Consider the following 54267-nt stretch of genomic DNA (forward strand, 5'->3'; position numbering starts at 1 on the left):
GGACCTTGGTCTGGGAATACGGCTTTCTTGCGTTTTGGGCCCGGCAGCCAGCACCCCTCTGCACCGACGCCCGAGAACTGAGGGTAAGGTCAAGGGGCATCATTGGTTCGTTCCTCACAGGAGGCCCCCGGGTGGAGGTCCAGGAGACGCGTGTCCAGACGGACCGTGTCCTCACCATCCCGAACATCCTCAGCATGGCGCGTCTCCTTGGCGTGCCTCTCTTCCTGTGGCTGATCCTCAGGCCCGAGTTCGGCGGGCCGAAGAGCGACGGTTGGGCGCTGCTGGTGCTCGCTCTGAGCGGTATCAGCGACTATCTCGACGGCAAGCTGGCCCGGCGCTGGAACCAGATCAGCAACTTGGGACGACTGCTGGATCCGGCGGCAGACCGTCTCTATATCTTGTCGACATTGGTCGGTCTCACCTGGCGGGAGATTCTTCCGCTCTGGCTGACCGCGGTGCTTCTCCTGCGCGAGTTGGTACTCCTGGTGATGGTCGGCATCCTCAGGCGTCACGGCTATCCGCCGCCGCAGGTGAACTTCCTCGGCAAGGCAGCGACCTTCAACCTGATGTACGCCTTTCCACTACTGCTGCTCAGTGATGGCAGTGGCTGGATCGCGTCACTCGCTGCTATTTTCGGATGGGCGTTCGCCGGATGGGGTACAACGCTGTATTGGTGGGCAGGGATCCTCTACGTGGTTCAGGTCCGCCGGCTTGTCAAAGCGGACGTCACGGCCGATTGAGCTCGCCGATTCGGCGGCGGTAGAGGCTTAAAGGCGCGTATCTGGCAGATATGGGCCATATTGGGCGGGCTGAGTCGGTGAGATCGTCGTCTAATTGAGGAGGGCGTTTCCGACATGAAGGCCGTCGTGATGGCCGGGGGTGAAGGCACCCGCCTTCGCCCCATGACCTCGAGCATGCCCAAGCCGCTCCTGCCCGTGGCCAATCGGCCCATCATGGAGCACGTGCTGCGGCTGCTCAAGAAGCATGGGCTCTCCGAGACCGTAGTCACGGTGCAGTTCTTGGCCTCGCTCGTCAAGAACTACTTCGGTGATGGTGAAGAGCTGGGGATGGAGCTCACCTATGCCAATGAGGAGAAGCCACTCGGCACAGCCGGCAGTGTGAAGAACGCCGAGGAAGCGCTGAAAGACGATGCCTTTCTCGTAATCTCCGGTGACGCTCTGACCGACTTCGACCTGACCGAGCTGATCAATTTCCACAAGGAAAAGGGTGCGCTCGTCACGGTCTGCCTGACGCGAGTTCCCAATCCGTTGGAATTCGGCATCACCATCGTCGACGAAGAAGGAAAAGTCGAGCGATTCCTGGAGAAGCCGACCTGGGGGCAGGTCTTCTCCGACACGGTGAACACCGGCATCTACGTCATGGAACCGGAGGTCTTCGACTACGTCGAAGCCGATGTTCCGGTTGACTGGTCCGGTGATGTCTTCCCGCAGCTCATGAAGGAGGGCAAGCCCGTCTACGGCTATGTCGCCGAGGGCTACTGGGAAGACGTCGGTACGCACGAGAGCTACGTGAAGGCGCAGGCCGACGTGCTGGAGGGCAAGGTCGACGTCGATATCGACGGCTTCGAGATCTCTCCCGGCGTATGGGTCGCCGAAGGCGCTGAGGTGCACCCCGATGCGGTCCTGCGCGGACCTCTGTACGTGGGGGACTACGCGAAGATCGAGGCCGATGTCGAGCTTCGCGAGCACACGATCATCGGCTCGAACGTCGTCGTGAAGAGCGGGGCCTTCCTGCACCGGGCAGTGGTGCACGACAACGTCTACATCGGGCAGCACTGCAATCTGCGGGGCTGTGTCGTCGGGAAGAACACCGACATCATGCGGGCCGCGCGCATCGAGGACGGCGCCGTCATCGGGGACGAATGCCTGGTCGGTGAGGAATCGATTGTCCAGGGGAATGTACGGGTCTACCCCTTCAAGACCATCGAGGCCGGTGCGTTCGTCAACACGTCGGTCATCTGGGAATCCCGCGGGCAGGCGCATCTGTTCGGCGCCCGTGGTGTGTCCGGAATCCTCAACGTCGAGATCACGCCGGAATTGGCTGTGCGTCTGGCCGGCGCGTACGCGACGACCTTGAAGAAGGGGTCGACGGTCACGACGGCCCGCGATCACTCGCGTGGTGCCCGGGCGCTGAAGCGGGCGGTCATCTCGGCGCTGCAGGCCAGCGCCATCGACGTACGCGACCTGGAGAACGTGCCGCTGCCGGTCGCGCGGCAGCAGACGGCGCGGGGCAGCGCCGGCGGAATCATGATCCGGACGACGACGGGTGTGCCCGACTCCGTCGACATCATGTTCTTCGACGGGCGCGGTGCGGACCTGTCGCAGGCGAGCCAGCGGAAGCTGGACCGGGTGTACGCGCGGCAGGAGTACCGGCGTGCCTTCCCCGGAGAGATCGGGGACCTGCACTTCCCGTCCAGTGTCTTCGACTCCTACACCGGCTCGCTGCTCCGTAACGTCGACACGTCGGGCATCGCGGAGTCCGAGCTGAAGGTCGTCGTCGATGCCTCGAACGGCAGCGCCGGGCTGGTGCTGCCGAGCCTGCTGGGGCGGCTCGGGGTCGACGCGCTGACCATCAACCCCGGTCTCGACGAGGCCCGGCCGACCGAATCCGCCGACGCGCGCCGCTCGGGACTCGTACGGCTCGGGGAGATCGTGGCCTCCGCGCGCGCCGCATTCGGAGTGCGCTTCGACCCCGTGGGCGAGCGGCTCTCACTCGTGGACGAGAAGGGGCGGATCGTCGAGGACGACCGGGCTCTGCTCGTCATGCTCGACCTGGTGGCGGCCGAGCGGCGCAGCGGGCGTGTGGCGCTGCCGGTCACGACGACGCGCATCGCGGAGCAGGTAGCGGCCTATCACGGGACGCAGGTCGACTGGACGACCATGTCGCCCGACGACCTCACGCGCGTGGGGCGTGACGACTCGACCATCTTCGGCGGTGACGGCCGCGGCGGATTCATCATCCCGGAGTTCAGCAGCGTCTTCGACGGGACGGCTGCCTTCGTACGCCTCATCGGGCTCGTGGCGCGAACTCAGCTGACGCTGAGCCAGATCGATGCGCGGATCCCGCGTGCTCATGTGCTGCGGCGCGATCTCGCGACTCCGTGGGCCGTGAAGGGCCTGGTCATGCGCCGTGTCGTGGAGGCGGCAGGGGAGCGGTCCGTGGACACGACCGACGGTGTGCGGGTCGTGGAAGCCGACGGGCGTTGGGTGTTGGTGCTGCCGGACCCGGCCGAGGCCGTCACTCATCTGTGGGCCGAGGGGCCCGACGACTCCTCCGCCCAGGCGCTGCTCGACGAGTGGTCCGCGGTCGTGGACGGCGCCGGACACTGACCGTTCATCTGTGCCGGACGGCACCCGTGAGGGGTGCTGTCCGGCCCGTCGGTGGGGCCGTTCGGAGGTAGCGCCCGCGACGTGCGACGATGTGCGGCATGCCGCAGCAGCCCCCCGTTCGGAGCACTCCCTCGCGCCCCCGGCGCCCGGATGCCTCCATGTCGCTGCTCACGACCGTCATGGACCACAGCCTCGACGAGGGGTACGCGGAGGCGGCAGCCCGTAAGAAGGAGCGTGGCGCCAGCGGTGTGCCGCGCGCGTTGCGGTCGAAGCTGGGGCTCGCGGCCGGACTCGTCCTGGCCGCGCTCGTGGTGACCGTCGGGGCCGCGCAGGCGCGGATAGCGGCCCCTGTTGTCGCGAAGGAGCGGGAAGAGCTCATCGACCGGGTCGAATCGGCCACGTCGGACGCCGACAAGCTCGAGGACGACGTCGACGAGCTCCGCGACGACGTGGAGGCGCGGCAGCGCGACGCACTCGAGGAACACGGCGGCAGTCAGGGCGAGTTGGTGGCTCTGTTGTCGGGAGCCACGAAGGTGCAGGGGCCCGGTGTGAAGCTCGTGGTGGACGACGCGAAGGAAGCGGACGAGGGCGGTGGCGGGCCGCGGGAGAGCACCGGGTTCTCCGACACCGGACGGGTCCGGGACCGCGACATGCAGCGGGTCGTCAACGGACTGTGGCAGGCCGGTGCGGAAGCCATCTCCATCAACGACCAGCGGCTGACGGCTCTGTCGGCGATCAGGGCCGCCGGTGACGCCATACTGGTCGACAACAAGCCACTGGTGCCGCCCTATACGGTGCTCGCGGTGGGCGACGGCCAGCGGTTGAGCACCCGGTTCCAGAACAGCCACGACGGACAGTCGCTGCACGCGCTGCAGGAGAACTTCGGCATCAGGACCGCCATCTCCGTCCAGGACGACCTGCGGCTGCCGGCTGCGCCAAGTGTGACCGTACGTACAGCAGAGCCAAAGGCAGGAAAGGGCACATCGTGATCGCCGTACTGGGCCTCGTCGTGGGAGTCGTGGCCGGATTGTTGGTTCGGCCCGAGGTTCCGGCGGTGGTCGAGCCGTATCTTCCGATCGCCGTGGTGGCGGCCCTGGACGCGGTGTTCGGTGGCCTGCGGGCGATGCTCGACGGGATCTTCGACGACAAGGTCTTCGTCGTCTCGTTCCTGTCGAACGTCGTGGTGGCCGCGCTGATCGTGTTCCTGGGCGACAAACTCGGCGTCGGCGCGCAGCTGTCCACCGGCGTCGTCGTCGTGCTCGGCATCCGGATCTTCTCCAACGCTGCCGCGATCCGCCGGCACGTCTTCAGGGCGTGACGCGGATGAGTACGGACGAGACGCCACAGCACCCTCGGCACAAGGAACTGCCGGCAGAGGTCCCAGCCCGCCCCGCCGCGCCGTCGGCGCCCCCTGAGGCGCCTGAGACGGATGGGGCAGGCAAGAGCGACGAGGCGCGCCTCACGGGCCGTCAGCGGCTCGTGCAGGGGCTGTGGCCGCCGAGATTCACCCGTGCTCAACTCACTGTCGCGGTTCTGTTGTTCGTGCTCGGCCTCGGTCTCGCCATTCAGGTGCGGTCCAACAGCGACAGCAGCGCGTTGCGCGGAGCGCGTCAGGAAGATCTTGTTCGCATTCTCGATGAACTGGATGACCGAACTCAGCGTCTGGAAGATGAGAAGCAGCGACTCGAGGACCAGCGCACTGGGCTCGAGAACAGCTCGGACGCGGCCGAGGAGGCCCGCAAGCAGACGGTCGAGAAGGAACGGCAACTCGGCATCCTTGCGGGCACCGTGGCGGCCCAGGGTCCGGGCATCACGCTGACCATCGCGGACAAGAAGGGATCGGTTGAGGCCGACATGTTGCTCGACGCGATCCAAGAGTTGCGCGCCGCGGGTGCCGAGGCCATCCAGATCAATGACGTCAGGGTGGTCGCCGACACCTATCTGTCGGACTCGGGAGGGGGTGTGAGCGTGGGCGGGCGGAAGATCGGCAGGCCCTACCACTTCAAGGTGATCGGCAAGCCCCAGGACCTCGAACCGGCGCTCAACATCCCTGGAGGCGTCGTGCAGACTCTGGAGAAGGAGCAGGCCACCGTAACGGTGACCCGTCAGGAGAAGATCGAGGTGGACGCCTTGCGACCGGTGAAGCGGCCTGACTACGCTCGGTCGTCATCCCAGTGAGGCGGGGGTGCATGGGGGCCGTGAGGCGAGGGCATGAGGTTGCGGGGGGTCGGCGCACCGTAAGCACGGTGCGTGGTGGAAACTGTTTGGCGGATACGGACGTTGTGAGGATGTCCGGTTCACCGATGTATGCCGGTGTGTGCAATCAGGGTTCGTCCTGCCCCACGGGCGGGTCTGTTTCGGTCAAGGGGAATCGCCCGTGAAGTTGTTTGAGAAGTTGTTCGGCAAGCGCTCGCGTGAGGACAGCGGCAATCCCGCCACTGCCCGGCACCGTGCGCCGCGCCATGGAGACGCCGACGGACAGGGCGGGGAGCGCCCGATGTTCCGGGACCAGGTGGCTGGTCCGGGCGGTGACATTTCGGGTGGTCAGGGCGCGTCTTCTGTTGACCCTGCCGCTTCCGGCCGCATAGGTTTCGGAGAACCGTCAACCTCAAGTACGGGTGGAGGGTTTGCCCCCGGCCCGTATGCGTCCAATGCCCCCGCGGGGCAGCCGCGGCAGGAGGATCCGTCCATGTCGGCCTTGCCGGTTTGTACCAGGTGCGGTCATCAGAATGCCGAGGCCAGCCGGTTCTGCTCCAACTGTGGTGCGCCGCTGAAGCCCGGTGTCACCGCCGAGCGCGCGTCCGAGACCACGTCGACCATCTCGATCTCGGGCCTGGAGGCTTACGAGGCGGAGGCGACGGGGCAGACCCAGTCTCCCGCTCTGTCTCCCGAGGCCCAGGCGGCCGTTGACGCCCTGCCGCTCGGCTCGGCGCTCCTGGTGGTGCGCCGCGGGCCCAACTCGGGCAGCCGCTTCCTCCTGGACGGCGAGCTGACCACGGCCGGGCGTCACCCGCAGAGCGACATCTTCCTCGACGACGTGACGGTGTCGCGGCGTCATGTGGAGTTCCGCCGAGCCCAGGACGGTTCGTTCACCGTGGCCGACGTGGGCAGCCTCAACGGCACGTATGTGAACCGGGAGCGGATCGACTCCGTCGCGCTGTCGAACGGCGACGAGGTGCAGATCGGCAAGTACCGCCTGGTCTTCTACGCGAGCCAGCGGGGCATCTGACCTGTCAGGAAGGTCCATGCTTCAAACACCGAGGGGCGGTGCCGGAAACGGCACCGCCGCCGCGGACCGTCGGCTGCTGAGCATCGGCGCCGTGCTGAATGTGCTGCGGGACGAGTTTCCCGAGGTCACGATCTCCAAGATCCGCTTCTTGGAGGCGGAGGGGCTGGTCGAGCCCGAGCGCACCCCCTCCGGGTACCGGAAGTTCAGTCCTGAGGACGTGGAGCGGCTCGGTCACGTTCTGCGGATGCAGCGGGACCACTATCTGCCGCTCAAGGTCATCCGCGAGCATCTGGACGCCCTGGAGCGCGGGGAGCGCGTGCCGCTGCCTTCCCTGGGGCGCCAGCGGGACCCCGAGGACGGCGAGGCGGAGCCCGACGAGGCGCCCACGGCCGCCCGGGTGGGCCGCGACGAGCTGCTGGCCGCCGCGGAGGTCGGCGAGCAGCAGCTCGACGAGTGGGAGACGTACGGGCTCATCACGCCGCTGCCCGAGGGCGGTTACGACGCGGAGGCCGTTTCGGTGGCCGCGCTGGTGGTGGAGCTCGGCCGGTTCGGGATCGAGCCACGGCATCTGCGGGCCATGAAGGCGGCGGCCGAGCGCGAGGCCGGTCTCGTCGACCAGGTGGTGGCGCCGCTGCGGCGGCACCGTAATCCCCAGACCAGGGCCCATGCGGAGGCCAGGACCAAGGAGCTCGCCGGGCTCACCGGAAAGCTGCACACCGCGCTCGTGCAGAGCGCGCTCGGGGTACGGCTGCCGTGACTTGGTGGGTGCCCGACTACCCAAACCTGCCGGGCACGTCCTAGGGTTGCTGTGTGAACGAGCTCGACGTCGTAGGTGTCCGGGTCGAAATGCCCTCCAACCAGCCGATCGTGCTCCTGCGTGAAGTGGGAGGCGATCGGTACCTCCCCATCTGGATCGGACCGGGGGAGGCGACCGCCATCGCCTTCGCCCAGCAGGGGATGGCGCCCGCACGGCCGCTGACCCACGACCTGTTCAAGGACGTGCTGGAGGCGGTGGGTCAGGAGCTCACCGAGGTGCGCATCACCGATCTGCGCGAAGGTGTCTTTTATGCGGAGCTGGTGTTCGCCAGCGGTGTGGAGGTGAGCGCACGTCCGTCCGACGCCATAGCGCTGGCGCTGCGTACCGGGACGCCGATCTACGGCAGCGACGGCGTGCTCGACGACGCGGGGATCGCGATTCCGGACGAGCAGGAGGACGAGGTCGAGAAGTTCCGCGAGTTCCTCGACCAGATCTCGCCAGAGGACTTCGGGACCAACAGCCAGTGAGCCTCCGCTTCCGCGGGTCGGCGTCAGACCATTCGGCTAGCCTTTCCCCGCGGTGAGGTACGGGAAACCACTCTCAGGGTGATTATCACTCGGCGTGCCGAGTGTGGCGATCGTTGACGAGCCCCTGGTGACTGCCTACCGTCGTTAAGCAGGTCAAGGACGGAGGTCGGCGTGAGAAGCAGCGGCGACGGTACGGCGACGGGCGGTCCGTACCCGCTTCACGGCAGCACGGCCGATCACTCTCCGAGACGGCCGATGGCGGTGCAGGGAAGCGGGGACGAAGCGCCTCGGGCGGAGCAGGTCGGCTATCGGGGTCCCACCGCGTGTGCGGCGGCGGGCATCACCTATCGGCAGCTGGACTACTGGGCGCGCACCGGTCTGGTCGAGCCCAGTGTGCGCGCGGCCGGCGGGTCCGGGACGCAGCGCCTGTACAGCTTCCGGGATGTCGTCGTCCTGAAGATCGTGAAGCGGTTCCTCGACACCGGGGTGTCCCTCCAGAACATCCGCACCACCGTCCAGCACCTGCGTGACCGCGGCTTCAGTGATCTGGAGCGGATGACGCTGATGAGCGACGGCGCGACGGTCTACGAGTGCACGTCGCCGGACGAGGTCCACGATCTGCTCCAGGGCGGGCAGGGGGTCTTCGGGATCGCCGTGGGCGTCGTCTGGCGGGATGTCGAGGCCGCGCTGTCGCAGCTGCACGGGGAGCGGGTCGACACCGGGGAGACCCTGGTGGGGAACAATCCCGCGGACGAGCTGGCGCGGCGGCGCAACAGGGCCGTCTGACGGGGCGTTGTCAGTGGCGTAGGGCAGCATCAGTGATGTGAGAACCGCGCCCACGATCCTGCATCTCGACATGGATGCCTTCTTCGCGGCTGCCGAGCAGGCCGCGAAGCCCAGTCTGCGCGGGAAAGCCGTGGTGGTGGGCGGTCTGGGGCCCCGTGGCGTGGTCGCGACCGCCTCGTACGAGGCCCGGGCCTTCGGGGTGCACTCGGCGATGCCCATGGGGCAGGCGCGGCGGCTCGCGCCGAACGCCGCGTATCTGGTGCCCCGCTTCGGGCTCTACCGGGAGATCAGTGAGCAGGTCATGGGGCTGCTGCGCGAGCTGTCGCCGCTGGTGGAGCCGCTGAGTCTGGATGAGGCGTTCGTCGACCTGGAGGCGGGGGGTGCCGCGTCGGACGAGGTGTCGGCGCGGGCGACCGGGGAGCGGCTGCGGGAGGACATCAAGAGGGTGACGGGGCTGACCGGGTCGGTGGGGCTCGCCGCGTCCAAGATGCTCGCGAAGATCGCCTCCGAGGCGGCCAAGCCCGACGGTCTCATGCTGATAGAGCCCGGCACCGAGCGGGCGAAGCTCGGGCCGATGTCGGTGCGGACGCTGCCGGGGGTGGGGCCGGCGACGGGGGACCATCTGCGGCGGGCCGGGATCACGACGGTCGAGGAGATCGCGGAGGCCGGTGAGGACGAGCTGGTGCGGCTGTTGGGGAAGGCCCATGGCGCGGGGCTGTACGCGATGGCGCTGGCGCGGGACGAGCGGCCCGTGGTGGCCGAGCGCGACACCAAGTCGGTCAGCGTCGAGGACACGTACGACGTGGACATCCATGACCGGGTGCGGGTCCGGGGGGAGGTGGCGCGGCTTGCCGACCGGTGTGTGCAGCGGCTGCGGGCGGCGGGGCACTCGGGGCGGACGATCGTTCTCAAGGTGCGGCGGTACGACTTCTCGACGCTGACGCGGTCCGAGACGCTGCGGGGGCCCACGGACGACCCGGCGGTGGTGCGGGAGGCCGCGGCGCGGTTGCTGGAGTCCGTGGACACCACGGGCGGGGTGCGGCTGCTCGGGGTGGGGGTGAGCGGTCTCGCGGACTACACACAGGAGGATCTGTTCGCGCAGGCCATGGCCGCGCGGGACGAACTGGAGGGGGCGGCGGAGGCCGGGGAGGCGGGCGGGGAGCCCGTGCAGGAGGCCGTCGAGGAGGTGGTGGCGCCCGTCGAGCGGCGGTGGGCGGCCGGGCATGACGTGGTGCACGCGGAACACGGGCACGGGTGGGTGCAGGGGAGCGGGCTCGGGCGGGTCACGGTGCGGTTCGAGACGCCGGACTCGGCGCCGGGGCGGGTGCGGACGTTCCGTACCGATGATCCTGATCTGGAGCCCGCGCAGCCGCTGCCGCTCGTGGCGGTGGAGGGGGCGGAGGAGGGCGTGGAGGAGGGCGTGGAGGAGGGCGTGGAGGAGGAGGTCCAGGAGAGGGGCCAGGAGGGGGTGTGAGTCAGGGGTCCTCGGTGCCCGCGAGCTTGCCGAAGTCGCGGTCGGCGGGGGTGTCGGCGGGCTCCGTGGGGGGCGTGATGTCCAGGCCGTAGTGGTGGTAGAGCTGGAGCTCCTGCTCGGGGGAGAGATGGCGGCCGACGCCGAAGTCGGGGGCGTCCTTGATCAGGGAGCGCTCGAAGGGGATGTGCAGGGTGCCGTCGTCGATCAGTTCGCTGGGCTCAAGGGGGACGAAGGCGTCCCTGCTGAACAGGCCGGTCCGTATGGCCGCCCACTCCGGGGCGCCGGTGGCGTCGTCCAGGTAGACCTCGTCGACGGTGCCGATCTTGGCGCCGTTGCGGTCGAATGCCTTGCGGCCGATCAGGTGGCGCGGATCGATATCGGTCTGCACAGGCCCTCCAGCGATGGTCGCAACTCATTCGTAACCACTACGAAAGGGCACATCCGGGCGATCGTCCAGTTGAACGGGGGCCCAAAGGCTCGCTGATAGGCTGGGAAATGGCTGCTGACCCCGTGCGGGAGAGTCCTCCGGTGGCATCACCGGAGGCGCCGAAGGAGCAAATCCTCCCCGGAATCTCTCAGGCCCCTGTACCGCACGGACGAGGTCGCTCTGGAAAGCAGGGTGGGTATCGGGCGGGGACGTCCGGGGCCTCCCTCACCGACGGTGCAAGCAGGGGCGGCCGTGTCCCTGTGAAGCTCTCAGGTACCGATGACAGAGGGGGAGGCCGTCCGGGTATGCGCGGCTTGCCGTGATACCCCCGCAGGTCGCAACGACCAGGAGGCCTCCGCAAGATGACCGCCCACCGCATTCCGCTCTCCGAGCTCGAGCAGGGAACTCCCTTCGAGCAGCGTCACATCGGCCCCGGCAGCGAGGCCGTCGCCAAGATGCTCGCCCAGGTCGGCTACGGCTCCCTCGACGAGCTGACGGCGACCGCGGTGCCCGACGTGATCAAGAACGCCGATGCCCTCGAACTGCCGGGCGCGCGCACCGAACCGGAGGTTCTCGCCGAGCTGCGCTCGCTCGCGGACCGCAACCAGGTCCTCGACTCCATGATCGGCCTCGGCTACTACGGCACCTTCACGCCGCCGGTCATTCTGCGGAATGTCATGGAGAACCCCTCCTGGTACACCGCCTACACGCCGTACCAGCCGGAGATCTCGCAGGGGCGGCTCGAGGCGCTGCTCAACTTCCAGACGATGGTCGCCGACCTGACCGGTCTGCCGACGTCCGGTGCCTCGCTGCTCGACGAGGGGACCGCGGCCGCGGAGGCCATGGCGCTGTCGCGGCGCGTGGGCAAGGTCAAGAACGGGGTCTTCCTCGTCGACGCCGACGCGCTGCCCCAGACCGTCGCCGTGATCGAGACGCGGGCCGAGCCGACCGGTGTCGAGGTCGTCGTCGCGGATCTGAGCGACGGCATCCCGGCGGAGGTCGCCGAGCGTGGCGTCGTCGGCGTGCTCATCCAGTACCCGGGCGCCTCCGGTGCCGTACGGGACATCAAGCCGCTCGTCGACCAGGCCCATGAGCTGGGCGCGATCGTGACCGTCGCCGCCGACCTGCTCGCCCTGGCGCTGCTGGCCTCGCCCGGGGAGCTCGGCGCGGACATCGCCGTGGGCACCACGCAGCGCTTCGGTGTGCCGATGGGCTTCGGCGGGCCGCACGCCGGATACATGGCGGTGCGCGAGAAGTTCGCGCGCAGCCTGCCGGGGCGGCTCGTGGGTGTGTCCGTGGACGCCGACGGCAACAAGGCGTACCGGCTCGCGCTGCAGACGCGGGAGCAGCACATCCGCCGGGAGAAGGCCACCAGCAACATCTGCACCGCGCAGGTCCTGCTCGCCGTGATGGCCGGCATGTACGCCGTGTACCACGGGCCCGAGGGGCTCAAGTCCATTGCGCGGCGCACCCATCGGTACGCCACGCTGCTCGCCGCCGGTCTGACGGCGGGCGGGGTCGAGGTCGTGCACGGCGCGTACTTCGACACGCTGACCGTGCGCGTGCCGGGCAAGGCCGCCGATGTGGTGGCCGCGGCCCGCGAGGAGGGCGTCAACCTCCGCCTCGTCGACGCCGATCACGTCTCGCTGGCGTGCGACGAGACCACCGGGCGTGCCCAACTGGCCGCAGTCTGGGCCGCGTTCGGTGTCGAGGCCGACATCGAGGCGCTCGACGAGAGTGTCGTGGACGCGCTGCCGGAGGGGCTGCTGCGCAGCGACGACTACCTCACGCACCCCGTCTTCCACGAGTACCGCTCCGAGACCGCGATGCTGCGCTACCTGCGCCGCCTCGCCGACCGGGACTACGCGCTCGACCGGGGCATGATCCCGCTGGGCTCCTGCACCATGAAGCTGAACGCGACGACGGAGATGGAGTCGGTCACCTGGCCGGAGTTCGGGCAGCTGCACCCCTTCGTGCCCGCCCAGCAGGCGCAGGGCTATCTGACGCTGATCCGGGAGCTGGAGGAGCGGCTCGCCGAGGTCACCGGCTACGACAAGGTGTCGCTGCAGCCCAACGCCGGTTCGCAGGGCGAGCTGGCCGGGCTGCTCGCGGTGCGCGGCTACCACCGGGCCAACGGTGACGAGCAGCGCACGGTCTGTCTGATTCCGTCGTCGGCGCACGGCACCAATGCCGCCAGTGCCGTCATGGCCGGGATGAAGGTCGTCGTCGTGAAGACCGCGGACGACGGCGAGGTCGACGCCGCGGACCTGCACGCCAAGATCGAGCAGTACCGCGACGAGCTGGCCGTGCTCATGATCACGTACCCGTCCACGCACGGTGTCTTCGAGGAGCACGTCACCGAGATCTGCGCCGCCGTGCACGAGGCCGGTGGCCAGGTGTACGTGGACGGGGCCAACCTCAACGCCCTGATGGGGCTTGCCAAGCCGGGGCACTTCGGCGGCGACGTCTCGCACCTGAACCTGCACAAGACCTTCTGCATCCCGCACGGCGGCGGCGGTCCGGGCGTCGGCCCCGTGGGCGTCCGCGCGCACCTCGCGCCGTATCTGCCGAACCACCCGCTGCAGCCCGCGGCCGGGCCGGAGACGGGTGTCGGGCCGATCTCGGCGGCGCCGTGGGGCTCGGCGGGGATCCTGCCGATCTCGTGGGCGTACGTCCGGCTCATGGGCGGCGAGGGCCTCAAGCGCGCCACGCAGGTCGCGGTGCTCTCGGCCAACTACATCGCCAAGCGGCTCGAGCCGCACTACCCCGTGCTCTACACCGGCCCCGGCGGGCTCGTGGCGCACGAGTGCATCATCGACCTGCGGCCGATCAGCAAGGCGACCGGCGTGAGCGTCGACGACATCGCCAAGCGGCTCATCGACTACGGCTTCCACGCGCCGACCATGTCGTTCCCGGTGGCCGGGACGCTGATGATCGAGCCGACCGAGAGCGAGGACCTCGGTGAGCTCGACCGGTTCTGCGAGGCGATGATCGCGATCCGCCGCGAGATCGAGAAGGTCGCGAACGGCGAGTGGGCCGCCGAGGACAACCCGCTGCGCAACGCCCCGCACACGGCGGCCGCCGTCGGCGGGGAGTGGGAGCACGCGTACTCCCGTGCGGAGGCGGTCTTCCCGGCCGGTGTCTCCGCCGCGGACAAGTACTGGCCGCCGGTCCGCCGTATCGACCAGGCGTACGGCGACCGGAACCTGGTCTGCTCGTGCCCCCCGCTGGACGCGTACGAGGACTGAGCGGGGGCGCGGGAGCGCGGGAGCGCCACAGCGTGAGGGCCGGGCCCGGAGGACGTCTCCTCCGGGCCCGGCCCTTGGTGCGTGTGCGCCGGCTCAGGCCGCCGTCATCACCTGGTCGGTGCCGAGCGGCCGGTGCGGGGCGATGATCTGCCCGTCCGGCAGCAGCTCACCCGTGTCCTCGAAGAGCAGGACGCCATTGCACAGCAGGCTCCATCCCTGCTCCGGGTGGTGCGCCAAGAGCAGCGCGGCCTCCCGGTCGGCGGAGTCGGCTGACGGGCAAGGTGGTTGGTGCTGGCACATGGAAGGGTTCTTTCGCTGCGATGTGATGGCTGTGACGTCTGTCCTGCGGCTCGATGCGTTGTTCATGGCCGCCCCCCGTTTGTCGTGTGGTCCGGTCCCAGTGTCGCCCTGCGGGCGTCAATCCGCAGGGATTTCGCTGCAGCGCTTCCTACTGCTTAATGACGTATCACCCGCCCGGACGGTTCAGCCCAACTGCACTGTCTCTTCGGGTGGTTCGGGGTGGCCTGATCGGGCTAGTGCGGATGGGTGGGGGCAGCGCTCTGCCCCGCCGCGGGGGGTGCGGCGGGGCACGGGGTGGCGCGGGTGGCGTCGGCTCAGGCGGGGGAGCCGAGCAGCGGGGCCGGGGTCAGCCGGTGGGTGAGCACGGGGAGCAGGTCGGCCGCGCGGTGCCGGCGGTGCGCCGTGATGCCGGGCGGGGCGGGCGCGAGCGGCACCAGGAGGTCGGTGGGGGCGAGACGGCCCGTGGCGCCGTCGTCGGTGCAGTCGGCGTGCAGCCACAGCGTGAGCATGTAGAGCTCGGGCACGGAGAGCAGCCGGGGCTGGTACGCGGCGAGGGTGGTCTCCGCGTGCCGCAGGGCGCGCTCCGTGGAGGCGACGTAGGGGCCCTCGAAGAAGTGGGAGAACGCCCAGCCGTCGGGCGTGAGCATCGTGTCGGCCGCGGCCACCGCGCGGTCCCCGCAGTGGATCAGGAAGCGCCAGCCCGCGAGGCGGGTGGGTGAGGTGCCCGCGGCGGTGATGCGGTCCAGGACGTGGACGGGCAGCGGGAGTTCAGGGCTCACGGGTCCCTGGGCGGTGCGCAGGGACGGGGTGCGGGCCTCGCGGACGGCGGTGGGGGAACCGAGGGCCGCGAGAACGCTGCGCAGAGCTGGCGCGGGAGCCGGGGGGACATGCAGCGGCATGGTGGGTCGCCTCTCTCATTCGACAGGCACGGCGATGCGGGGGCACAAGCGGACGGCGCTGTCAGCTCTGGGCTAGAGGCGCGGGGGGCAAAGTACCGCGAGCGCCAACTCTCCGCCTTCTTCGCGAAGTTTATACGACAGGTGTTCAGACGAGGTTTCCTCTAGTCGCGCCCTATATTGCGAGCAAGGCGGCAACCGGCCGCGCTCGGGAGGTGAATCATCCTGATTTCGCGGGGAGTTGAGGCGGCGACCTCGGGGAATGTCCCGGCAGTGGACGGCTGATTCTTTTCGGTGTTTTTCACCAGGGGCCACTGAAGCGGAACTTCCGCTCTGTGTCATGCCTGGCGAATGTGCCCCGTGGTTGCTGCACCGAGCGTACTTGGCCGTGGGCATGTGCGGGGCGTTATCGATCACATTGCCTGGGCATCATCCCCCGTGACACGGCGGCCGGATCATTGGCTGCCCACCCGCTGAAGGGATCCCCGATGGGCGAGAAGGTCGTGGCGGGAGCGGTCGACCTGTCCGATCGGCAGCGCTACCGCAGGAAGCTCCGGCAGTGTCTCGACGGCTTCGTCCGGCTCCTCGAGGAGGAGCGTTTCGACCGGCCCAAGAACCTGATGGGGCTGGAGATAGAGCTGAATCTCGCGGGGGCCGACGGGCTGCCGAGGATGATGAACAAGGAAGTACTCGAGAGGATAGCGAGCCACGATTTCCAGACGGAACTCGGACTGTTCAACCTGGAAGTGAATATTGCCCCGCACCGGCTCGGCGGCCGCGTTCTCGACCGGCTTGCGGAGGAACTCCGTACCGGTCTCAACTATGCGGAGCGCAAAGCCAACGAGGTGGCCGCAGGGATCATGATGATCGGCATTCTGCCGACTTTGGGGCGCGAGCACCTGGTCTCCCGGAATCTCTCCGACGTGGACCGCTACGCACTGCTCAACGACCAGATCGTGGCGGCGCGCGGCGAGGACTTCGTTCTGGACATCGAGGGCGTCGAACGGCTGAACTGCACCGCCGCGTCGATCGCGCCCGAAGCGGCCTGCACCTCCGTGCAGTTGCACCTCCAGGTCACGCCCGGCCGGTTCGCGGCGGTGTGGAACGCGGCGCAGGCCATCGCCGCGGCGCAGGTCGCGGTGGGCGCCAACGCGCCGTTCCTGTTCGGCCGCGAGCTGTGGCGCGAGTCGCGGCCGCCGCTCTTCCTGCAGTCCACGGACACCCGGCCGCCCGAGCTCCAGGCACAGGGGGTGCGGCCGCGGACCTGGTTCGGGGAGCGCTGGATCAGCTCGCCGCGCGACCTCTTCGAGGAGAACCTGCGCTACTTCCCCGCCCTCCTGCCCATCTGCGACGACGAGGACCCGCAGCGCGTCCTGGACGCGGGCGGCGTGCCGCACCTGTCCGAACTCGTCCTGCACAACGGCACCGTGTACCGCTGGAACCGCCCGGTGTACGGCATCGCCAACGGCGTCCCGCACCTGCGCGTGGAGAACCGCGTCCTGCCGGCCGGCCCCACCGTCACCGACGTCGTCGCCAACGCGGCCTTCTACTACGGCCTGGTGCGCGCCCTGGCCGAGGAGGCGCGGCCCGTGTGGGCGCGCCTGCCCTTCGAGGCGGCCGCCCGCAACTTCGACGCCGCGTGCCGCCATGGCATCGAGGCCCGGCTGCGGTGGCCGCGCCGCGGCCGGCACGGCACGACGGAGGTCCCGGCCGTCTCCCTCGTACGCGATGAGCTGCTGCCGCTCGCGGCCGCCGGGCTCGACGCGTGGGGTGTCGAGCCCGCCGACCGCGACCTGTACCTGGGGGTGATCGAGGAGCGGTGCAAGCGGCGCATGAACGGGGCATCGTGGCAGGCCACCACGTACCACCGGGCCCTGGAGCGGGGCCTCGACCGGGACGCGGCACTCGCCGCCACGACGCGGCGCTACCGCGAGCTGATGCACAGCGGCGAGCCCGTGCACACCTGGCCGGTGGGGCTGCGGGAGCCGGCGCTGCCGCTGGGGTGAGCGGCCGCGGCGGCCGGGGCGCGAGCGTGCGACTGCGCCGCCGCGCGGGGGTCAGGCGCGGCTGCCCGCCTCCATGATGGCCTTGAGGATGACCGTGCGGATCTGGGCCGGGTCGTCGACCTGGTGGCCCGAGCCGCCGGTCGCCTCGGCGATCTGCTTGACCTCGTCCTTGTCGGCGTCGGGGCCGACCGCGATGGCGATGATCGGGAGCGGGTGCTTGGGGTCGGCGAGGTTCTCCAGCTGGGAGATGAGGCTGCTGCGCGAGATGCTGCCCTGGTCCTGGTTGACCCCGTCCGTCAGCACCACGAGGGCGTTGAACTTGTCGTTCCCGTACGAGGACCGGGCCTCCTTGTACGCGGCGAGCGTCGTGTCGTAGAGGCCGGTCGCGCCGCCGGGCACGGGCTGGAGCGAGCTGAACGCCTCGGTGAGCCTGTCCCGCTGGGTGCTGTCGCCCTTGCGGTCGCCGAGGCGCTCGGTGGGGACGAGCTTGCGGTAGTCGCGGGTTCCGTCCAGGTGGGTGGCGAACTTCCAGAGGCCGATCTCGTCCTCGTCGGTGAACTGTGAAAGGGCCTGGATCAGCGCCGCCTTCGTCACCTCCATACGGGACTGGCCGCGGCCCGGCACGATCTGGCCCATCGACTCGGAGGCGTCCACCACGGTGGAGAGCCGGGCGCTCTGGACCGTGATCGTCCACATGCCGAGGGCCTCCTGGACGGCCTTGTCCGAGGGCGGGTCGGACGCCTCCGTCGCGTACGGCTGGGGGGTGCGGCCGCCCGCCGCCGAGACCAGCTGGTCCGAGGGGTCCTCGCCGCTCTCGGTCCGGAAGCCGTGCTTGGCCAGGATCCTGCGGCCCTCGTCGCCGCTGAAGAGCGTCATGAAGCGCAGGGCGGCCCGGCTCTGGTCGGTGCTGAGGCTGTCCTCCTCGACCAGCGCGTACGGGTAGTCGAGGCGCGGCGAGCCGTCCTTGGGGTAGAAGAGGTCGAGGTCGGCGTCGTCACCGGCCGAGGCATTGTGCGCGAACGCGGCCTGCTCGGACAGGATCAGGGCCTGGTTGCGGCGCGGATTGCCCTGCTCGGTGCCCGAGGAGTCGCGGGCCAGCGTGTCCATGAGCTGGGCGTCGCTGTCGGAGGTGCGCTTGGCGAGCGCCTTGGCCATGGCGGCGGCCTGGACGCCGTCCTTGGAGCCGGACTTCTTCTCGCCGGCGCCGAGCTGGGTGAGGGCGAGCAGGCCGGTCGCGCTGCGCGCCGGGTCGGCGGCGCCGAGGCGCAGCTTGTCGCCCTTGAGCGCGGCGCCGGTCAACTCCGGCCAGGTGTACGTCTTCTCGGGCCAGCCGAGGGACTCGGCGGCCTTCGGGACCATGCCGATGCCGATGGGTGAGGAGGCTATGTTCCCGGTCGGGGTGAGCTTGTTCTGCTTGCCGCCCATCGCGACGCGCTGCACCCACAGGTCCGAGTCCGGCACCCACACCTCGTAGCCGGGCTTGTCCTTGCCCGACCGCAGCTCGTCCGCGACCTTGTAGGAGTCGCGGGCGGAGACCCGTACGTCCATGCAGTGGCCGTCGGACGTGATCTCGTTCTCCCGGGCGTGGTCGGCCGCCTCGCGCAGGGCCGGGGCCATGTCGGGGGCGGCGACGACATCGAGGCGCACCGCGTCGTCGCTGCAGCTGCCGCCGAAGGAGATGAGCCCGCTGCGCACCGCGACGGCCGTGCCTCCAGCGACCGCCAGCACGAGGGCGGTGGCGATGGCCACCGAGCGGCCGCGGGCGCGCGGACGCGGGTCGGCCGCACTCCTCTCGTACTCATCGGGCAAGCTGTGACGTCCCATGGCGGTGGTGCCCCTCCTTGAGTCAAAGGCAAGGAAAGAGGGGGCGGCGCCACCGGTGCGGCGCCCGTCCCCCCTCGGCCTGTCGCGCACGATCTTCGTAACTTCATTCGAGACCCTAGCGGGACGAGGATGGGGATGAGGCGGGATTACTCAACTGGAGGCTGGTGTGCAAGCGGAGCCGGGGCCAATGGCCGGTTCTTTTCCTACGGAGCGGCTGTCGCGGAAGATTTTCCGGAATGAGACCTTGCTCGTCCTGGCGCTCTCGCTCGGGGCGAGCGGAGTGTCCGCGCTGATCAGCTTTGTCGGGTCGGTCACCAAACCGGGGGGTCTCAAGGACCAGGCGGCGACGATGAACGCCTCGGCCGCGCCCGGGCGGCCCTGGCTTGATCTCGCGTGGCAATTGTTCGGAATCGCGACCGCGTTGGTGCCGGTGGCGCTGGTCGCGCACCTCCTCACGCGGGAGGGGGCGGGGCTGCGGACGCTCGGCTTCGACCGGAGCCGGCCCTGGCCGGACCTGGGGCGCGGGGCGGGGGTCGCCGCCGTGATCGGCAGCATCGGGATCGCGTTCTACCTGGGGGCGCGGGGGCTCGGGTTCAACCTCACGGTGGTGCCTGAGGCGTTGCCCGGTGTGTGGTGGAAGTATCCGGTGCTCGTCCTGTCCGCGGTGCAGAACGCGGTGCTCGAGGAAGTGATCGTCCTCGGGTATCTGCTGCGCAGGCTGGGGCAGTTGGGGTGGACGCCCATGGCCGCGCTGATCGGGAGCTCGGTGCTGCGCGGGTCGTACCACCTGTACCAGGGGGTTGGCGGGTTCCTGGGGAACCTGGCCATGGGTGTGGTGTTCGTGCTGCTGTATCGGCGGTGGGGGCGGGTGGGGCCGTTGGTGGTGGCGCACTCGCTGCTCGATATCGGGGCGTTCGTGGGGTATGCGCTGTTGGCTGGGAGGGTGGGGTGGTTGCCCACGGGGTGATCTGGTGCTGGTGCTGGTGCTGGTGGTTGGTGGTTGGTGGTTGGTGGTTGGTGGTTGGTGCCGGTGGCCGGTGGTGGGCTTTGTGGGGGCGTGCGGGAGTTCCGTACGCCCCCTTTGTCTTGGCGGGAGTCTTCTCAGGCGAAGAGGTCGCCCTCGATCACCGTGACCGCCTTGCCCCTCAACAGGGTGCGGTCACCGCGGAGTTCGGTGCGGACCAGGCCGCCGCGCGGGGAAGCCTGGAGGCCCGTGAGGTGCGTGCGGCCCAGGCGTTCGGACCAGAACGGGGCCAGGGCCGTGTGGGCGCTGCCCGTGACCGGGTCCTCGTCGATGCCCACGCGCGGGAAGTAGCAGCGGGAGATGAAGTCGTAGTCGCCCGTGGGGTCTTCGGCGCGGGCCGTGGTGATGATGCCGCGCCGTGAGTGCTGGATGAGGGCCTTGTGGTCGGGGGTGAGGGCGCGGACCGTCTTCTCGTCGGCGAGTTCCACCAGGAGGTCGCCGACGTTCGGGCCCGTGTCGTGGACGGAGAGGGGGGTCGCGCCCAGGGCCTCGGCCACGCCGTCGGGGATGGACGTCGGGGTGAGCGGGGCCGTGGGGAAGTCGAGGGTGATCGTGCCGTCCTCGGTGGTGTCCGCCGTCAGAATGCCGCTGCGGGTGGTGAAGCGGACTCGGCCTGCTGTCCGGCCTGCGGTGTGCAGGACGTGGGCCGTCGCCAGTGTCGCGTGGCCGCACATGTCGACCTCGGTGGTGGGGGTGAACCAGCGGAGGGCCCAGTCGGCCTCGTTGCCGTCGGCGTCCTTGCTGCCCTGGGGGAGGGGGTGGGCGAAGGCCGTCTCGGCGTGGTTGACCTCCATGGCCACGTGCTGGAGCCAGGCGTCGTCGGGGAACGCGTCCAGGAGCAGGACTCCGGCCGGGTTGCCGGAGAAGGGGCGGTCGGTGAAGGCGTCGACCACTCGGATGCGGTGAGGGCTGGGCGGGGTCTGGTTCGGCATGCCGTCGACGCTAGAGGCGTCCGGGGGCGGGACGCCAAGGCCAATTCCGGGTAATTGGACCCCTTTCTGCGGGCCGCTTCGGGGTGTGCGTGTCTTTCGCTGTCCGTCGGTGGGGGCGGGCGGGGACGCGGCGGTATGTCCGTCCTCGAAGAGCCGGGGGCGCCCTTTCTGTACATGAGTACTGGCCTGGGGTGGTTGCTGTACTGCGGGCGGACATACCGCCGCGTCCCCGCCCTCCCGTCGGTCGTGCGGCTGCAGGCCGGTGGGGGCGGCTGGATCGGTGGCGCTGCTGCTGGTGGTCGCGGGCGTCTTTCGGTGGGGGTTGCCATGCCACATGTTCCGATATATCGTTGACGCATCGCGACTGATCAAAGATGTTGCGAATCAACTACGTGAAAGGTGTGATCGCCATGCGTTCCCACGGTTTTGAACACGAGCACGGTCGTGGTGGCCCCTGTGGTCCCGGCCAGCAAGGTCGCGGTGGCTTCGGTTTCGAAGGTCGCGGTGGTGAGGGGCGGCGGGCCTTCGGGCCCTTCGGTCCCGGATTCGGTGGTCCCGGCCCCTGGGGCGGTGGCCGCGGTGGTCGCGGTGGCCCGCGAGGCAGGGCGCGGCGCGGTGACGTACGCGCGTCGATCCTGGCCCTCCTCAAGGACCGGCCGATGCACGGCTACGAGATGATCCAGGAGATCGCCGAGCGCAGCGGCGGGGCGTGGAAGCCCAGCCCGGGTTCGGTGTACCCGACCCTTCAGCTGCTGGAGGACGAGGGTCTGATCAGCAGCGCGAGCGAGGGCGGCAAGAAGCTCTTCTCGCTGACCGACGAGGGTCGTTCGGCGGCCGACGAGGGTGCCGACGCGCCCTGGGAAGAGGCCGGGCGCGGGGTCGACTGGGACACGCTGAACGAGATCCGGCAGGCCGGGTTCGGTCTGATGGAGGCGTTCGGCCAGGTCTGGAAGACCGGCAGCAAGGAACAGCGCGAGAAGGCGGTGTCCGTCATCAACGACGCCCGCAAGAAGCTGTACCTGATCCTCGCCGATGAGAGCTGAGCAAGGCCGCCGGGGAGCGTGCTGTTCCCCGGTGCAGATGAGGCGCCCCGCGTGTGTGATGCGGGGCGCCTCGTTTTGTGGCGGTGATCGGTTGGCGTGCCGGCGGTGGGTGGTCGGGTGTGTGGGGATGAGTGGTCGGGTGTGTGGGGGTGGTGGCGTCAGGCCACCAGGGCCGACAGTTTGCGGAGGGACTCCGTCAGGGCCGCCGTCGCCGAGTCCTTGAGTTTGCCCGCCATCAGCGATACGGCGGCGCCGGCGAACTCGCCGTTGATGCGCACCGTCGTGGCGTCGCCGTCGGGGATCAGGGTGTAGCGGGTGCCGACGTTGACTCCCATCGGGCCCTTGCCGCGGATGGCCAGGGTGCGGGCTGTCTCCAGGTCCTCGATGGTCCAGTTGACCTCCGCGGGGAAGCCCATGAGCTTCATGTTCTCGGCGAAGGTGCCGCCGACCTCGAGGGTCTCGGGGCCGCCCTTGGGGAAGCTCGTGTGCGTCTGGTTCCACTCGCCGTACGACGAGAAGTCGGTGAGCTTCGCCCAGACCTTCTCGGCGGGTGCCTCGATCCGTGCTTCCGCGCTGACTTCGGCCATGCGACCACCCCTTCTCGTCGGGCGCTGCGGACCGCAGCGGCTACGGTGTCGCGGAACGTAGCCGTGGGGTCTGGAACATTCAATACTGATGAACCGTCAGGTTTTGTGGAGCCGGTCGTCGTGACCGGTCGGGTAGGGTGGCCGACGCCCATGACGGCACCGGCGAACAAGGAGGTGAGACCCATTACCGCAGTGCAGGTCGGGTCCTCTCCTCTGGTGGCCGTGCCGGCCGGTTCGCGTGCCCGGCACAGGTGACCGAGGGAGCCCCGTAGGCGTCCCGAAAGGCTCTCTCCATCATGTCGGCTTCCCCTGTTGTTCCTCGGCGTCCCTCTGGTTCCGCTGACGGTCCTTCTGATCGTTCTCTTGCGCTTGTCGATGTCGTCGCGCGGCTGCGTGCCGCCGGGTGCGTCTTCGCCGAGGACGAAGCGGAGTTGATCACCTCCACCGCTCGTACCTCCGCCGAGCTCGCCGCCATGGTGGCGCGGCGCGTGGACGGGCTGCCCCTTGAACATGTCCTCGGCTGGGCCGAGTTCCGCGGTCTGAGGGTTGAGGTGGACCCCGGGGTCTTCGTGCCCCGGCGGCGCACCGAGTTCCTCGTCGGGCAGGCCGCCGCGCTCGTGGGGGCCGGTGCCGTCGTCGTCGACCTGTGCTGTGGCTCGGGGGCGCTGGGTGCCGCACTCGCCGCCGAGGTCGGGAGGGTCGAGCTGTACGCCGCCGACATCGATCCGGCGGCGGTGCGGTGCGCCCGGCGCAATGTCGCCGACGCCGGGGGGGCTGTGTATGAGGGGGATCTGTACGAGCCGTTGCCCGGTGAGTTGCGCGGCCGTGTCGGGCTGCTGCTCGCCAACGTGCCCTATGTGCCGAGCGAGGAGATCGGGTTGCTGCCTCCGGAGGCCCGGGTGCACGAGGCCCACGTCGCCCTCGACGGGGGTGCGGACGGGCTCGACGTGGTGCGCCGGGTGGCCGCGGGGGCGTCGCGATGGCTGGCTCCGGGCGGGCATCTGCTCTTCGAGACCAGTGAGCGGCAGGCGCCCGCGGCTCTTGAGGCGGTCGCCCGTTGCGGGCTCGCCGCGCGCCTTGTCGGTGATGAGGAGTGGGGGGCGACCGTGGTGATCGGAAGCCTGGCGGTGGCGGGGTAGCCGGGGTAGCCGGGGTGGTCGGGCCGGTGGTCCTGCCCGGGTCAGCCGATGCGGCGTATGACTGCCGCGTCGAAGAGGTCGCAGGCCCGCGGGAAGGGGCCCTCGTCGTGACAGTGCCAGGCTTCCCAGAAGAGGTCGGCGGGCAGCGCGTCGTCGGGGGCGTACACCCGGTACACGTACTGCCTGCCGTCGATCGCGGGCAGGGCGACCATCCAGCACCTGCTCTCCATGTTGGTGAGGGACGAGCGCCGGGGGCACCGCGGTTGCGCACCAGAGTGGAGCAAGGCGGCGCGCGCCCCTCCGGGTAAAACGGCGAGATCTCATCCGTAAGGAGGACAACCCAGGCAGGAGAGCCCAACCTGTGTGGGACGCGAAAATGGGCCGCACCGCCGATGCCTCGTCCGCCGGAGACTGATGGGGTGGGGGATGTGCAAAGCCGTACCCCGCAGGATGCCGAAACCGGCCCGACCCGAACAGAACTGGACACCAGGCTGAGCGCCGAGCTCGCCTCGGTGCTCGCCGGTGCGCGCAGGCGGGCGGTGCGCGACGGTGACCGGCAGGTGGACACCGCGCATCTGCTGCACTCGCTGATGGAGTCCGACCCCGAGGTGCGGTCCACCCTCGACAGCGGTGACCAGGTGGCGCGCCTGCTCGGCTATCTCGTGCAGCGCAGCATCGGGTACGGGCTGCAGTGGCAGGGCACCGTCGAGGACTCCGGAGCCGTGCCGCTGGTGCGCTCCGCCAAGGAGACCGCGCTCTCGCCCGCCGCGGCCACCGCACTTGACGTCGCTCTGGAGCGCGCAGGGGCGCGCGGCGAGCCGCAGGCGCGCGGGGTCGACCTGCTGGCCGGGCTCGTCGGGGACCCGGAGTGCCGGGCCGTCGAGGTGCTCGGGCGGGCCGGGGCCGATGCCCGGGCGGTGCTGGCGCGGATCGATGCCGGGTTCGAGGAGTTCGACCTCCGCGGGTGAGAGCGGGCGCCGCCGGGCCGTGGGGGTGAGCCTGGCGCGACCGTGCAACGGGGGTCCTGCGTCCGCCGATTGAGACAGTGGTCATCGGGGGTGACGCTCCTGACGCGGGCTGCCATGATGTGCCGGTGCACGCGTCTGAAGAGAATCTGGCAGGTGAGCGGGGGTCCGCGCGCGGCGTCGGGCTCGGGCTCGCGCTCGCGTCGGCCTTCGCCTTCGGAGGGTCCGGGGTCGCGGCCAAGCCGCTGATCGAGGCCGGGCTCGACCCGCTGCACGTCGTGTGGCTGCGGGTGGCCGGGGCCGCCCTCGTGATGCTGCCGCTCGCCTGGCGCCACCGGGACCTGCCCCGGCGCAGGCCCGCGCTGCTCGCCGGGTTCGGACTGCTCGCCGTCGCCGGTGTGCAGGCCTGCTACTTCGCCTCGATCTCCCGTATCCCCGTCGGAGTGGCGCTGCTCATCGAGTACTTCGCGCCCGCTCTCGTCCTGGCCTGGGTGCGCTTCGTGCAGCGGCGGCCCGTGTCGCGCGCCGCCGCCCTCGGCGTGGTGCTCGCCGTCGCCGGGCTCGCCTGTGTCGTGGAGGTGTGGTCGGGGCTGAGCTTCGACGCCGTCGGGCTGCTGCTCGCGCTCGGTGCCGCCTGCTGCCAGGTCGGCTACTTCGTCCTGTCCGACCAGGGCAGCGACGCCGGGGCCGAGGCCCCCGACCCGCTCGGCGTCATCGCGTACGGGCTGCTCGTCGGCGCCGCCGTGCTCACGGTGGTCGCGCGGCCCTGGGGCATGGACTGGGCGGTGCTCGGCGGGAGCGCGGACCTGGACGGCTCGACGGTGCCGGCCTGGCTGCTGCTCGGCTGGATCGTGCTGATCGCCACCGTCGTCGCGTACGTGACCGGCGTGCTGTCCGTGCGCAGGCTCTCGCCGCAGGTCGCGGGGGTGGTGGCCTGCCTCGAAGCGGTCATCGCGACCGTCCTGGCCTGGGTGATCCTCGGTGAGCACCTCTCGGCGCCGCAGCTCGTCGGCGGCGCGGTGGTCCTCGCGGGAGCGCTCATCGCGCAGTCCTCGACGCCCGCGAAGCCGTCGTCGGGGGCCTCGTCGGGGACGCCGCCCGAGAACTCGTCCGGGGGCCCGTCCGGGGACCCGTCGGCGGTGGCCGGAGGCGCTGGAGTCCCGGATTCCGAAACGCACTTGTCGCCCAGCGCCAGCGCCACTTAGGGTCGCGCCCATGCACGCACGCGCTCTCGTCCTTCCGCCGCCCGCCGCCTAGCGCGGGCCCTCCTCGACGCACGCCCGGCCGGTGGCCGGGCCGGACGGTGCTGCCCGCAGACGAGGCCAAGGGCCGGGTCCCGAGAGACCCCAGGCCCGCACTTCTTTGAGCTTTCGCTCAGACCTTCTGCGGAGAATTCACGTGACGAACGTGTCCGGTGTTTCTGATGTGTCCGACGTGGCTGTGGCCACGTCAACCAGGCTCTCCCCGGCGGCGGTTCGGCCCGCCGGGCCTGCCCTGCCCGTGGGGCGCGGGCTCGTCTATCTGATCGTCGCCGGTGTCGCCTGGGGGACGGCGGGCGCGGGTGCCTCGCTGGTCTTCCGGGACAGCGACATGGGGCCCGTCGCCCTGTCCTTCTGGCGCTGTGCGGGCGGGTTCGCGCTGCTGCTCGCCGCCCGGCTCGCGGGGCGGCGCCGGAGTGGGGCGGCGCGTGGGCCGCGGCGGCGCCGGGTCTTCCGTATCGCCGTCACGGGAGTGGCGCTCGCGGTCTTCCAGACCGCCTACTTCGCTGCCGTGGAGTCGACGGGGCTCGCCGTCGGCACCGTCGTCACGCTCGGCGCGGGCCCGGTCCTGATCGCGCTCGGCGCGCGGTACGCGCTGGGGGAGCGCCTCGGGTACGGCGGCGTCCTCGCGGTGACGGGGGCGCTCGCCGGACTGGTGGTCCTCGTGGTCGGCGGCGGGGGTGCGACGGTGCGGCCCGCCGGGGTCGCCTGGGCGCTCGCGTCGGCGGCCGGGTACGCGCTCATGACCCTGCTCACGCGGTGGTGGGGCCGGGACGGCGAGGGCGCCTCCTCGGACACGACGGTGTGGTCCTTCGCCGTCGTGTCGCTGTGCCTGCTGCCGCTCGCCCTGGCGGAGGGCCTCGTGCCGCACACCGCCGAACCCGCGCGCGTGGGTGCGCTTTTGCTCTACATCGCCGCCGTGCCGACGGCGGTCGCGTACGCGCTGTACTTCGCCGGTGCGGTCGTGGTCCGGTCCGCGACGGTGTCCGTGATCATGCTTCTGGAGCCGGTGAGCGCGGCCGCCATCGCGGTCACGCTGCTCGGTGAGGAGCTGACCGCGGCGACGGTCGCGGGCACCCTGCTGATGCTGGCGGCGGTGGCGGGCCTGGCCGTCGCGGAGGCGCGGAGCGCCGTCGGGGCGCGGCGGGCGGGGGTGACGACGGTGGCCTCGTAGGCCGAGTGGTCCGTGGGCGAGATGGGTGCGGTGGGCTCGTGGGAGGGCTCACCGCGCTCGGGGTGGCGTCCGGGTTCGTGCCGATGGAGCTGGTGAGCCCCTGGGACGTGGAAGCCTCTAGGGCTCCAGCAAGGGGGCGATCTTCCAGCAGTAGGGGTCTTTTGAAGGCTGTGCGCGGTGCGCATCGGGCAGGCCGTGGACGGCGACCGTGTGCAGCGCTTCCGGGCCGGTGGAGGTCTCGGCGTCGGAGGCGATGATTCCGGGCCAGTCGCCGGACGACCAGTACAGCCGGTGCCGTCCGGGTGCCAGGGGGAGGACCCCCACCAGATTCGGCCTGTCGGTCGTGTGCTTCGCCTCGGAGGGCAGGGCCGCCGACTCCTGCTGGTCCCGGTCTCCTCGGATGTCGAGGAGGTCAAGGGTCAGGGACGGCATCTGCGACAGGTCGCCCTCGTCGTCGCGGTAGAAGGTCCGGTAGAAGGGGTCCGCCGCGGTCTGAGCGGCCCGCACGATCTGGAGGACTTCGCCGGCGGTGATGACGATGTCGTCCTGGATCAGGGGGATTTCGTAGACGTTCAGGTCCGGTGCGCACGCATCCTTCGTGCCGACGGCGACGCAGACGGCTTCCTCCCCGCCCTGTGGTGGGAGCACTCCCCGCACGTAGATGTTCCCGTGCAACGGGAGGGACAGGTGGCCCAGCACCAGGTGGACCACCTGTGCCTGCACGCGGGTGCTGTAGAGAGAGGAGGAAGGCGTCAACGTCGGCTCCGGTCAGCAGATCAGACGGATTCGGTCACACCCCGCACTTGACGCGGCGGACCTTGGTCACGGCCTTCTCCGGGGTGTCCGCGACGCCGATGATGTCAGTGTCGATCACGCTGCGCCATTCGCGGACGTGGCGGTTGGCACACTTCTTGCGGGCGTTGGCCCGCCAGGTGCTGGGAGCCTTGTTGAGCTTCTTGCTCGGCTTGACGGTCTTCGACCCCTTGGCGACCGTGTGCCACTTCTTGGCGCCCTTCTTCCTGGTCTGGAGCCAGATGGTCACCTTGGCCTTGGAACCGGGTCCCTTGACCTTGAACCACCATCCGTGCCCGGAGGCCGTCGCGGGCTTGGTCGAGGACACGTGGACGAAGTCACCGTTGCTGGCGTAGACACCGGGCCCGGGGCGGGGGGCCTGCTCGCTTGCGCTCGCGGGTGCCGCGACGCCCATGAGCAGGGCCGCGCACAGCGTTGCGGTAGCCATCTTCTTCAAGCGGAATCTCCCGTTGACGTGTGGTTCCGATGATCGACAACAACCCTAGATTCCGGCGAAGACGGCCGGTATTGCCCCTTCGGGCACTGCCTCGAAGGGCAGCGTCCAGCAGGCCGTTGCCGCCACTCGGTGTCCGTGCGGGCGGTGTCCGGGGGTGGAACGGCGTCACAGGTCCCTGAGGTAGCCGGGGATCTCGATGCCGGGGGCCAGGGTGTCGGCCGGGACCGGGGCGCCGTATCCCTTGGTGAGCGGGATCAGGCCCGTCCAGTGCGGCAGGTGCAGGTCCTCGGGGTCGTCGTCCGGGCCGCCCTCGCGCACCCGGGCCGAGACCTCCTCCAGGTCGAGGGCGAGGACCGAGGTGGCCGCGAGCTCCTTGGCGTTGGCGCGGCGGGAGTCGGCGGCCCGGCCCGGCACCACGTGGTCGACGAAGGAGTCGAGGGCGGCCTGCTTCTCGGCCGGGTCGTCGAGCTGGACAGCGGTGCCGTGGATCACCACGGAGCGGTAGTTGACCGAGTGGTGGAACGACGAGCGGGCCAGGACCAGGCCGTCGATGTGGGTGACGGTCACGCAGACCGGCAGGCCCGGGTCCTTCTCGCCCGCCATGCGCTGGGCCCGCGCTCCCGTGGAGCCGTGCAGGTACAGCCGCTCGCCGACGCGGGCGTAGAGCGTGGGCAGCACGACGGGGCGGTCGTCGCGGACGAAGCCGAGGTGGCAGACGTATGCCTCGTCGAGTATCGAGTGCACCAACGCGCGGTCGTAGAAGGTGCGGTCGCGGTAGCGGGTGGGGGTCGTGTGCTCGGTCGGCGCGTATCCGGCGTCCGGGGACGCGGTGGCGGGGGGCTCCGGGCTGGCGGTCATTTGCGCTCTCCATTGCTCTAGTGCATAGTTGATTTTGTGCTAGGAGAGTATCCGATCGCAGGTCGGCGCGCAGCGGAGATTGCGGCCAGTGTGGAGCGCGCGGTGGGCGCCGGTGAGCTGGAGCCCGGCCAACCACTGCCTCCCATGCGGGAGTTGGCGCAGCGCCTGGGCGTCAATCCGAACACGGTCGCGGCGGCCTACCGCACGCTGCGCGACCGTGGCGTGATCGAGACGGCCGGGCGGCGCGGCACCCGGGTGCGGCCGCGGCCCGCCACGACGGCGCGGGTCGCGATCCGCACGGACGTGCCCGAGGGCGTGCGGGACGTCTCGCACGGCAACCCCGACACGGCGCTGCTGCCCTCCCTCGCGGACGCGTTCGCGGCGGCCGGGCGGCAGGCCGACGAACGGCCCGTGCTGTACGGGGACGACGCCGTGGAGCCCGAGTTGGGGCGGTACGCGCGGCTGGCCCTGGACGCCGACCGCGTGCCGGAAGGGCCGATCGCCGTCACCTCGGGGTCCCTCGACGCCATCGAGCGGGTGCTCGCCGCGCATCTGCGGCCGGGGGACGCGGTGGCCATGGAGGACCCCGGGTGGGGCAGCCTGCTGGACCTCGTGCCCGCGCTCGGGCTGCGCCCCGTCCCCGTGGGGGTCGACGACGACGGGCCGCTCCCCGACGACGTCGGGCGGGCGCTGGCGGGCGGGGCCCGCGCCCTCATCGTCACCGACCGGGCGCAGAACCCCACCGGGGCCGCGATCACCGCCACGCGCGCGCGTGCGTTGCGTCGTGTGCTCGACGGGTATCCGGAGGTGCTGCTGGTCGAGGACGACCACGGCCACGGCATCGTGGACCTGCCTCTGCATCCGTTGGCGGGGGCCACGAACAGCTGGGCCTACGTCCGGTCCACCGCCAAGGCGTACGGGCCCGACCTGCGGCTCGCCGTGCTCACCGGGGATCCCGTGACCGTCGACCGGGTCCAGGGGCGGCAGCGGCTCGGGCCGGGCTGGGTGAGCCGGCTGCTGCAGCGGGCGGTGCTTTCGCTGTGGACGGGGGCGGCGGTGGACTCCCGTGCGGTGGCGGCCTCTTACGCCCGGCGCCGGGATGCGTTGATCGGGGAGCTCGCCGGGCGCGGGATCGCGGCGTGCGGGCGCAGTGGCCTGAATGTGTGGGTGCCGGTGCCGGACGAGACCGGGGCGGTGGCGCGGCTGTTGCACTCGGGGTGGGCGGTGGCGCCGGGGGCGCGGTATCGGATGGGGGTGGGGCCGGGGGTGCGGATCACTGTGTCGTCGTTGGGGGAGGAGGAGATCGGGGTGTTGGCGGGGGCGGTTGCTGAGGCTGTGGGGGTGGGGCCGGTGCGGCGTTACGACTGAGGGTTGTTGGTGGCTGTGGCTGTGGCTGTGCTCTGGGTGTTGTTGTGGCTGGTCCCACTCGGTGGTGTGGCCGGCCCTCTGGCGCGGGGCTCTGTGCCTTCGTGGCCCTTGCGGTGAGGCTTGCTGCGTCGTGGTGGGCGTGGGGGATTCGCCTGCCCGGCGACGGGGTGCCCTGTCTTGGGGGCGGGCGCCGCCCTGCGGCACGATTGCTCGCAGGAGCGGCTGGCTGCGGTGCGATTGCCCGCCGGGTGGGGCCGTTGTGGCGTAATGGTGCGCGGTTGGGGCTAGTTGCGGCGTGGCTGCTCGAAGAGCGGGGAGGGCGTGGCGCCACTGCCCGCAGGGTGGGGGCCAAGCGGCGGCGTGGCTGAGCGCCGGGTGGGGATTGGCTGTGGCACGCCCTCCCGTGGGGAGGCGCGCCGTCAGCGAAGCGTTCCGCGGCGCTTCGGCTGGGTCAGTGCTGCGCCTGCCAGGACTATCAGGGCGCCGATCGGTGTCGACCAGCTCAGGGACTCGCCGAGCAGCGCGACGCCCGCTGCCGTGGCGATGACCGGGATGAAGTACGTGACCATCTGGGCCGTCGTCGGGCCGACCTCGGCGACCAGGCTGAACTGGATCATGAAGGCCAGGCCGGTGCCGAGGGCGCCGAGTGCGATGACCGCGAGCAGCGGGACGAGGGGGAAGTGCGTCGGCATGGACGTGAACAGCGGTGTCACCAGGGCCAGTTCGAGGGTGGCGACGAAGAGCTGGGCGCCCGCGAGTGAGAGGTTCGAGGAGCCGGAACCGGCCAGCGTGCGTCGGACGTAGATCCAGCCGACGGGGTAGCTGAGCGAGGCCAGCAGGGCGAGGGCGGTGCCCAGCGGGTCGAGTCCGCTGAAGCCCTGCCAGGCGCCGAGCACCGTGAGCACCCCGAAGAAGCCGATGCCGAGCCCCGCGACCCGGCGCCGTGTCGGCCGGTCCTCCGAGAGCGCGACCAGGGAGAGCGCCATGCCCCACAGCGGCGACGTCGCGTTGCAGATCCCCGCGAGCGTGGACGGGATCGTCAGCTCGGAGTAGGCGAAGAGCGAGAACGGCAGCGCATTGAGGAAGAAGGCCGCGACGGCCAGGTGGCCCCATGTGCGGGCCCCGCGCGGCAGCCGCTCCCGCTTCAGCGCGAGCACCGCGCCGACCACCACGGTCCCGAACGCCAGCCGCCCGAGGGTGACTTGGAAGGGGGCGTAGCCGTCCGTGCCCACCTTGATCAGAAGGAAACTGAAGCCCCAGACGAGGGAGAGGACGCCGAAGCGGATGCGCCAGTCGAGGCGCGGCCGGGCGGGGGCCGTCTCCGTGAGGCGGCCGTCCAGGGGCTCGCATGGGGAGGGGCGAGCGGGGGCCGAAGGGGCGGGGGAAGCCGTGGCGTGTGCGGCAGTGGTGCTCATGAGCTGAACGATGGCTCAGCCAATGTCTTAGCACAAGCGATATTTCGTGCGGGGTATCGCGTAGCATCGCTTACATGTTGAACTTGGAGCGCCTGCGCACCCTCGACGCCCTCGCCCGGCACGGCTCGGTCAGCGGCGCGGCGGCGGGGCTGCACGTCACGACCTCGGCCGTGTCGCAGCAGATGACCAAGCTGGAGCGGGAGGTCGGCCAGCAGCTGCTCGCGAAGAACGGGCGCGGGGTGCGGCTCACCGACGCGGGACGGCTGCTCGCCGACCACGCGGCGCGGATCCTCTCCCAGGTGGAGCTCGCCCAGTCCGACCTGGAGGAGCAGCGCGGCAAGGCCGTCGGCGAGCTGCGCATGGCGGCGTTCCCGACCGCCATGCGGGGGCTGTTCCCGGCCGCGCTCTCCGCGCTGCGCGCCGAGCACCCCGGACTGCGCGTCTCCTCGCAGGAGTTGGAGCCCGCGCAGGGCGTGAACGCGGTCGTGCGCGGCGACATCGACCTGGCGGTGGTCCTGGACTGGTACAACAAGCCGCTGCCGCTCCCCGACGGCCTCATGAAGGCCGCGCTCCTCGACGACCCGGCCGACGTCGCGATGCCCGCAGCGCACCCCCTCGCCGACCGCGCCGAGGTGGAGCTCGACGAGTTCGCCGAGGACGAGTGGGTGACCTGGGGCGAGGGGGAGTTCTGTCATGAGTGGCTGATGTTCACGCTGCGCTCCAAGGGCATCGAGCCGCGCATCGCGCACCGCGCGGAGGAGCACCACACCCAGCTGGCGCTAGTCGCGGCGGGTCTCGGCGTGTGCGTGGCGCCCCGCCTCGGCCGCGACCCGATGCCCACGGGCCTTCGCACGGTCCCGGTCCGCCACCGCGTGCGCCGCCATGTGTACGTGGTCTGGCGCGCCGACGCGGACCGCCGCCCCTCGATCAGGGCGGCGGTCGAGGCCCTGCGGGCGGCGGGTGCGGGCTTGAGGTGACCGCCACCGGGCGAGGGGCGAGGGGGAACGGGAGGGGGCGGGTGACAGGCCACAGCGCAGGTGACAGGTGACAGGTGACAGGTGACGGGCGAGATGGCTGAGGAGCCGTCAGCGGGGCGCCAGATCCGCCAGTTTCCGGAAGTCCCAGGACGCGATCGAGTCCGGCGTAAGACGTGCCCAGGCGTGCCGGCCGTCGTGCACCATCGCGTCCATGTTGAAGTTCTTCTTCGCGAACAGCCGCTCCGGGGCGTCGAGTTCGGGGCAGGGCTCGCCCGTGCGCGGGGTCTCGCCGACGAACTCGACGGTGCCGCTGAGCTCCACGCCGCGCAGCTCCCCGTACTCCTCGCCCGCGTCGACCACCACCGCGACCCGGCCGTCGCGGCGCAGGTCGGCCCAGCGCTTGCTGCGGGTGATGGAGTACAGCCAGAGCGAGGTGCCGTCCCAGGCGAACCAGAGGGTGCTGACGTGCGGGGCGCCGTCCCTGGACACCGTCGCCACCCGGCAGGTGCGCTCCGTGGCGAGGAACGCGTCGAGTTCGGCGGGCGACATCATGATCTTCCGGCCCCTGCGCTGTGTGACGGCCATGCGTCCTCCGTTGCCTCGGCTGCCGCGCCGGGCCCGTCCGCCCCGGAAACACCGGTGCCGCGCCCGACCTCTGACTCCTCGTCAGAAAGTTGCCGTGCCGATGATGCTGGCTCTTCCTTCGGTGCGCAATGGCCGTTAGCCTCGCGCGCCATGCCGACGAACGAACAGCTGAGGGAACTTCTCGAACCCGCCACCACGGCCCTGTTGACCATCGAGTGCCAGCAAGGCGTCGTGGGCGCCGAGAGCGCGCTGCCCGAACTCGCCCAGGAGGCGCGGGAGTCGGGGGCGCTCGACCGGGTCGCCCAACTGGTGTCCGCCGCCCACCGCGGCGGGGTGCAGGTGCTGCACGCCGTCGCCGAGCGGCGCCCCGACGGGCGCGGCGCCAACCACAACGCCCGTCTCTTCCGCGCCGCCGCCCGCCTGCCCGTACAGCAGCTCTCCGGCTCGGCGGCCGTGCAGATCGCGCCGCCCATCGAGGTCGCGGAGGAGGACATCGTCGTACGGCGGCTGCACGGGCTCTCGCCGATCGCGGGCACCGACGTCGACCCGCTGCTGCGGAACCTGGGCTGCCGCACGCTGCTGGTCACCGGCGTCTCCGCGAACGTGGCGATACCCAACGCCGTGTTCGACGCCGTCAACCTGGGCTACCGCGTGGTCGTGCCCGCCGACGCCATCGCGGGGGTCCCCGCCGACTACACGCCGGTGATGGTCCGCAACACCCTGGCGCTGGTCGCGACGGTCACGACCACCGAGGACATCCTCGGCGCGTGGAAGTGACCTCGGTGCAAGTCCGCTGCGGGCGGCGCTAGTTGTCCGTCGTCTCAAGCCGAGCCAGTCGTCTCGCACGGGCCCGGTTGTCCAGCAGGCCCTAGCCGTCACCCAGCTTGAGCGCGTCGCCGTCCACCTTCACGGACCGTGCGGGCAGCGGCTTCGGGGCCGGGCCGTGCCGCACGCTGCCGTCGGCGACGGCGAACTTGCTGCCGTGGCACGGGCAGTTGATGGTGCCCGAGGAGACACTCGTGACCGCGCAGCCCTTGTGCGTGCAGCGGCTCGAGAACGCCTTGAACTCGCCCTCGGTGGGCTGGGTGACCACCACGCCCGCGTCCTTGAAGATCTTGCCGCCGCCCACGGGGATCTCCGACGTCCTGCCGAGCGCAGCACCGGCCGCCCCGGCGGGCTGTGACGTGTCCGCGGAGCCGTCGTCGCTGCCGCACGCCGTGAGAGCCGCGGCGACGCCCGCCGCGCCCACGGCCACGACGACGGTGCGGCGGGACGGAGCGGGCACCCGGGCGGGGTGGTGTTCTGGGGGAGTAGTCATGCCAGGGAGTACGAGGCCGAGACGTTCCGTGTTCAAACGGTCAGTAACCTGGGGCGATGCTCACCGAAGTCACGGCGGTCCGCTACGTCACGCCCCTGCGTGAGGGCGGCTCGCTCCCCGGCGTGGTCGAGGCCGTGGACGCCTCCGGCTCGTACGCCTCGTACGTCATGAAGTTCACCGGCGCAGGACAGGGCCGCAAGACGCTCGTCGCGGAGGTGATCTGCGGGGAGCTCGCGCGCGGGCTCGGCCTGAGGATGCCCCGGCTCGCGCAGATCGAGCTCGACCCCGTGCTCGGCCTCGGTGAGCCCGACCCGCAGGTCCAGGAGCTGCTCAAGGCGAGCGGCGGACCCAACCTCGGCATGGACTTCCTGTCCGGGGCGCTCGGCTACGACCCGCTCGCGTTCCCGGTGGACCCGGGCGCGGCCGGGCGCGTGGTGTGGTTCGACGCGCTCATCAACAACGTGGACCGCTCCTGGCGCAACCCCAACCTCCTGGTGTGGCAGGGCGAGCTGTGGCTCATCGACCACGGCGCCAGCATGATCTGGCACCACAACTGGCGCACCGCGCAGACCGCGGCGGCCAAGCCGTACGACGCGTCCGACCATGTCCTCGCCCCCTTCGGGCCCGCCGTGGCGGCCGCCGCCGAGGAGCTCGCGCCGCGGGTCACCGAGGAGCTGCTGACCCGCGTCACCGCCGAGGTGCCGGACGCGTGGCTGGTGGACGAGCCGGGCTTCGACAGCCCCGACGCCGTGCGCCGCGCCTATGTGGCGACGCTCCTGGAGCGCGCCGCGACCATCCATGAGCGGATCACCCTTCCCGGAGCGACCGGGGCCGAGCCGAAGGGCACGAGCAAGTGAGCGAGCGGGAAGTCAACGCGCGGGACGTCTTCGAGTACGCGCTGGTGCGCGTCGTGCCGCGGGTGGAGCGCGGCGAGCAGTTCAACGCGGGCGTCGTCGTCTACTGCCGCGCCAAGTCCTTCGTGGCCGCCCGCACCCACCTCGACGAGGCCAAGCTGCGGGCCCTCGACCCGGCGGCCGACGTGCGCGGGATCAAGGCCGCGCTCGGCGCCGTCGAGCGGGTCTGCGCGGGCGGCGAGCAGGCGGGGCAGGCCGAGCGCGACGACGCGGGGAGGCGCTTTCGGTGGCTGATCGCGCCGCGCTCCACCGTCGTCCAGCCGGGTCCGGTGCACACCGGCCTCACCGCGGATCCCGGGGCCGAGGTGGACCGTCTCCTGGAACTGCTCGTCAAGTAATGGATCACAGCTCCGGTGGGCTGATGGATCACAGGCCCCCGGCGGGCTGATGGATCACAGCCACCCGGTGGGCCGTTGACACCGGGTGCCAAGGCTTCTAGCGTCACGTCTGCTGAGGTACTAAGCGGTCGCTCACCCATGGGCCGGACCGCAGAGCCGTATCCCTAGGGCGAGGAGAACCAGCATGTCCACCACTGAGCAGCGCGTCGCGATCGTGACCGGTGCGGCCCGCGGCATCGGCGCCGCGACCGCTGTCCGGCTCGCCGCCGAGGGCCGCGCCGTCGCCGTGCTCGACCTCGACGAGGCCGCCTGCAAGGACACCGTCGCGCAGATCACCGCGGCCGGCGGCAAGGCGATCGCCGTCGGCTGCGACGTGTCCGACGAGGCGCAGGTCGAGGCGGCCGTGGCCCGTGTCGCCGAGGAGCTCGGCGCGCCGACCATCCTGGTCAACAACGCCGGCGTGCTCCGCGACAACCTGCTCTTCAAGATGAGCGCGAACGACTGGGACACGGTCATGAACGTGCACCTGCGCGGCGCGTTCCTGATGTCGAAGGCCGTCCAGAAGCACATGGTGGACGCCAAGTTCGGCCGCATCGTGAACCTCTCCTCCTCCTCGGCGCTCGGCAACCGCGGCCAGGTCAACTACGCCGCCGCCAAGGCCGGTCTGCAGGGCTTCACCAAGACGCTCGCCAAGGAGCTCGGCAAGTTCGGCGTCACCGCCAACTCCGTCGCCCCCGGCTTCATCGTCACCGAGATGACCAAGGCCACCGCCGAGCGCGTCGGCATGGGCTTCGAGGACTTCCAGGCCGCGGCCGCCACCCAGATCCCCGTACAGCGCGTCGGCCGCCCCGAGGACATCGCCAACGCCATCGCCTTCTTCACCGGCGACGCCGCGGGCTTCGTCTCCGGGCAGGTCATGTACGTGGCCGGCGGGCCGCTCAACTAGGGCCGGGAGAAAGCCACATGAGCACGGAACACGCTGAACTCCCCCCGCTCTCCGGCAAGGCCGCGATCGTCACGGGCGCGAGCCGCGGCATCGGCTACGGCATCGCGGAGGCGTTCGTCGCGCGCGGCGACCGCGTCTGCATCACCGGGCGCAACGAGGACGCGCTGAAGGAGGCCGTCGAGAAGCTCGGCGCCGACCGGGTCATCGGCGTCGCGGGCAAGGCCCACGACGAGGCTCACCAGGCGGTCGCCGTGGAGCGCGCCATGGAGGCGTTCGGGCGCGTCGACTTCCTGGTCAACAACGCCGGTACGAACCCGGTGTTCGGGCCGATCGCGGAGCTCGACCTGAACGTGGCGCGCAAGGTCTACGAGACCAACGTCATCTCGGCGCTCGGCTTCGCCCAGCAGACCTGGAAGGCGTGGCAGAGCGAGCACGGCGGGGCGATCGTCAACATCGCCTCCGTCGCGGGCGTCTCGGCCTCGCCGTTCATCGGCGCGTACGGCATGAGCAAGGCCGCCATGGTGAACCTCTCGCTGCAGCTGGCGCACGAGTTCGCGCCGCTGGTGCGGGTCAACACGATCGCGCCCGCGGTCGTCAAGACCAAGTTCGCGCAGGCGCTCTACGAGGGCCGCGAGGCGGAGGCGGCCGCCGCCTACCCGCTCGGCCGGCTCGGCGTGCCCGAGGACATCGGCGGCGCCGCCGCCTTCCTCACCTCGGCGCAGTCCGACTGGGTCACCGGCCAGACACTCGTGGTCGATGGCGGCATCTTCCTCAATGCGGGCGTCGGCTGACGAAGTCCGCACGGCGTCACCTACAGCGCACAGGTGACGTAAACGCGCATCAAGTACCCCGTCGGTACGCCGAGTTGGCACGGCGGGGTACTGCGATATGGTCTCCCGATCCCCATGGCATGGCCGATCGAGGAGCGAGCGCGTGTTCAGTGGAGTTCCCCTTGCGAAGGCGGTCGGGCCGCGCGCTCTTGCGGCGCTCGCGGCCCTGACCCTGGTCGCGGGTTGCGGGGTCATCTCGTCGGACGGATCCGACGAGGAAGAGGACATAACCGTCGGTACGACGAGTGCGCCGAGCACCCTCGACCCGGCCGCATCCTGGGACGGCTCGTGGGAGCTGTACCGCAACGTCTACCAGACGCTCCTGAGCTTTCCCGGCGGAGCCGTCGAACCGGAGCCGGACGCCGCCAAGTCCTGCAAGTTCGCCGACGCCTCCAACATGGTGTTCAGCTGCACGCTGCGCAACGGCATGAAGTTCTCCGACGGCGACCCGCTGGACGCGGCGGCCGTGAAGTACTCGATCGACCGCATCCGCAAGATCGCGGACGCCGGGCGTGTGAACGGCGGACCGGCGGGCCTCCTCGGCTCCCTCGACAAGGTCGAGACGAAGGGGGACGACACGGTCGTCTTCCGGCTGCGCAAGCCCGACGCCACCTTCCCGTTCGTCCTCTCCACCCCGGCCATGTCCATCGTCGACCCGGACGACTACCCCGCGGACCGGGTGCGCGACGACGGCCAGATCACCGGCTCCGGCCCGTACGCCCTGAAGTCGTACGAGAAGAAGAGCCGCGCCGTCCTGGTCAAGAACTCCCACTACCAGGGCGCGGCCGACATCAAGAACGACGCCGTCACGATCCGCTACTTCAAGGACTCGGCGTCGATGGTCGGCGCGCTGCGCAAGAAGGACATCGACGTGACCTTCCGCGGCCTCGCCTCCCAGGACGTCGTCGACCTCCAGGCGCAGCACAAGAAGAACGAGGGCCTGCAGCTCGTCGAGGGCTCCGGGGGCGGCACCAGCTTCCTGGTCTTCAACCCGAAGGACCCCTGGGCCGCCAAGTTGCCCGTGCGGCGGGCCTTCGCGCAGGTCATCGACCGCGGGGCGATCGCGCACAAGGTCTACAAGGACACCGTCGAGCCGCTGTACTCGATGGTCCCCAAGGGCGTCACCGGACACGCCACCGACTTCTTCGACGACTACGGGGCGCCCAGCGCGGCCAAGGCCAAGAAGATCCTCTCCGACGCCGGGATCAACCGCCCCGTGCCGCTCACGCTCTGGTACGTGACCGACCGCTACGGCTCCGAGACCGCGCCCGAGTTCAAGGAGATCAAGCGGCAGTTGGAGGAGTCGGGCCTCTTCAAGATCACGCTGCGGAGCCGGCCCTGGGACACCTTCGAGCAGGGCTACAAGAAGGGCGAGTACCCGGTCTTCGGCCGCGGCTGGTTCCCCGACTTCCCCGACGCGGACAACTACATCGCGCCCTTCGTGGGCGAGCGGAACGCGCTCGGCACGCCCTACGCCTCGAAGAAGATCACCGAGGAACTGCTGCCGCGCGAGCGCCGCGAGGTCGACCGGGGCAAGACCAGGGAGGCGTTCGAGGACGCCCAGAAGGCGCTCGTCGACGACGTGCGGCTGCTGCCGATGTGGCAGGGCAAGCAGTACATCATGGCGAGCGAGGAGATCGCGGGCGGCGAACGCGCCCTCGACCCCTCCGCGATCATGATGATGTGGGAGCTCCAGCGGAAGACCAGCTGGTAGCGGCCGCCGCAGTCGCGGGGTGCGGGCGGCGGGCGAGGGACCCGGTTGTCAGTGGCCGCCGGTAGGTTCTGTGGTCGGAAGTGACCGCACACCGGAGGTTGTTGACGTGACCGACATCGCCATGCTGCCCGCGTCCTGGCGCGGCGTCCTCGGCGAGGAGCTGCAGAAGCCCTACTTCAAGGCACTGACTGAGTTCGTCGAGGAGGAGCGGGCGAAGGGACCGGTGTTCCCGCCGCGCGAGCAGGTCTTCGCCGCCCTGGACGCCACCCCCTTCGACCAGGTCAAGGTCCTCGTCCTCGGCCAGGACCCGTACCACGGCGAGGGCCAGGGCCACGGCCTGTGCTTCTCCGTGCGGCCCGGCGTGAAGACCCCGCCCTCCTTGCGGAACATCTACAAGGAGATGAAGGAGGAGCTCGGCCACCCCGTGCCGGACAACGGCTATCTGATGCCCTGGGCCCAGCAGGGCGTCCTGCTCCTGAACGCGGTCCTGACGGTCCGCTCCGGAGAGGCCAACTCCCACAAGGGCAAGGGCTGGGAGAAGTTCACGGACGCGGTGATCCGCGCCGTCGCCGACCGTCCGGACCCGGCCGTCTTCGTGCTGTGGGGCAACTACGCACAGAAGAAGCTCCCGCTCATCGACGCGGAGCGGCACGCGGTGGTGAAGGGCGCGCACCCCTCGCCGCTGTCCGCGAAGAAGTTCTTCGGCTCGCACCCCTTCACACAGATCAACGAGGCGGTGGCGGCGCAGGGGCACGAGCCGATCGACTGGCGCATCCCGGACCTGGGCTGAGCCCGGGAGCGGCCCGGGGCCCGGCGGGTTCAGCCGAGTTCGTAGTCGAAGGTGTACGGGACGGTCGGCACCCCCTCGCGCGCGGTGAAGCTCCCGGAGCCGCTCAGCCCTGCCAGCGCACCGGAGCCGGACCCGGGCAGCACGGTGAACGCGCAGCTGATGGTCCCGTCCTCGGCGAAGGTGCCGCGCTGCTCGATGACGAAGGAGCCCGCCCGGCCGTCGACACTGCCGTCGAGGAACTCGTAGCCGGTGAAGGCGCCGGTCTTCTGCGTCGTGTAGGCGATCGTGTACTCGCAGGCGGTGGCGGCGGATTCGATGCCTCCGGTGAAGCCGTTGACGACGGCGGCGTGCGCGATGCGCGCGCCGCCCTCGGCGCCCGCGACGGGCTGCTCGTCCCAGGAGGCGAAGGTGAAGGTGCCGGTGGCGGTCTGGTGGCGGGGCATGCGAAGCCTTTCCGGTGCGGGAGTCGGGGAGTGGGCCCCGTGAGTCCGTCGGGCCCTGAAGAGCACTCTCTCGCCCGTACCTGACACCTTCTGTCAGGTACACAGGCAGACTTGGACCCATGCGCGCCGACCGGCTTCTCGCCCTCCTCCTGCTGCTCCAGAACCGCGGCCGGCTGACCGCGCCCGAGCTCGCCGAGGAGCTGGAGGTGTCGGTGCGCACCGTCTACCGCGACGTGGAGGCGCTCTCCGCCGCGGGCGTCCCCGTCTGCGCCGAGCGCGGGCCCGCGGGCGGCTTCCGCCTCATGGACGGCTACCGCACCCGCCTCACCGGCCTCACCGACGACGAGGCGGACTCGCTCTCGCTGGCCGGGATGCCCGCGGCCGCCGCCGAACTGGGGCTCGGCGCCGAACTGGCCACCGCCCAGCTCAAGCTGGGCGCCGCGCTGCCCACCGGGCTCGGCGAGCGGTCCCGGCGCATCCAGGAGCGCTTCCACCTGGACGCGGCGGGCTGGTTCGTGGCCGCCGACCCGGCCCCGCTGCTGCCCGGCATAGCCGACGCGGTGTGGCGCCGGCGCCTGCTGAGCGCCCACTACGCACGCTGGGGCGGCGAAGTCCGGCGCACGCTGCACCCCTTGGGGCTCGTCCTGAAGGCGGGCAACTGGTACCTGGTGGCCGCCGCCGACGGCACCCCGCGCACCTACCGCGTCACGCGGTTCCTCGACGTCACGGTCCTGGACGAACCGGCCACATCCCCCGAGGGTTTCGACCTCGCCGCCTACTGGCAGGAGGCGTCCCGCGACCTGGCCGCCCGTGTCCTGCGGGGCCGGGCGCGGCTGCGGGTCTCCGCGGCGGGGCTCCGGCTGCTGCCCGCGCTGTTCGGAGCGGCGGGGGCGCGGGCCCACGGGTCGGCGGGGGCGCCGGACCCGGACGGCTGGGTGGAGGTGGAGCTGGAGGTCGAGACGCTGCCCGTGGCCGTCGCCGACATCCTGCGCCTCGGCCTGCAGGCCGAGGTCCTCGGCCCGGCGGAACTCCGCGCGGCCGTCGCCGAGACCGTCACCGGCCTGGCCCAGCGCTACGCGTGAGCGCCCCGCCGCCGCCCGCGCCTGACCGTGATTGTCAGTGGTGGCGGCTAGCGTCGTCATCCGTCGTGGCCGGTCGGAACGACAGGCATACGGGCACACGGACCTACGGGCGTACGGGTACACGGGCGTGGAGGGCGCGATGACGGAGCAGCGGGAACAGTCGGCGGACGACGCCATGATGACGCGCATCGGACAGGCGGTCATGTTGCATCACGGCGGCGACCGCGAGGAGGCACAGGGCCGCTTCCTCACGCTCTGGTCGGAGATCGGCGAGGGCGGCGACCCGCTCCACCGCTGCACGCTCGCGCACTACATGGCGGACACCCAGGAGGACCCCACGGACGAACTGGCGTGGGACCTGCGGGCGTTGTCCGCGGCGGACGGCCTCACGGACGAGCGCCTGGCCCGGCACGAGCAGTCCCTCGCGGTGCGGGCCTTCTACCCGTCCCTGCACCTCAACCTCGCGGCGGACTACGTGAAGCTGGGCCGTCCGGACGCGGCCCGCAGCCATCTGCGCTCGGCACGGGCGGCGGTGGGGGCGCTGGGGGACGACGGGTACGGGGAGGGGATCAGGGCCGCGATCGGGCGGCTCGAGGAGCAGGTGGGGGAGGGAGAGGTGGGCTGAGGCGACCCGCTTCGGTTCTCAACTCCCGTACGCCTGGTGGCAGATGACGGCCTCGGGGCTGTCGTGGTGCCAGTGGCCGTACTTCTTGCCGAGGGCGCAGACACCTGACGACTCCTTGTGGGGCGCGGGGTGCGCCGGGCGTCGTGGGTGGGCAGGGCGGGCCGGGTGGCGCCGGGGAGAGGCCGTCGCCGGGCGGGGTGCGCGGGCGGCGGTGATGCGTTGGGGGGTGGGGCGCGGTGCCGGGGGTTCCGCGCCGGTGAGGGCGGCGGCCGGTTCGGCGGGGCGCGGTGGGTGGGCGTGGGCGCCCATGAGCTGGAGGGACTCGCGGGCGGGGGCCTGGGTGAGGCGGGGGTGCCGGGCGGCGAGGGCGGGGGTGGGGGGTTCCTCGGGGTGCTGCGGGTGGTCGTGGGCGGGCTGCCCGTGATCGTGGGGGTGCGGGCGGGGCACGCTCACACAGCCCGACAGGGCCAGGGCCGCGGCCCAGAGCAGGACCGTGGCGCGGATCGTCGTGATTCGGTGCACCCGGTCAACTGTGGTGTGCTGTACGGCACTTGAGGGCGCGAATCAGGGGCGCGTGACCCGCATGGGTGACGGCCTCACTCGCCCCGTCGCCCCGTCGCCCCGTCGCCCCGTCGCCCCGTCGATCCGCTCGCGCAGGAAGTCCGCGTGGCCGTGATGGCGGGCGTACTCCTCGATCATGCGGGTGTAGACCCAGCGGAGGTTGAAGGGGGCGCCCGTGCGGCTGTCCTTGCGCACCGAGAAGCTGTCCAGGGGGAGGGGCGCCGTGGCCGCGCGGGCCGCCTCGATCTCGGCCAGCCAGGTCTCCTCGGCCCCGGCCCAGCCCGCGTGCGGCCCCGGACGCGGATCGCCGTCCTCGCCGTCCTCGGTGGCATAGCGGGCGGGGAGTTCGGCGCCCGCCGCGCAGCTGGGCCTCGGTCAGGCCCGCGCACTTCCTGGCGAGAGTCGCGCGATGGTGGTCGGGCCGGCCCTCCAGCAGGGTGCGCTCGTCGGCGTCCAGCGGGGGCTCGCTGCGTTCGGGGGTGGCTGCGCCGGGCTCGGGCGGCGTCGTCATGGCGGGCATCATGGCCCACGTACCGGCCGGGCATCAGGGTGGGTGGTCGCTCGCCCGCCCCGTAAGCTGCGCACGGCGCAACGCATGACGCGACGCACGGCACCACGCACGGCACCACGCACGACAGCAAGGAGACAGCGGTGAAGATCGGCTGCATCGGACTCGGAGACATCGCGCAGAAGGCGTATCTGCCGGTGCTCACCACGCAGCCGGGGACCGAGCTGCACCTCCAGACCCGCACCCCCGAGACTCTCGCCCGGGTCGGCGCCACGCACCACATCCCCGACGAGCGGCTCCACACCGACCTGGACGCGCTCCTCGCCCAGGACCTCGACGCCGCGTTCGTGCACGCGCCGACGACCGTCCACCCCGAGATCGTCGGCCGTCTCCTGGAGGCGGGCGTCGCCACGTACGTGGACAAGCCGCTCGCCTATGAACTGGCCGACTCCGAGCGGCTCGTGCGCCTCGCCGAGTCCACCGGCACCAGCCTCGCCGTCGGCTTCAACCGCCGCCACGCGCCCGGCTACCAGCAGTGTGCCGAGCACCCGCGGGACATGATCCTCATGCAGAAGAACCGCGTCGGCCTGCCCGAGGACCCGCGCACTCTGGTCCTCGACGACTTCATCCACGTCGTGGACACGCTGCGCTTCCTGGCGCCCGCGGCCATCGACCACGTGTCGGTGCGGGCCCGCGTCGAGGACGGCCTGATGCACCACGTGGTCCTGCAGCTCGCCGGGGCCGGGTTCGTCGCGGTCGGCATGATGAACCGGCTCAGCGGCTCCACCGAGGAGGTCCTGGAGATCTCCGGGCAGGACAGCAAGCGGCAGGTCCTCAACCTCGCCGAGGTCATCGACCACAAGGGCCAGCCCAGCGTGCGGCGGCGCGGCGACTGGGTGCCGGTGGCGCGGCAGCGCGGCATCGAGCAGGTGGTGCTCGCGTTCCTCGACGCGGTCCGCGCGGGGACGGTGCTCAGCGCCCGTGACGCACTGGCGACTCATGAGCTGTGCGAGCGGGTGGTGCGTGCGGCCCTGGAGCAGGCCGCCGCCTGAGCGAGCGCAGCCCCTCGGTGACGCCGAGCGCGACGAGGACGAGGACCGCGCCGTACACCGGCCAGTCCCCGAACCGGACGTACGCGGTGGTGCCGGTGGCCATCGGGACGTCGTAGACGCGCGCCGTGCTCTCCTCCGTGCCGAGCGGCCGCCCGACCCGCGCGCCGTCCGGCCCGTACACGGACGAGACCCCGGTCAGCGTGGCGTGCACCATCGGGCGCCCCGTCTCGGCGGCCCGCAGCGCCCCGAGGGAGGCGTGCTGCTGGGGCGCCCAGCTGTGCTGGAACGACGACGTCGCGGACTGAGCGAGCAGCAGCCCCGCCCCGTCGCGGGTGAGCCGGCGGCTCATGTCGGGGAACGCCGACTCGAAGCAGACCAGCGGCCCCACGCGCACGCCGTGTCCGACGTCCATGACCACCTGGCGGTCGCCGCGCCTGCGGTCCTCGCCCGCCGCCTTGCCCACGGACGTCGCCCAGCCGAGCAGGGAGCGCGCCGGGATGTACTCGCCGAAGGGGACGAGCCGCATCTTGTCGTAGCGGTCGCCGGTGGGGCCCTGTGGGCCGACCAGGACGGTGCTCTTGAAGATGCCGGGCCGGTCGGAGCGGCGCGCGTCCACGTTCACCAGGATGTCGGCGCCGACATCGCGGGAGAGCGCGGCGACGCGGCGGGCGAGGTCCGGGCGGTCGGTGAGGTCGAAGCCGACGCTGGACTCGCCCCACACGACGAGGTCCGGGTCCTGGCCCGCGAGCGAGCGGGTCAGCGCCTCCTCGCGCGCGAACCGCTTCTCGGCGCCGCCGTCCGCCTCGCCGACAACTCCCGGCTGCACGACGGCGACCCGCACCCGGCCCGCCGCGTCCGGGCGCGGCGCCCACGCCCAGGCGGCGCCGGCCACGGCGGCGACGGCGACGAGCCCGGCGACGGCGGGGACGGCGACGGCCGGGGAGACGGCAGGGGAGAGGCCAGTGGCGAGGGGAACGTCGGAGCCCTCGCCGGTACGGGAGACCCGCGCGCCCCTTCCGGTACGGGTGCTCCCCGTTCCCGCACGGGCGCGCCGGTGAGCGAGCGTCACCACCACGAGCACCGCGACAGCCGTGTTCACGGCGACGAGGAGGGCGCTCACCAGCCACACCCCGCCCACCGAGGCGAGCCGCAGCGCGGGCGTCACCTGCCACTGGCTGGAGCCGAACAGCCCCCAGGGACCGCCCAAGCCCTGCCAGGAGCGGACGAGTTCGACCATGAGCCAGGCCGAGGGCACCACGGCCAGGGCCGCTGCGGTCCGCCCCCGCGACGGCACCCCGCCGAGGAAGCGGCGCACCAGCCGGCCCCAGGGCGCCCACAGCGCGCCGAGCAGCGCGGCGATGACCACGGTGAAGACGTGCAGGCTCGGCAGCAGCCAGTGGTGGACGGCCAGCATGTACCCGAGGCCGCCGAGCCAGCCGTCACAGGCCGCCCGGCGCCCCGAGCCCGCGGAGCGCGCGAGCAGGATCCACGGCACGAGGGCCACGTACGCGAGCCACCACAGCGACGGCGCGGGAAAGGCGAGCGCGGGCAGCGCGCCCGCGACGACGGCGGCCGCGCCACGCCACCACGGCGAGACGAGCAGCGATCCGGCCAAGCCCATGCAGCGCCTCCTTCGGCCCCCGACGCCGGGGTCCTCCCAGTGTGCGCGCCCGAGACGATCTAGGACAGTGGACGTTCCGGATCGGCTGCACGACGGCCGCGTACGGCGCTCGATCCTAGGCCGACCGGGTGCGGCGCCACTTCTCGGTGACGGTCACGCGGCGCATCCGCCAGCCACCGCGCGTGCGCACCACGGCGAACCCGTAGCGTCCGCCGCACTCGAAGTCGGGCGCCGTCCCGTCGGGCTCCGCGCCGCCGGGACGCGCGGCCATGCGCATCGGGTTGAAGTAGTCGGCCTGCACGTGGGCGCTGTCGCCGGTGTCCTGTTCCAGGTGCTCGAACCTCAGCTTCCGGTTGCTGATGAGGTGCTGGCGCATCGGGAAGAGCGCCATGGTCTCGGCCAGCCAGTCGGCCACGTCCTGGGCGCTGCCCTCGATGCCGCCCGCCGACCGGTAGTCGGCCCGGCCGTCCGACGCGAACAGATGCCGGTATCCGTCCCAGTCGCCGTCGTCGACGGTGACCGCGTATTCGGTGATGAGGGCGTCGATGGCCAACCGGTCCATCACGGCTGCGAGTTCCACGCGCTGCGTCATCGGATCAGTGTTGGGCACGGTGAGTGGAGAGCCAAGGGGTGTGAACCCTCCGGTGTGCGGGCATTCCGCGGGATGACGACGCCAGCCGCGAACGGGAGGGGACGCGACCATGAAGAACGAGGAACGCATCGCGGTCTACGAACGGCAGGGAAACCGGAAGGAGTTGACGCCGCGCCAGAAGCGGAGGATCGCGAAGAAGGCGCGGCAGGGGAAGAAGTAGCCCTGCGGCAGCGGCAGCGGCGGCGGCAGGGAAAGAAGGGGAAGGAAGCAGCCCTGAGGCAGGGGCGCGTGAGACCTAGCGGTCCTCGGTGGCCGCGCGCAGTGCCGCCGCGACCGAGGTGAGGTCCAGGTCCACGACGACCGCCCCGTCGCCGTCGTGGACGCCGCGCTCCGTCACGGCGAGACCGATGAGGGCCAACTCGGCTGCCTGGTCGCGGAGTTGATGTTCGGCGACGGACTCGGCCGAGTCGCTCGGCTCCCTCTCGTCGCGTGCCCACGCCGCGGCCGCCGCCTCCGCCAGGTCGCGCGGCAGGCGTACGGTGACCGTCCGGTCGACCTCTGCCCGGAGCCGGGTCCCGAGCGCGGCGAGCAGCTCCGCGTCCCGCTGATACCGAAGGTACTGTCCATGAGCGTGCACGAGCCGAGCCTATCCAGCGCCGCCGCACCGCCCCGGAAGGGCGCGCTGCTCATCGACGTGGGCGGGGTGCTGGTACGGGAGTACCTGCCGGGCGCCGCGGACCACTGGGGCGCCCGGCTCGGCCTCTCCCAACGGGCCTTTCTGCGTGCGATGTTCGAGGGCAACGACGACGGGGTCCTCGTCGGGCGGGTCAGTGCGGACGCGTGGTGGCGGGTGATCCAGGAGCGGCTCGGCGTCGGTGCCGGGCTGATCGCGGAGATCCGGGACGACCTCGCGGCCAGGGAGACCTGGGACCCGGAGCTGGTGGCGCGGCTGCGGGAGCTGCGGGAGCTGCGTGGGGCGGCAGGTGGGGCGGGCGCGGTGGCTCCGGCGCCGAGAGTCCCCGTGGTCGTCGTGAGCAACACCTGGCCGGGGCTGCGGGAGCGCATGGCGGCCGGAGGGCTCCTCGACCTCGCGGACCACCTGGTTCTCTCCTGCGAGGTGGGGTGCGCCAAGCCGGACCGGCGGATCTATGAGCTCGCTCTCGAACGGGCGGGCGCGGAGCCGGAGTTGAGCCTGTTCATCGACGACGTGGCGGCCAATGCCGACGCGGCGGCGGCGCTGGGGATGGCGGGCCATGTGCACACGGGCACGCGGGACACGCTGGCGCGCATCGACGCTTTCGTACGGGAGCGAGGGAGGCGGGCGCGGAGCGGCCGGAGCTGACGGTCCGGGCGCCGTGGCCCGGGGGAGCGGCCGGTCAGGCCGCCTCGACGACCTCGCCGCGGACCGCCGCGGCCCACTGGGTCACCAACTGTTCGTACTCCCGGCGCTGCTCGGCCGAGAGGTGTCCGTCGGCGCGCAGCCACAAGCCGCGGATCCGCTCGTTCAACTCGGCGGCAGTCCGCACGGAACCACGGGGCTGGGGGTTCGGTGGCATAGGGACAAGCCTAGGGGATGGCTCCGACAATCGGAACTGTGAGCAACTGATCACCTGCGTCAAGTGATCGTCCGGGAGCGGTAGTTGGCGGGATCTGCTCGTTCCGTGGCGTGCTTCACTCGGGGTGTGAACGAGGCGCCGCCGCGCGGGTCGAACACACCCTGCACGCGCGCCGGGGACGGCGGTTGACTTGTCAGAGACCGTCCGGTCTGAGCACCCGGGCGGTGCGTGGGGCCGTCGGTCTTCCCCCGAGCCGGCGGCCCGCCGGACGGTGCCGGATAGTTCGTCGCGCGAATTATGGCGTTTTCCGGTGTTACCCTGGCCGCGTGGAAAAGCGAGAAGACGGCCAGAGCGGCCAGATGGGCATCGTGGCCGCCCTGGTGCGGTCCTCGTTCCTGGTGAACTCGGTGTACGCGGAGTCGGGCCGGGAGTACGGAGTGACGCCGCAGCAGGGGCAGTTGCTCTGCGTGCTGATGGGGCAGGCTTACGGCATGGGTGAGTTGGGGGCGGTGCTGTGCCTCGCCAAGTCCAGCCTCACCGGGCTGGTCGACCGCACCGAGCGCAACGGCCTGGTCAGGCGGGAGCCCGACCCACGGGACACGCGTGCGGTGCGGGTCGCGCTGACCCCTCAAGGTGCCGAGCTGGCGCGGGAGTTCTACGACGAGACGTGCCGCAGGATCGAGCGGCTGCCGGGTGGGCTCAGCGCCGCGGAGCTGGAGACGCTGGCGGATCTGCTGGGCCGCGTCGTGCTGGACAACGAGGTGCCGGTGGTCTTCGGGGAGCGGTGAGCCGCAGGTTCGACTTTCACAGAAGAGGGTTGTAGTTCGTGCCACGAACTAATAAAGTTCGTGGCACGAACTGCAACTCTCTTTCTGTGTGGAGCGTGTTCATCATGAGTCGTACGGTCGCGGTCGTCGGTGGCGGCGTCACCCTGGCCTCCGGCGAGCGGGTCGCGGCGGACTACGGGGTCCTGGCCACCGGCTCCGGCGGCTACGCCTACCCGGTCAAGCCCGCGTCCGACTCCGCCGTCGCGGCCCTCGACGGCCTCGCGGACGGCAGGCTGACGTCCCGTACGCCTGAAGGCCGGGTGCCGGTGACCGAACTCCTCACCGTGGCAGGGCACAAGAACGTCCACGCGGTGGGCGACACCACCGATGTCGCCGAGGCGAAGATGGCCGGTTGCGCGATGCAGCACGCCGCGGTCGTCGCGCAGAACGTCTCCGCCCGGCTGAAGGGCGAGCGCCCCACGGCGACGTCGTTCACCGGCCGCTTCGCGGAGCAGTTCGGGCCCATGTACGCCTGACCGCCCCCTCGCATACTCCTGACCGCCCCACCCCCCCGGACGACGAAAGCACCACCAACAGCTCTGGAAAGGCAGAACCATGTCCGTACTCTTCGGCTTCGGCGCGCACAGCGGCATCGACGGCGGGGCGGAGTTGCTGCGCTCGGTGCAGCAGGCCGACCGCGACGGGCTCGACCACTTCTCGCTCTCCGACCACCCCTACCTCGGCGACCGCCTCGACGCCTACGCCTCGATCGGGTTCCTCCTCGGCCGCACCGAGCGCATCGCGGGCTTCGCCAACGTCACCAACCTGCCCTCCAGACCTGCCCCGTTGCTTGCCCGTGCGGTGACGTCGCTGGCGGCGCTGTCCGGCGGGCGGGTCGTGCTCGGCATGGGTGCGGGCGGGCTGTGGGACCGGATCGCCGACCTGGGGGTGGAGCGGCTCACGCCTGGGGAGGCAGTGGAGGCGTTCGAGGAGGCGATCGTCCTCATCAGGAAGCTGTCGGGCGGCGGCGCGCCCGTCACCCACGAGGGCCGCCACTACCAGGTGCACCAGATCGAACCCTCGCCGGTGCCCGCGCCCCCGGTCTGGACCGGCTCGGTCGGCCGGAAGTCCCTGGCCGCGACGGGCCGGGTGGCGGACGGCTGGATCCCGGGCCACGCGGCGGACTGGCGCAGCGAGCGCTACCGGACGTCGCGGCCGGTCATCGACGAGGCGGCGGCTGCCGTGGGCCGCGACCCGCGCGAGATCCGCACGGTCTTCAACCTCCCCGGACGCATCACCGAACGGCCCCTGCCCGCCCCGCGCGACGGCGACGGCCGCTGGCTCGGTGGCTCCGTCGACCAGTGGGTCGAGGAACTGACCGGTGCGGTCCTCGACCACGACGCGGCGGGCTTCACGCTGTTCGCGGCCGACCACGGGACGCAGGACGCCGCGGCGCTCGGCCGGTGGGCCACGGAGATCGCGCCCGCGGTGCGGGAGGCGGTGGCGAAGGAGACCGGCGCCTGAAGTCCCGCGCGCGTGGGTGCCCGAAGGACCGCGCGCGTGGGGGAGTGCGCGATACGGTCGCCAGGCCCTGGCGCCGATGCCACCCGCCCCCCGAAAGGACGGTCAGCGTGGACATGAAGATCGAGGTGATCCAGGTACCCGTCTCCGACGTGGACCGCGCGAAGGACTTCTACAGCAAGCAGCTCGGGTTCGCCGTGGACCTCGACCGGGTGGTCCCCGGGGGCATGCGCGTCTGCCAGCTGACCCCGCCCGGGTCCGGCTGCTCGATCCAACTGGTCGCCGGCGGCGGCGCGTCGGAGCGCGGCCTGACCGTCACCGTGGTCGTGCCGGACGTCGTCGCCATCCACGCGGAGCTGACCGGGCGCGGTGCTCCCCTCGCCGACGTCGTCCACTACGAGAACGGCGTCCAGGTGCCGGGTCCCGGCGCCGGGCCGTGGAGCACGATGACGTTCTTCTCGGACCCGGACGGCAACCAGTGGATCGTCCAGGAGCGCCCGGCGGGGGAGCAGGACCTCATCACCTGATCGGCCGCGGCCACCGCGCCGCCCTCGGCCGTCGCGCCCGAGCGTGGAGGCATGAACCGAACCCTTCGCGCCTGCGCCACCGGCGCCCTCGCGCTCATCCCCGCCCTCGGACTCGCGGGCATCGCCCACGCGGCGCCCGCGGCGCACGCCACGGTCGGCACGGCCGCCGTGGCCAGAGCCCAGTCCGACCCGACTCCCCCCGCCTCGAACTGCACCTGCGGGGGCTTCGCCGGCCGCCCCTGCCCGCAGGGCTACCACTGCGTCGACGACCCGCGAGACAGCTGCGACCCGCAGCACGGCGGCGCCGACTGCGGTGGCCTCTGCGTGCCCGACGGCTACAACCTCACGCCCGCCCGCGGCCATCACCACCAGGCGGGCATCAGGATCGACCTCTGAGGCAGAGGAGGGGCGCTCAGCCCGCCGACTCTCCCGCGTGCGGGCTGAGCGCCCCCGTCCCCACCAGGACGAACAGGACGATGCCGAGCAGCACCCGGTAGTACACGAAGGGCATGAAGGACTTCGACGAGATGAACTTCATGAACCAGGCGATGACGGCGTAACCCACCACAAAAGCGATGATCGTGGCGAAGATCGTCGGGCCCCACGACACATGGCCCCCCTCGCCTGCGTCCTTGAGCTCGAAGACGCCGGAGGCCAGGACCGCGGGGACGGCGAGCAGGAACGAGTAGCGGGCGGCGGCCTCGCGGGTGTAGCCCATGAGGAGGCCGCCGCTGATCGTGGCGCCGGACCGGGAGACGCCGGGGACCAGGGCCATCGCCTGGCAGACGCCATAGATCAGGCCGTCCCTGACGCCGAGTTCCTTGAGGGACTTGCGCTGCTTGACGGCGCGGTGCTTGCCCCCGGTCTCGTCGCGGGCGGCCAGCCGGTCGGCGATGCCGAGGACGATGCCCATGACGATGAGCGTCGTCGCGATCAGGCGCAGGTCACGGAACGGGCCCTCGATCTGGTCCTTGAACGTCACGCCGAGCACGCCGATCGGGATCGAGCCGACGATGACGAGCCAGCCCATCTGCGCGTCGTGGTCGGAGCGCGGCACCTTCCCGAAGAGGGAGCCGAACCATGCCGAGATGATCCGGGCGATGTCCTTGCGGAAGTAGATGAGGACGGCGGCCTCGGTGCCGATCTGGGTGATCGCGGTGAACGCGGCGCCCGGGTCGTGCCAGCCCGCGAAGGCCGCGGTCAGGCGCAGGTGCGCGCTGGACGAGATGGGGAGGAACTCGGTGAGCCCCTGGACGAGCCCGAGGATGAAGGATTCAAGCCAAGACATGAAAGAGGCGCCGTCCAAGTGCTGTGCAGGGGCTGCGGAGGGAGAAGGAACGAGAAGGGAAGGGCAGGACAGGACGGGGTAGGCGGTATCGCCGTCCTGTCGGGGGCAGCGTAGCGGCACAGGGTTACGGGGGTGCCGGAGGGCTGTTGCCGCGGGCGGCTCGGGGCCCGCGGGCGGCCCACTCCGTCGGCTGCCTCGCTTGTGCGGTTGAGCCGTTGAGTCGTTGAGCCGTTGTGCCGTTGAGCGGTTGTGCGGTTGTGGCGTTGAGCGGTTGTGCGGTTGAGCCGTTACGTCGCTGCGCCGTTACGCCGCCGTGGGCCCCGTCGTCGTCCAGCCCGGCGCCTGCGGGTGGGCCGTCAGGTCCTCGTGCCGGACCGCCTCGCCGCAGGACCGGCACGTCACCACCGGGACCAGCTCGTGGCCGCAGGTGTGCTCGATGACCATCGGGCGGTCCTCGTCACCGCGCAGGTGGCGGTCGCCCCAGGCCATCAACGTCATGAGGACCGGCTCGAGTTCGAGGCCCGCGCGCGTGGGGCGGTACTCGAAGCGCTGGGGGTGCTCGCTGTAGAGGGTCTTCTTGAGGACACCCGCGTCCACGAGCCGCCGCAGGCGCGTCGCCAGGACGTCGCGCGGGGCACCGATGTTGCGGACCAGCTGGTCGAAGCGGCCGTTGCCGAGGCAGACCTCGCGCAGGACGAGCAGCGAGTACTTCTCGCCGACCAGGGCGAGGGCGTCGGCGATCGAGCAGGGGCGCGGGGTCTTGGCCATGAGGTCAGTCTAGGGGCGGCCAGTCGGTGGGTTTGATTTTCCAACTCACCTCGCTACAGTGAGTCCAGATTTCCTACTCACTGGTAATCGCCAAGCGGGCCATGCCCCTTGGCGCCGAGGGAGGCCCGCACCATGCGTGACGCCGTCATCGTCGAAGCCGTACGCACCCCCGTGGGCAAGGGAAAGCCGCACGGCGCCCTCGCCCACCTCCACCCCGTCGAGCTGCTCGCCCACACGCTGCGCACCCTCGTCGAGCGCACCGGGATCGACCCCGCCGCGATCGACGACGTCATCGGCGGCTGTGTCGACCAGGTCGCCGAGCAGGCCATGAACACCACCCGCTACGCCGTCCTGTCCGCGGGCCTGCCGGAGTCCGTGCCCGCGACGACCGTCGACCGCCAGTGCGGCTCCTCTCAGCAGGCCGTGCACTTCGCCGCGCAGGGCGTCCTGTCGGGCGCCTACGACGTGGCCGTGGCCTGCGGCGTGGAGTCCATGAGCCGCGTACCGATGTGGTCCAACGTGCCCGCGGGGGCCGATCCGTTCGGTCCCGGTGTCGCCGGGCGCTACCCGGAGGGACTGGTTCCGCAGGGCATCAGCGCCGAGCTCATCGCCGCCAAGTGGTCCCTCACCCGCGAGCGGATGGACACCTTCGCCACCACCTCGCACCAGCGCGCCGCCCGCGCCTGGGAACACGGCCTGTTCGACGCCGAGACCGCGCCCGTCGACGGGGTGACCAGGGACGAGTCCGTGCGCCCCGCCACCACCCCCGAGATCCTCGCCGGTCTCAGGCCCGCCTACTACGACGCGGACTTCGCCGCGCGCTTCCCGCAGATCGACTGGTCCGTGACGGCGGGCAACACCAGCCCCGTCAACGACGGCGCCTCCGCCGTCCTCATCACCACCAGCGAGCACGCCGCCCGCCTCGGCCTGCGCCCGCTCGCCCGGCTGCACAGCTTCGCCGTCACCGGCTCCGACCCGCTGCTCATGCTCACCGGCGTCCTGCCCGCGACGGAGAAGGTGCTGCGCAACGCCTCACTGTCCCTCGACGACATCGATCTCTTCGAGGTCAACGAAGCCTTCGCCAGCGTCGTGCTCGCCTGGCTGCAG

58 protein-coding genes, 1 pseudogene and 1 riboswitch (1 of these 60 only partly in view) are annotated in these 54267 nt (G+C 71.2%); of the genes and pseudogenes, 37 read left to right on the plus strand and 22 right to left on the minus strand.

Annotated elements, in window-relative coordinates:
- Positions 1-131: 131 nt before the first annotated feature.
- The 10 genes from clsA (at position 132) to ACQB60_RS43120 (ending at position 10123) form a co-directional block, all read left to right on the plus strand.
- Positions 132-740 carry a cardiolipin synthase ClsA gene (gene clsA, locus ACQB60_RS43075; protein WP_384846654.1) on the plus strand — a complete coding sequence of 203 codons (609 nt, stop codon included), beginning with the start codon at positions 132-134 and terminating at the stop codon, positions 738-740.
- 114 nt (positions 741-854) lie between these two features.
- Positions 855-3350: a sugar phosphate nucleotidyltransferase gene (locus ACQB60_RS43080; protein ID WP_496931562.1), complete on the plus strand. Its 2496-nt coding sequence runs from the start codon at positions 855-857 to the stop codon at positions 3348-3350.
- Between the two features lie 89 nt (positions 3351-3439).
- Complete coding sequence (locus ACQB60_RS43085) at positions 3440-4339, plus strand: DUF881 domain-containing protein (protein WP_496931563.1); 900 nt, start codon at positions 3440-3442, stop codon at positions 4337-4339.
- A complete protein-coding gene (locus ACQB60_RS43090) occupies positions 4336-4668 on the plus strand; it encodes a small basic family protein (protein WP_003988855.1) in 333 nt (110 codons plus the stop codon). Before ACQB60_RS43085 ends, ACQB60_RS43090 begins: the two co-directional genes overlap by 4 nt.
- Before the next feature lie 5 nt (positions 4669-4673).
- The gene (locus ACQB60_RS43095) at positions 4674-5528 is read left to right on the plus strand and encodes a DUF881 domain-containing protein (RefSeq protein WP_496931564.1); all 855 of its coding nucleotides are present in this window, start codon (positions 4674-4676) and stop codon (positions 5526-5528) included.
- Between the two features lie 82 nt (positions 5529-5610).
- Positions 5611-6579: an FHA domain-containing protein gene (locus ACQB60_RS43100; protein ID WP_496931633.1), complete on the plus strand. Its 969-nt coding sequence runs from the start codon at positions 5611-5613 to the stop codon at positions 6577-6579.
- Positions 6580-6595: 16 nt separating this feature from the next.
- Positions 6596-7336, plus strand: coding sequence for a transcriptional regulator FtsR (gene ftsR / locus ACQB60_RS43105; RefSeq protein WP_496931565.1), 741 nt, complete (start codon positions 6596-6598; stop codon positions 7334-7336).
- Positions 7337-7389: 53 nt separating this feature from the next.
- Positions 7390-7863 carry a bifunctional nuclease family protein gene (locus ACQB60_RS43110; RefSeq protein WP_006123076.1) on the plus strand — a complete coding sequence of 158 codons (474 nt, stop codon included), beginning with the start codon at positions 7390-7392 and terminating at the stop codon, positions 7861-7863.
- A gap of 171 nt (positions 7864-8034) precedes the next feature.
- Positions 8035-8649 carry a MerR family transcriptional regulator gene (locus tag ACQB60_RS43115; RefSeq protein ID WP_496931566.1) on the plus strand — a complete coding sequence of 205 codons (615 nt, stop codon included), beginning with the start codon at positions 8035-8037 and terminating at the stop codon, positions 8647-8649.
- Positions 8650-8686: 37 nt separating this feature from the next.
- Positions 8687-10123 carry a DNA polymerase IV gene (locus ACQB60_RS43120; protein ID WP_496931567.1) on the plus strand — a complete coding sequence of 479 codons (1437 nt, stop codon included), beginning with the start codon at positions 8687-8689 and terminating at the stop codon, positions 10121-10123.
- A gap of 1 nt (position 10124) precedes the next feature.
- Here ACQB60_RS43120 and ACQB60_RS43125 read toward each other — a convergent pair whose 3' ends face one another.
- Positions 10125-10511: a PRC-barrel domain-containing protein gene (locus ACQB60_RS43125; protein WP_496931568.1), complete on the minus strand. Its 387-nt coding sequence runs from the start codon at positions 10509-10511 to the stop codon at positions 10125-10127.
- A gap of 115 nt (positions 10512-10626) precedes the next feature.
- A riboswitch (glycine riboswitch) is annotated at positions 10627-10724 on the plus strand.
- 188 nt (positions 10725-10912) lie between these two features.
- Between ACQB60_RS43125 and gcvP the strand changes: the two genes are divergently transcribed.
- Positions 10913-13798 carry an aminomethyl-transferring glycine dehydrogenase gene (gene gcvP / locus ACQB60_RS43130; RefSeq protein WP_496931569.1) on the plus strand — a complete coding sequence of 962 codons (2886 nt, stop codon included), beginning with the start codon at positions 10913-10915 and terminating at the stop codon, positions 13796-13798.
- Positions 13799-13891: 93 nt separating this feature from the next.
- On the opposite strand, the gene ACQB60_RS43135 is transcribed toward gcvP, so the two are convergent.
- Both ACQB60_RS43135 and ACQB60_RS43140 read right to left on the minus strand, forming a co-directional pair.
- Positions 13892-14098, minus strand: coding sequence for a DUF5999 family protein (locus tag ACQB60_RS43135; protein ID WP_384846638.1), 207 nt, complete (start codon positions 14096-14098; stop codon positions 13892-13894).
- 314 nt (positions 14099-14412) lie between these two features.
- Positions 14413-14997, minus strand: a complete 585-nt coding sequence (locus tag ACQB60_RS43140; protein ID WP_496931570.1) for a hypothetical protein — start codon at positions 14995-14997, stop codon at positions 14413-14415.
- Positions 14998-15482: 485 nt separating this feature from the next.
- Here ACQB60_RS43140 and ACQB60_RS43145 point away from each other — a divergent pair, with 485 nt between their 5' ends.
- A complete protein-coding gene (locus tag ACQB60_RS43145; protein ID WP_496931571.1) occupies positions 15483-17000 on the plus strand; it encodes a glutamate-cysteine ligase family protein in 1518 nt (505 codons plus the stop codon).
- A gap of 51 nt (positions 17001-17051) precedes the next feature.
- Here ACQB60_RS43145 and ACQB60_RS43150 read toward each other — a convergent pair whose 3' ends face one another.
- Positions 17052-18824: a substrate-binding and VWA domain-containing protein gene (locus ACQB60_RS43150; RefSeq protein ID WP_496931572.1), complete on the minus strand. Its 1773-nt coding sequence runs from the start codon at positions 18822-18824 to the stop codon at positions 17052-17054.
- A gap of 166 nt (positions 18825-18990) precedes the next feature.
- On the opposite strand from ACQB60_RS43150, the gene ACQB60_RS43155 reads away from it, so the two are divergent.
- On the plus strand, positions 18991-19791 hold the full coding sequence (locus ACQB60_RS43155) for a CPBP family intramembrane glutamic endopeptidase (RefSeq protein ID WP_496931573.1): 801 nt from the start codon (positions 18991-18993) through the stop codon (positions 19789-19791).
- A 134-nt stretch (positions 19792-19925) separates the two neighbouring features.
- On the opposite strand, the gene ACQB60_RS43160 is transcribed toward ACQB60_RS43155, so the two are convergent.
- Positions 19926-20780: a PhzF family phenazine biosynthesis protein gene (locus ACQB60_RS43160; protein ID WP_496931574.1), complete on the minus strand. Its 855-nt coding sequence runs from the start codon at positions 20778-20780 to the stop codon at positions 19926-19928.
- Positions 20781-21190: 410 nt separating this feature from the next.
- Here ACQB60_RS43160 and ACQB60_RS43165 point away from each other — a divergent pair, with 410 nt between their 5' ends.
- Positions 21191-21823, plus strand: a complete 633-nt coding sequence (locus ACQB60_RS43165) for a PadR family transcriptional regulator (protein WP_384846626.1) — start codon at positions 21191-21193, stop codon at positions 21821-21823.
- Positions 21824-21981: 158 nt separating this feature from the next.
- On the opposite strand, the gene ACQB60_RS43170 is transcribed toward ACQB60_RS43165, so the two are convergent.
- Positions 21982-22410 carry a type II toxin-antitoxin system Rv0910 family toxin gene (locus ACQB60_RS43170; RefSeq protein ID WP_384846625.1) on the minus strand — a complete coding sequence of 143 codons (429 nt, stop codon included), beginning with the start codon at positions 22408-22410 and terminating at the stop codon, positions 21982-21984.
- A gap of 296 nt (positions 22411-22706) precedes the next feature.
- Here ACQB60_RS43170 and ACQB60_RS43175 point away from each other — a divergent pair, with 296 nt between their 5' ends.
- A complete protein-coding gene (locus ACQB60_RS43175; protein ID WP_496931575.1) occupies positions 22707-23549 on the plus strand; it encodes a putative protein N(5)-glutamine methyltransferase in 843 nt (280 codons plus the stop codon).
- Between the two features lie 41 nt (positions 23550-23590).
- Here ACQB60_RS43175 and ACQB60_RS43180 read toward each other — a convergent pair whose 3' ends face one another.
- Entirely contained in the window at positions 23591-23779 is a 189-nt protein-coding gene (locus ACQB60_RS43180; RefSeq protein WP_496931576.1) for a hypothetical protein, read from the minus strand.
- A 198-nt stretch (positions 23780-23977) separates the two neighbouring features.
- Here ACQB60_RS43180 and ACQB60_RS43185 point away from each other — a divergent pair, with 198 nt between their 5' ends.
- The 3 genes from ACQB60_RS43185 to ACQB60_RS43195 all read left to right on the plus strand — a co-directional run bounded on the left by ACQB60_RS43185 (position 23978) and on the right by ACQB60_RS43195 (position 26947).
- A complete protein-coding gene (locus ACQB60_RS43185) occupies positions 23978-24517 on the plus strand; it encodes a peptidase (protein ID WP_496931634.1) in 540 nt (179 codons plus the stop codon).
- 119 nt (positions 24518-24636) lie between these two features.
- Positions 24637-25719: an EamA family transporter gene (locus ACQB60_RS43190; RefSeq protein ID WP_496931577.1), complete on the plus strand. Its 1083-nt coding sequence runs from the start codon at positions 24637-24639 to the stop codon at positions 25717-25719.
- A gap of 235 nt (positions 25720-25954) precedes the next feature.
- Complete coding sequence (locus tag ACQB60_RS43195; RefSeq protein ID WP_496931635.1) at positions 25955-26947, plus strand: DMT family transporter; 993 nt, start codon at positions 25955-25957, stop codon at positions 26945-26947.
- 117 nt (positions 26948-27064) lie between these two features.
- Here ACQB60_RS43195 and ACQB60_RS43200 read toward each other — a convergent pair whose 3' ends face one another.
- The 3 genes from ACQB60_RS43200 to ACQB60_RS43210 all read right to left on the minus strand — a co-directional run bounded on the left by ACQB60_RS43200 (position 27065) and on the right by ACQB60_RS43210 (position 29054).
- Positions 27065-27670: a hypothetical protein gene (locus ACQB60_RS43200; protein ID WP_496931578.1), complete on the minus strand. Its 606-nt coding sequence runs from the start codon at positions 27668-27670 to the stop codon at positions 27065-27067.
- A 67-nt stretch (positions 27671-27737) separates the two neighbouring features.
- Positions 27738-28187 carry a hypothetical protein gene (locus ACQB60_RS43205; RefSeq protein WP_384846617.1) on the minus strand — a complete coding sequence of 150 codons (450 nt, stop codon included), beginning with the start codon at positions 28185-28187 and terminating at the stop codon, positions 27738-27740.
- Positions 28188-28361: 174 nt separating this feature from the next.
- On the minus strand, positions 28362-29054 hold the full coding sequence (locus tag ACQB60_RS43210) for a pyridoxamine 5'-phosphate oxidase family protein (RefSeq protein WP_496931579.1): 693 nt from the start codon (positions 29052-29054) through the stop codon (positions 28362-28364).
- 36 nt (positions 29055-29090) lie between these two features.
- Between ACQB60_RS43210 and ACQB60_RS43215 the strand changes: the two genes are divergently transcribed.
- Complete coding sequence (locus ACQB60_RS43215) at positions 29091-30422, plus strand: aminotransferase class I/II-fold pyridoxal phosphate-dependent enzyme (RefSeq protein ID WP_496931580.1); 1332 nt, start codon at positions 29091-29093, stop codon at positions 30420-30422.
- Positions 30423-30841: 419 nt separating this feature from the next.
- On the opposite strand, the gene ACQB60_RS43220 is transcribed toward ACQB60_RS43215, so the two are convergent.
- On the minus strand, positions 30842-31837 hold the full coding sequence (locus ACQB60_RS43220; RefSeq protein WP_496931581.1) for a DMT family transporter: 996 nt from the start codon (positions 31835-31837) through the stop codon (positions 30842-30844).
- Between the two features lie 74 nt (positions 31838-31911).
- Here ACQB60_RS43220 and ACQB60_RS43225 point away from each other — a divergent pair, with 74 nt between their 5' ends.
- Positions 31912-32814, plus strand: a complete 903-nt coding sequence (locus ACQB60_RS43225) for a LysR family transcriptional regulator (protein WP_496931582.1) — start codon at positions 31912-31914, stop codon at positions 32812-32814.
- Between the two features lie 108 nt (positions 32815-32922).
- Here ACQB60_RS43225 and ACQB60_RS43230 read toward each other — a convergent pair whose 3' ends face one another.
- Positions 32923-33399: a pyridoxamine 5'-phosphate oxidase family protein gene (locus tag ACQB60_RS43230; RefSeq protein WP_496931583.1), complete on the minus strand. Its 477-nt coding sequence runs from the start codon at positions 33397-33399 to the stop codon at positions 32923-32925.
- Between the two features lie 150 nt (positions 33400-33549).
- On the opposite strand from ACQB60_RS43230, the gene ACQB60_RS43235 reads away from it, so the two are divergent.
- Positions 33550-34176, plus strand: coding sequence for a cysteine hydrolase family protein (locus ACQB60_RS43235; RefSeq protein WP_496931584.1), 627 nt, complete (start codon positions 33550-33552; stop codon positions 34174-34176).
- Between the two features lie 91 nt (positions 34177-34267).
- Here the strand turns inward: ACQB60_RS43235 and ACQB60_RS43240 are convergent, their stop codons facing one another.
- The gene (locus ACQB60_RS43240) at positions 34268-34717 is read right to left on the minus strand and encodes a Rieske (2Fe-2S) protein (protein ID WP_496931585.1); all 450 of its coding nucleotides are present in this window, start codon (positions 34715-34717) and stop codon (positions 34268-34270) included.
- 56 nt (positions 34718-34773) lie between these two features.
- Between ACQB60_RS43240 and ACQB60_RS43245 the strand changes: the two genes are divergently transcribed.
- The 6 genes from ACQB60_RS43245 (at position 34774) to ung (ending at position 40249) form a co-directional block, all read left to right on the plus strand.
- Positions 34774-35574, plus strand: coding sequence for a HipA family kinase (locus tag ACQB60_RS43245; RefSeq protein WP_496931586.1), 801 nt, complete (start codon positions 34774-34776; stop codon positions 35572-35574).
- Positions 35571-35969: a DUF3037 domain-containing protein gene (locus tag ACQB60_RS43250; protein WP_496931587.1), complete on the plus strand. Its 399-nt coding sequence runs from the start codon at positions 35571-35573 to the stop codon at positions 35967-35969. Before ACQB60_RS43245 ends, ACQB60_RS43250 begins: the two co-directional genes overlap by 4 nt.
- A 184-nt stretch (positions 35970-36153) precedes the next feature.
- Positions 36154-36915 carry a 3-oxoacyl-ACP reductase FabG gene (gene fabG / locus ACQB60_RS43255; RefSeq protein WP_384846597.1) on the plus strand — a complete coding sequence of 254 codons (762 nt, stop codon included), beginning with the start codon at positions 36154-36156 and terminating at the stop codon, positions 36913-36915.
- Between the two features lie 17 nt (positions 36916-36932).
- Positions 36933-37706, plus strand: a complete 774-nt coding sequence (locus ACQB60_RS43260) for an SDR family oxidoreductase (protein WP_496931588.1) — start codon at positions 36933-36935, stop codon at positions 37704-37706.
- Positions 37707-37803: 97 nt separating this feature from the next.
- The gene (locus ACQB60_RS43265) at positions 37804-39459 is read left to right on the plus strand and encodes an ABC transporter substrate-binding protein (protein ID WP_496931589.1); all 1656 of its coding nucleotides are present in this window, start codon (positions 37804-37806) and stop codon (positions 39457-39459) included.
- A 106-nt stretch (positions 39460-39565) separates the two neighbouring features.
- Complete coding sequence (gene ung / locus ACQB60_RS43270; RefSeq protein WP_496931590.1) at positions 39566-40249, plus strand: uracil-DNA glycosylase; 684 nt, start codon at positions 39566-39568, stop codon at positions 40247-40249.
- Between the two features lie 29 nt (positions 40250-40278).
- On the opposite strand, the gene ACQB60_RS43275 is transcribed toward ung, so the two are convergent.
- A complete protein-coding gene (locus ACQB60_RS43275) occupies positions 40279-40692 on the minus strand; it encodes a DUF3224 domain-containing protein (RefSeq protein ID WP_496931591.1) in 414 nt (137 codons plus the stop codon).
- A 119-nt stretch (positions 40693-40811) separates the two neighbouring features.
- Between ACQB60_RS43275 and ACQB60_RS43280 the strand changes: the two genes are divergently transcribed.
- Together ACQB60_RS43280 and ACQB60_RS43285 are read left to right on the plus strand one after the other, a co-directional pair.
- On the plus strand, positions 40812-41774 hold the full coding sequence (locus tag ACQB60_RS43280) for a helix-turn-helix transcriptional regulator (protein ID WP_496931592.1): 963 nt from the start codon (positions 40812-40814) through the stop codon (positions 41772-41774).
- 139 nt (positions 41775-41913) lie between these two features.
- Positions 41914-42399, plus strand: a complete 486-nt coding sequence (locus tag ACQB60_RS43285; RefSeq protein ID WP_496931593.1) for a hypothetical protein — start codon at positions 41914-41916, stop codon at positions 42397-42399.
- A gap of 18 nt (positions 42400-42417) precedes the next feature.
- Here the strand turns inward: ACQB60_RS43285 and ACQB60_RS43290 are convergent, their stop codons facing one another.
- Both ACQB60_RS43290 and ACQB60_RS43295 read right to left on the minus strand, forming a co-directional pair.
- Positions 42418-42921, minus strand: coding sequence for a hypothetical protein (locus ACQB60_RS43290; protein ID WP_496931594.1), 504 nt, complete (start codon positions 42919-42921; stop codon positions 42418-42420).
- 42 nt (positions 42922-42963) lie between these two features.
- A pseudogene (locus ACQB60_RS43295) lies at positions 42964-43257 on the minus strand (mycothiol transferase); the annotation flags it as partial.
- 354 nt (positions 43258-43611) lie between these two features.
- Here ACQB60_RS43295 and ACQB60_RS43300 point away from each other — a divergent pair.
- The gene (locus tag ACQB60_RS43300) at positions 43612-44520 is read left to right on the plus strand and encodes a Gfo/Idh/MocA family protein (protein ID WP_496931595.1); all 909 of its coding nucleotides are present in this window, start codon (positions 43612-43614) and stop codon (positions 44518-44520) included.
- On the opposite strand, the gene lnt is transcribed toward ACQB60_RS43300, so the two are convergent.
- The 3 genes from lnt to ACQB60_RS43315 form a co-directional block, all read right to left on the minus strand.
- The gene (lnt, locus tag ACQB60_RS43305) at positions 44441-46141 is read right to left on the minus strand and encodes an apolipoprotein N-acyltransferase (RefSeq protein WP_496931596.1); all 1701 of its coding nucleotides are present in this window, start codon (positions 46139-46141) and stop codon (positions 44441-44443) included. The genes ACQB60_RS43300 and lnt overlap by 80 nt on opposite strands.
- A gap of 115 nt (positions 46142-46256) precedes the next feature.
- On the minus strand, positions 46257-46733 hold the full coding sequence (locus ACQB60_RS43310) for a nuclear transport factor 2 family protein (protein WP_496931597.1): 477 nt from the start codon (positions 46731-46733) through the stop codon (positions 46257-46259).
- Positions 46734-47028: 295 nt separating this feature from the next.
- Positions 47029-47370 (minus strand): hypothetical protein, encoded by a 342-nt coding sequence (locus ACQB60_RS43315; RefSeq protein WP_496931598.1) that lies wholly within the window; start codon positions 47368-47370, stop codon positions 47029-47031.
- Here ACQB60_RS43315 and ACQB60_RS43320 point away from each other — a divergent pair.
- Positions 47359-48075, plus strand: a complete 717-nt coding sequence (locus ACQB60_RS43320; protein ID WP_496931599.1) for an HAD-IA family hydrolase — start codon at positions 47359-47361, stop codon at positions 48073-48075. The genes ACQB60_RS43315 and ACQB60_RS43320 overlap by 12 nt on opposite strands.
- Positions 48076-48109: 34 nt before the next feature.
- Here ACQB60_RS43320 and ACQB60_RS43325 read toward each other — a convergent pair whose 3' ends face one another.
- Positions 48110-48289 carry a hypothetical protein gene (locus ACQB60_RS43325; protein WP_496931600.1) on the minus strand — a complete coding sequence of 60 codons (180 nt, stop codon included), beginning with the start codon at positions 48287-48289 and terminating at the stop codon, positions 48110-48112.
- Between the two features lie 359 nt (positions 48290-48648).
- On the opposite strand from ACQB60_RS43325, the gene ACQB60_RS43330 reads away from it, so the two are divergent.
- From ACQB60_RS43330 to ACQB60_RS43350, 5 genes are all read left to right on the plus strand, one after another.
- Positions 48649-49077 (plus strand): MarR family winged helix-turn-helix transcriptional regulator, encoded by a 429-nt coding sequence (locus tag ACQB60_RS43330; RefSeq protein WP_496931636.1) that lies wholly within the window; start codon positions 48649-48651, stop codon positions 49075-49077.
- A 104-nt stretch (positions 49078-49181) separates the two neighbouring features.
- Positions 49182-49592, plus strand: coding sequence for a hypothetical protein (locus tag ACQB60_RS43335; RefSeq protein ID WP_496931601.1), 411 nt, complete (start codon positions 49182-49184; stop codon positions 49590-49592).
- Positions 49593-49671: 79 nt separating this feature from the next.
- On the plus strand, positions 49672-50580 hold the full coding sequence (locus ACQB60_RS43340; RefSeq protein WP_496931602.1) for an LLM class flavin-dependent oxidoreductase: 909 nt from the start codon (positions 49672-49674) through the stop codon (positions 50578-50580).
- A gap of 113 nt (positions 50581-50693) precedes the next feature.
- A complete protein-coding gene (locus tag ACQB60_RS43345) occupies positions 50694-51104 on the plus strand; it encodes a VOC family protein (protein WP_496931637.1) in 411 nt (136 codons plus the stop codon).
- Between the two features lie 51 nt (positions 51105-51155).
- On the plus strand, positions 51156-51500 hold the full coding sequence (locus ACQB60_RS43350) for a hypothetical protein (RefSeq protein WP_496931603.1): 345 nt from the start codon (positions 51156-51158) through the stop codon (positions 51498-51500).
- Between the two features lie 16 nt (positions 51501-51516).
- Here ACQB60_RS43350 and ACQB60_RS43355 read toward each other — a convergent pair whose 3' ends face one another.
- Together ACQB60_RS43355 and ACQB60_RS43360 are read right to left on the minus strand one after the other, a co-directional pair.
- Positions 51517-52392, minus strand: a complete 876-nt coding sequence (locus tag ACQB60_RS43355; protein WP_496931604.1) for an undecaprenyl-diphosphate phosphatase — start codon at positions 52390-52392, stop codon at positions 51517-51519.
- A 303-nt stretch (positions 52393-52695) separates the two neighbouring features.
- Complete coding sequence (locus ACQB60_RS43360) at positions 52696-53160, minus strand: winged helix-turn-helix transcriptional regulator (protein WP_496931605.1); 465 nt, start codon at positions 53158-53160, stop codon at positions 52696-52698.
- A gap of 132 nt (positions 53161-53292) precedes the next feature.
- Between ACQB60_RS43360 and ACQB60_RS43365 the strand changes: the two genes are divergently transcribed.
- On the plus strand, positions 53293-54267 hold the 5' portion of the coding sequence (locus ACQB60_RS43365) for a thiolase family protein (RefSeq protein ID WP_496931606.1). 195 nt of this gene lie beyond the right edge of the window; only the first 975 of its 1170 coding nucleotides appear in the window; the start codon lies at positions 53293-53295; its stop codon lies off the right edge, out of view.

The organism is Streptomyces odontotermitis, assembly GCF_050510915.1.
Lineage (GTDB): Bacteria > Actinomycetota > Actinomycetes > Streptomycetales > Streptomycetaceae > Streptomyces.

Coding starts and splice junctions, on each gene's coding strand:
- ACQB60_RS43095 (WP_496931564.1), top strand. CDS start 4,674: ATGAGTACGGACGAGACGCCACAGCACCCTCGGCACAAGGAACTGCCG.
- ACQB60_RS43285 (WP_496931593.1), top strand. CDS start 41,914: ATGACGGAGCAGCGGGAACAGTCGGCGGACGACGCCATGATGACGCGC.
- ACQB60_RS43340 (WP_496931602.1), top strand. CDS start 49,672: ATGTCCGTACTCTTCGGCTTCGGCGCGCACAGCGGCATCGACGGCGGG.
- ACQB60_RS43235 (WP_496931584.1), top strand. CDS start 33,550: ATGCCGACGAACGAACAGCTGAGGGAACTTCTCGAACCCGCCACCACG.
- ACQB60_RS43140 (WP_496931570.1), bottom strand. CDS start 14,997: ATGCCGCTGCATGTCCCCCCGGCTCCCGCGCCAGCTCTGCGCAGCGTT.
- ACQB60_RS43225 (WP_496931582.1), top strand. CDS start 31,912: ATGTTGAACTTGGAGCGCCTGCGCACCCTCGACGCCCTCGCCCGGCAC.
- ACQB60_RS43280 (WP_496931592.1), top strand. CDS start 40,812: ATGCGCGCCGACCGGCTTCTCGCCCTCCTCCTGCTGCTCCAGAACCGC.
- ACQB60_RS43310 (WP_496931597.1), bottom strand. CDS start 46,733: ATGACGCAGCGCGTGGAACTCGCAGCCGTGATGGACCGGTTGGCCATC.
- ACQB60_RS43320 (WP_496931599.1), top strand. CDS start 47,359: ATGAGCGTGCACGAGCCGAGCCTATCCAGCGCCGCCGCACCGCCCCGG.
- ACQB60_RS43080 (WP_496931562.1), top strand. CDS start 855: ATGAAGGCCGTCGTGATGGCCGGGGGTGAAGGCACCCGCCTTCGCCCC.
- ACQB60_RS43260 (WP_496931588.1), top strand. CDS start 36,933: ATGAGCACGGAACACGCTGAACTCCCCCCGCTCTCCGGCAAGGCCGCG.
- ACQB60_RS43145 (WP_496931571.1), top strand. CDS start 15,483: ATGGGCGAGAAGGTCGTGGCGGGAGCGGTCGACCTGTCCGATCGGCAG.
- ACQB60_RS43245 (WP_496931586.1), top strand. CDS start 34,774: ATGCTCACCGAAGTCACGGCGGTCCGCTACGTCACGCCCCTGCGTGAG.
- ACQB60_RS43275 (WP_496931591.1), bottom strand. CDS start 40,692: ATGCCCCGCCACCAGACCGCCACCGGCACCTTCACCTTCGCCTCCTGG.
- lnt (WP_496931596.1), bottom strand. CDS start 46,141: ATGGGCTTGGCCGGATCGCTGCTCGTCTCGCCGTGGTGGCGTGGCGCG.
- ACQB60_RS43205 (WP_384846617.1), bottom strand. CDS start 28,187: ATGGCTACCGCAACGCTGTGCGCGGCCCTGCTCATGGGCGTCGCGGCA.
- ACQB60_RS43085 (WP_496931563.1), top strand. CDS start 3,440: ATGTGCGGCATGCCGCAGCAGCCCCCCGTTCGGAGCACTCCCTCGCGC.
- ACQB60_RS43360 (WP_496931605.1), bottom strand. CDS start 53,160: ATGGCCAAGACCCCGCGCCCCTGCTCGATCGCCGACGCCCTCGCCCTG.
- ACQB60_RS43165 (WP_384846626.1), top strand. CDS start 21,191: ATGCGTTCCCACGGTTTTGAACACGAGCACGGTCGTGGTGGCCCCTGT.
- ACQB60_RS43175 (WP_496931575.1), top strand. CDS start 22,707: ATGTCGGCTTCCCCTGTTGTTCCTCGGCGTCCCTCTGGTTCCGCTGAC.
- ACQB60_RS43265 (WP_496931589.1), top strand. CDS start 37,804: ATGGTCTCCCGATCCCCATGGCATGGCCGATCGAGGAGCGAGCGCGTG.
- ACQB60_RS43240 (WP_496931585.1), bottom strand. CDS start 34,717: ATGACTACTCCCCCAGAACACCACCCCGCCCGGGTGCCCGCTCCGTCC.
- ACQB60_RS43355 (WP_496931604.1), bottom strand. CDS start 52,392: ATGTCTTGGCTTGAATCCTTCATCCTCGGGCTCGTCCAGGGGCTCACC.
- ACQB60_RS43330 (WP_496931636.1), top strand. CDS start 48,649: ATGGGCATCGTGGCCGCCCTGGTGCGGTCCTCGTTCCTGGTGAACTCG.
- ACQB60_RS43325 (WP_496931600.1), bottom strand. CDS start 48,289: ATGCCACCGAACCCCCAGCCCCGTGGTTCCGTGCGGACTGCCGCCGAG.
- ACQB60_RS43160 (WP_496931574.1), bottom strand. CDS start 20,780: ATGCCGAACCAGACCCCGCCCAGCCCTCACCGCATCCGAGTGGTCGAC.
- ACQB60_RS43350 (WP_496931603.1), top strand. CDS start 51,156: ATGAACCGAACCCTTCGCGCCTGCGCCACCGGCGCCCTCGCGCTCATC.
- fabG (WP_384846597.1), top strand. CDS start 36,154: ATGTCCACCACTGAGCAGCGCGTCGCGATCGTGACCGGTGCGGCCCGC.
- gcvP (WP_496931569.1), top strand. CDS start 10,913: ATGACCGCCCACCGCATTCCGCTCTCCGAGCTCGAGCAGGGAACTCCC.
- ACQB60_RS43180 (WP_496931576.1), bottom strand. CDS start 23,779: ATGGAGAGCAGGTGCTGGATGGTCGCCCTGCCCGCGATCGACGGCAGG.
- ACQB60_RS43210 (WP_496931579.1), bottom strand. CDS start 29,054: ATGACCGCCAGCCCGGAGCCCCCCGCCACCGCGTCCCCGGACGCCGGA.
- ACQB60_RS43170 (WP_384846625.1), bottom strand. CDS start 22,410: ATGGCCGAAGTCAGCGCGGAAGCACGGATCGAGGCACCCGCCGAGAAG.
- ACQB60_RS43135 (WP_384846638.1), bottom strand. CDS start 14,098: ATGTGCCAGCACCAACCACCTTGCCCGTCAGCCGACTCCGCCGACCGG.
- ACQB60_RS43150 (WP_496931572.1), bottom strand. CDS start 18,824: ATGGGACGTCACAGCTTGCCCGATGAGTACGAGAGGAGTGCGGCCGAC.
- ACQB60_RS43220 (WP_496931581.1), bottom strand. CDS start 31,837: ATGAGCACCACTGCCGCACACGCCACGGCTTCCCCCGCCCCTTCGGCC.
- ftsR (WP_496931565.1), top strand. CDS start 6,596: ATGCTTCAAACACCGAGGGGCGGTGCCGGAAACGGCACCGCCGCCGCG.
- ACQB60_RS43230 (WP_496931583.1), bottom strand. CDS start 33,399: ATGGCCGTCACACAGCGCAGGGGCCGGAAGATCATGATGTCGCCCGCC.
- ACQB60_RS43335 (WP_496931601.1), top strand. CDS start 49,182: ATGAGTCGTACGGTCGCGGTCGTCGGTGGCGGCGTCACCCTGGCCTCC.
- ACQB60_RS43345 (WP_496931637.1), top strand. CDS start 50,694: ATGAAGATCGAGGTGATCCAGGTACCCGTCTCCGACGTGGACCGCGCG.